At 51.6% G+C, this 55,253-nt stretch carries 64 protein-coding genes and 4 pseudogenes (2 of these 68 running past the window's edge); 24 read left to right on the top strand and 44 right to left on the bottom strand.

Annotation, left to right across the window (positions count from 1 at the left end; genetic code table 11):
* Window positions 1–23: the 3' portion of a hypothetical protein gene (locus ACLJRE_RS21580; protein WP_410957596.1), read on the top strand. Its footprint begins 154 nt before the window's first position; the window shows 23 of its 177 coding nt (coding positions 155–177); the start codon falls outside the window, past its left edge; the stop codon is at window positions 21–23.
* Between the two features lie 585 nt (window positions 24–608).
* On the opposite strand, the gene ACLJRE_RS21575 is transcribed toward ACLJRE_RS21580, so the two are convergent.
* From ACLJRE_RS21575 to ACLJRE_RS21515, 13 genes and pseudogenes are all read right to left on the bottom strand, one after another.
* The gene (locus tag ACLJRE_RS21575; protein ID WP_228374335.1) at window positions 609–731 is read right to left on the bottom strand and encodes a type I toxin-antitoxin system Hok family toxin; all 123 of its coding nucleotides are present in this window, start codon (window positions 729–731) and stop codon (window positions 609–611) included.
* Window positions 676–828 (bottom strand): annotated as a pseudogene (locus ACLJRE_RS21570) (DUF5431 family protein); the annotation flags it as partial. The pseudogene ACLJRE_RS21570 and the gene ACLJRE_RS21575, both read right to left, overlap by 56 nt.
* Before the next feature lie 158 nt (window positions 829–986).
* Window positions 987–1,313, bottom strand: a complete 327-nt coding sequence (locus tag ACLJRE_RS21565; protein WP_410957595.1) for a theronine dehydrogenase — start codon at window positions 1,311–1,313, stop codon at window positions 987–989.
* Window positions 1,310–2,038 (bottom strand): plasmid SOS inhibition protein A, encoded by a 729-nt coding sequence (locus ACLJRE_RS21560; protein WP_023208069.1) that lies wholly within the window; start codon window positions 2,036–2,038, stop codon window positions 1,310–1,312. Before ACLJRE_RS21560 ends, ACLJRE_RS21565 begins: the two co-directional genes overlap by 4 nt.
* Window positions 2,035–2,469 (bottom strand): conjugation system SOS inhibitor PsiB, encoded by a 435-nt coding sequence (gene psiB / locus ACLJRE_RS21555; RefSeq protein ID WP_410957594.1) that lies wholly within the window; start codon window positions 2,467–2,469, stop codon window positions 2,035–2,037. The genes ACLJRE_RS21560 and psiB overlap by 4 nt, the downstream gene beginning before the upstream one ends.
* Before the next feature lie 39 nt (window positions 2,470–2,508).
* Window positions 2,509–4,539: a ParB/RepB/Spo0J family partition protein gene (locus ACLJRE_RS21550; RefSeq protein WP_410957593.1), complete on the bottom strand. Its 2,031-nt coding sequence runs from the start codon at window positions 4,537–4,539 to the stop codon at window positions 2,509–2,511.
* Between the two features lie 71 nt (window positions 4,540–4,610).
* The gene (locus tag ACLJRE_RS21545; RefSeq protein WP_410957592.1) at window positions 4,611–4,853 is read right to left on the bottom strand and encodes a DUF905 domain-containing protein; all 243 of its coding nucleotides are present in this window, start codon (window positions 4,851–4,853) and stop codon (window positions 4,611–4,613) included.
* A 54-nt stretch (window positions 4,854–4,907) separates the two neighbouring features.
* Window positions 4,908–5,471: a single-stranded DNA-binding protein gene (ssb, locus tag ACLJRE_RS21540; RefSeq protein ID WP_410957606.1), complete on the bottom strand. Its 564-nt coding sequence runs from the start codon at window positions 5,469–5,471 to the stop codon at window positions 4,908–4,910.
* Window positions 5,452–5,760 (bottom strand): hypothetical protein, encoded by a 309-nt coding sequence (locus tag ACLJRE_RS21535; protein ID WP_023208074.1) that lies wholly within the window; start codon window positions 5,758–5,760, stop codon window positions 5,452–5,454. The genes ssb and ACLJRE_RS21535 overlap by 20 nt, the downstream gene beginning before the upstream one ends.
* Window positions 5,761–6,224: 464 nt before the next feature.
* Window positions 6,225–6,788 carry a class I SAM-dependent methyltransferase gene (locus tag ACLJRE_RS21530; protein WP_410957591.1) on the bottom strand — a complete coding sequence of 188 codons (564 nt, stop codon included), beginning with the start codon at window positions 6,786–6,788 and terminating at the stop codon, window positions 6,225–6,227.
* A 46-nt stretch (window positions 6,789–6,834) separates the two neighbouring features.
* Window positions 6,835–8,217, bottom strand: coding sequence for a DUF3560 domain-containing protein (locus tag ACLJRE_RS21525; RefSeq protein ID WP_410957590.1), 1,383 nt, complete (start codon window positions 8,215–8,217; stop codon window positions 6,835–6,837).
* Between the two features lie 51 nt (window positions 8,218–8,268).
* The gene (locus tag ACLJRE_RS21520) at window positions 8,269–8,499 is read right to left on the bottom strand and encodes a hypothetical protein (RefSeq protein WP_410957589.1); all 231 of its coding nucleotides are present in this window, start codon (window positions 8,497–8,499) and stop codon (window positions 8,269–8,271) included.
* Between the two features lie 92 nt (window positions 8,500–8,591).
* Entirely contained in the window at window positions 8,592–8,819 is a 228-nt protein-coding gene (locus ACLJRE_RS21515) for a hypothetical protein (protein ID WP_410957588.1), read from the bottom strand.
* Window positions 8,820–9,090: 271 nt separating this feature from the next.
* Between ACLJRE_RS21515 and ACLJRE_RS21510 the strand changes: the two genes are divergently transcribed.
* Window positions 9,091–9,324 (top strand): hypothetical protein, encoded by a 234-nt coding sequence (locus tag ACLJRE_RS21510; RefSeq protein WP_410957587.1) that lies wholly within the window; start codon window positions 9,091–9,093, stop codon window positions 9,322–9,324.
* 99 nt (window positions 9,325–9,423) lie between these two features.
* Here ACLJRE_RS21510 and ACLJRE_RS21505 read toward each other — a convergent pair.
* The 10 genes and pseudogenes from ACLJRE_RS21505 to ACLJRE_RS21460 form a co-directional block, all read right to left on the bottom strand.
* A pseudogene (locus ACLJRE_RS21505) lies at window positions 9,424–9,778 on the bottom strand (DNA polymerase III subunit theta).
* Window positions 9,779–9,948: 170 nt separating this feature from the next.
* The gene (locus ACLJRE_RS21500; RefSeq protein ID WP_410957586.1) at window positions 9,949–10,140 is read right to left on the bottom strand and encodes a hypothetical protein; all 192 of its coding nucleotides are present in this window, start codon (window positions 10,138–10,140) and stop codon (window positions 9,949–9,951) included.
* Window positions 10,141–10,153: 13 nt separating this feature from the next.
* The gene (locus tag ACLJRE_RS21495; protein WP_410957585.1) at window positions 10,154–10,564 is read right to left on the bottom strand and encodes a hypothetical protein; all 411 of its coding nucleotides are present in this window, start codon (window positions 10,562–10,564) and stop codon (window positions 10,154–10,156) included.
* Between the two features lie 43 nt (window positions 10,565–10,607).
* Window positions 10,608–11,030 carry a DUF1380 family protein gene (locus tag ACLJRE_RS21490; RefSeq protein ID WP_131065715.1) on the bottom strand — a complete coding sequence of 141 codons (423 nt, stop codon included), beginning with the start codon at window positions 11,028–11,030 and terminating at the stop codon, window positions 10,608–10,610.
* Between the two features lie 66 nt (window positions 11,031–11,096).
* Complete coding sequence (locus ACLJRE_RS21485; RefSeq protein WP_079826976.1) at window positions 11,097–11,525, bottom strand: antirestriction protein; 429 nt, start codon at window positions 11,523–11,525, stop codon at window positions 11,097–11,099.
* Between the two features lie 419 nt (window positions 11,526–11,944).
* A complete protein-coding gene (locus tag ACLJRE_RS21480) occupies window positions 11,945–12,712 on the bottom strand; it encodes a hypothetical protein (protein ID WP_410957605.1) in 768 nt (255 codons plus the stop codon).
* Window positions 12,713–12,779: 67 nt separating this feature from the next.
* Window positions 12,780–13,184, bottom strand: a complete 405-nt coding sequence (locus tag ACLJRE_RS21475; RefSeq protein ID WP_410957584.1) for a DUF1380 family protein — start codon at window positions 13,182–13,184, stop codon at window positions 12,780–12,782.
* A 55-nt stretch (window positions 13,185–13,239) separates the two neighbouring features.
* Window positions 13,240–13,659: a DUF1380 family protein gene (locus ACLJRE_RS21470; protein ID WP_058216377.1), complete on the bottom strand. Its 420-nt coding sequence runs from the start codon at window positions 13,657–13,659 to the stop codon at window positions 13,240–13,242.
* Between the two features lie 10 nt (window positions 13,660–13,669).
* Window positions 13,670–13,891, bottom strand: coding sequence for a hypothetical protein (locus ACLJRE_RS21465; protein ID WP_079849756.1), 222 nt, complete (start codon window positions 13,889–13,891; stop codon window positions 13,670–13,672).
* On the bottom strand, window positions 13,891–14,571 hold the full coding sequence (locus tag ACLJRE_RS21460; protein WP_058216376.1) for a DNA methylase: 681 nt from the start codon (window positions 14,569–14,571) through the stop codon (window positions 13,891–13,893). The genes ACLJRE_RS21465 and ACLJRE_RS21460 overlap by 1 nt, the downstream gene beginning before the upstream one ends.
* Before the next feature lie 484 nt (window positions 14,572–15,055).
* Here ACLJRE_RS21460 and ACLJRE_RS21455 point away from each other — a divergent pair, with 484 nt between their 5' ends.
* The gene (locus ACLJRE_RS21455) at window positions 15,056–15,838 is read left to right on the top strand and encodes an alpha/beta fold hydrolase (RefSeq protein WP_410957583.1); all 783 of its coding nucleotides are present in this window, start codon (window positions 15,056–15,058) and stop codon (window positions 15,836–15,838) included.
* A 6-nt stretch (window positions 15,839–15,844) separates the two neighbouring features.
* On the opposite strand, the pseudogene ACLJRE_RS21450 reads toward ACLJRE_RS21455, so the two are convergent.
* The 4 genes and pseudogenes from ACLJRE_RS21450 to ACLJRE_RS21435 form a co-directional block, all read right to left on the bottom strand.
* A pseudogene (locus ACLJRE_RS21450) lies at window positions 15,845–15,961 on the bottom strand (RNA-guided endonuclease TnpB family protein); the annotation flags it as partial.
* A gap of 17 nt (window positions 15,962–15,978) precedes the next feature.
* Entirely contained in the window at window positions 15,979–16,677 is a 699-nt protein-coding gene (locus ACLJRE_RS21445; protein WP_410957582.1) for an alpha/beta hydrolase, read from the bottom strand.
* Between the two features lie 242 nt (window positions 16,678–16,919).
* Window positions 16,920–17,267 carry a hypothetical protein gene (locus tag ACLJRE_RS21440; RefSeq protein WP_410957581.1) on the bottom strand — a complete coding sequence of 116 codons (348 nt, stop codon included), beginning with the start codon at window positions 17,265–17,267 and terminating at the stop codon, window positions 16,920–16,922.
* Window positions 17,268–17,299: 32 nt separating this feature from the next.
* The gene (locus ACLJRE_RS21435; protein WP_410957580.1) at window positions 17,300–18,235 is read right to left on the bottom strand and encodes a DUF1281 domain-containing protein; all 936 of its coding nucleotides are present in this window, start codon (window positions 18,233–18,235) and stop codon (window positions 17,300–17,302) included.
* 529 nt (window positions 18,236–18,764) lie between these two features.
* On the opposite strand from ACLJRE_RS21435, the gene umuD reads away from it, so the two are divergent.
* Window positions 18,765–19,187, top strand: coding sequence for a translesion error-prone DNA polymerase V autoproteolytic subunit (gene umuD / locus ACLJRE_RS21430; RefSeq protein ID WP_410957579.1), 423 nt, complete (start codon window positions 18,765–18,767; stop codon window positions 19,185–19,187).
* Window positions 19,187–20,458, top strand: a complete 1,272-nt coding sequence (locus ACLJRE_RS21425; RefSeq protein ID WP_410957578.1) for a Y-family DNA polymerase — start codon at window positions 19,187–19,189, stop codon at window positions 20,456–20,458. Before umuD ends, ACLJRE_RS21425 begins: the two co-directional genes overlap by 1 nt.
* Before the next feature lie 3 nt (window positions 20,459–20,461).
* On the opposite strand, the gene ACLJRE_RS21420 is transcribed toward ACLJRE_RS21425, so the two are convergent.
* From ACLJRE_RS21420 to ACLJRE_RS21405, 4 genes are all read right to left on the bottom strand, one after another.
* Window positions 20,462–20,851, bottom strand: a complete 390-nt coding sequence (locus tag ACLJRE_RS21420) for a plasmid partitioning/stability family protein (protein WP_079849762.1) — start codon at window positions 20,849–20,851, stop codon at window positions 20,462–20,464.
* Between the two features lie 4 nt (window positions 20,852–20,855).
* The gene (gene parM, locus ACLJRE_RS21415) at window positions 20,856–21,830 is read right to left on the bottom strand and encodes a plasmid segregation protein ParM domain-containing protein (protein ID WP_079849763.1); all 975 of its coding nucleotides are present in this window, start codon (window positions 21,828–21,830) and stop codon (window positions 20,856–20,858) included.
* 283 nt (window positions 21,831–22,113) lie between these two features.
* Window positions 22,114–22,503, bottom strand: a complete 390-nt coding sequence (locus tag ACLJRE_RS21410; RefSeq protein ID WP_203435606.1) for a hypothetical protein — start codon at window positions 22,501–22,503, stop codon at window positions 22,114–22,116.
* Between the two features lie 2 nt (window positions 22,504–22,505).
* A complete protein-coding gene (locus ACLJRE_RS21405) occupies window positions 22,506–23,135 on the bottom strand; it encodes a ParA family protein (RefSeq protein ID WP_042313791.1) in 630 nt (209 codons plus the stop codon).
* 1,403 nt (window positions 23,136–24,538) lie between these two features.
* On the opposite strand from ACLJRE_RS21405, the gene ACLJRE_RS21400 reads away from it, so the two are divergent.
* Window positions 24,539–24,730 carry a glycogen synthase gene (locus ACLJRE_RS21400; protein ID WP_410957577.1) on the top strand — a complete coding sequence of 64 codons (192 nt, stop codon included), beginning with the start codon at window positions 24,539–24,541 and terminating at the stop codon, window positions 24,728–24,730.
* 223 nt (window positions 24,731–24,953) lie between these two features.
* Here the strand turns inward: ACLJRE_RS21400 and ACLJRE_RS21395 are convergent, their stop codons facing one another.
* Together ACLJRE_RS21395 and ACLJRE_RS21390 are read right to left on the bottom strand one after the other, a co-directional pair.
* Window positions 24,954–25,610 carry an MgtC/SapB family protein gene (locus tag ACLJRE_RS21395; RefSeq protein ID WP_410957604.1) on the bottom strand — a complete coding sequence of 219 codons (657 nt, stop codon included), beginning with the start codon at window positions 25,608–25,610 and terminating at the stop codon, window positions 24,954–24,956.
* A gap of 473 nt (window positions 25,611–26,083) precedes the next feature.
* On the bottom strand, window positions 26,084–27,082 hold the full coding sequence (locus ACLJRE_RS21390; RefSeq protein WP_410957576.1) for an SIS domain-containing protein: 999 nt from the start codon (window positions 27,080–27,082) through the stop codon (window positions 26,084–26,086).
* 178 nt (window positions 27,083–27,260) lie between these two features.
* Here ACLJRE_RS21390 and ACLJRE_RS21385 point away from each other — a divergent pair, with 178 nt between their 5' ends.
* From ACLJRE_RS21385 to ACLJRE_RS21370, 4 genes are read left to right on the top strand one after another with little or no spacing between them, the layout of a single operon-like run.
* Complete coding sequence (locus ACLJRE_RS21385; RefSeq protein WP_410957575.1) at window positions 27,261–27,941, top strand: DeoR/GlpR family DNA-binding transcription regulator; 681 nt, start codon at window positions 27,261–27,263, stop codon at window positions 27,939–27,941.
* Between the two features lie 32 nt (window positions 27,942–27,973).
* Window positions 27,974–29,275, top strand: a complete 1,302-nt coding sequence (locus tag ACLJRE_RS21380) for a four-carbon acid sugar kinase family protein (RefSeq protein ID WP_410957574.1) — start codon at window positions 27,974–27,976, stop codon at window positions 29,273–29,275.
* 22 nt (window positions 29,276–29,297) lie between these two features.
* The gene (gene pdxA, locus ACLJRE_RS21375; protein WP_410957573.1) at window positions 29,298–30,296 is read left to right on the top strand and encodes a 4-hydroxythreonine-4-phosphate dehydrogenase PdxA; all 999 of its coding nucleotides are present in this window, start codon (window positions 29,298–29,300) and stop codon (window positions 30,294–30,296) included.
* 37 nt (window positions 30,297–30,333) lie between these two features.
* Window positions 30,334–31,884: a GntP family permease gene (locus ACLJRE_RS21370; protein WP_410957572.1), complete on the top strand. Its 1,551-nt coding sequence runs from the start codon at window positions 30,334–30,336 to the stop codon at window positions 31,882–31,884.
* Between the two features lie 154 nt (window positions 31,885–32,038).
* Here the strand turns inward: ACLJRE_RS21370 and ACLJRE_RS21365 are convergent, their stop codons facing one another.
* From ACLJRE_RS21365 to ACLJRE_RS21355, 3 genes are read right to left on the bottom strand one after another with little or no spacing between them, the layout of a single operon-like run.
* Window positions 32,039–32,818, bottom strand: coding sequence for a site-specific integrase (locus ACLJRE_RS21365; protein ID WP_410957571.1), 780 nt, complete (start codon window positions 32,816–32,818; stop codon window positions 32,039–32,041).
* Window positions 32,819–32,822: 4 nt separating this feature from the next.
* The gene (locus ACLJRE_RS21360) at window positions 32,823–33,356 is read right to left on the bottom strand and encodes a hypothetical protein (RefSeq protein WP_410957570.1); all 534 of its coding nucleotides are present in this window, start codon (window positions 33,354–33,356) and stop codon (window positions 32,823–32,825) included.
* Between the two features lie 11 nt (window positions 33,357–33,367).
* Window positions 33,368–33,754, bottom strand: a complete 387-nt coding sequence (locus tag ACLJRE_RS21355) for a hypothetical protein (RefSeq protein WP_410957569.1) — start codon at window positions 33,752–33,754, stop codon at window positions 33,368–33,370.
* Window positions 33,755–34,737: 983 nt separating this feature from the next.
* On the opposite strand from ACLJRE_RS21355, the gene vapB reads away from it, so the two are divergent.
* The 5 genes from vapB to ACLJRE_RS21330 all read left to right on the top strand — a co-directional run bounded on the left by vapB (window position 34,738) and on the right by ACLJRE_RS21330 (window position 37,703).
* The gene (gene vapB, locus ACLJRE_RS21350) at window positions 34,738–34,968 is read left to right on the top strand and encodes a type II toxin-antitoxin system VapB family antitoxin (RefSeq protein ID WP_058671934.1); all 231 of its coding nucleotides are present in this window, start codon (window positions 34,738–34,740) and stop codon (window positions 34,966–34,968) included.
* Entirely contained in the window at window positions 34,965–35,393 is a 429-nt protein-coding gene (locus tag ACLJRE_RS21345) for a type II toxin-antitoxin system VapC family toxin (RefSeq protein ID WP_410957568.1), read from the top strand. The genes vapB and ACLJRE_RS21345 overlap by 4 nt, the downstream gene beginning before the upstream one ends.
* A 94-nt stretch (window positions 35,394–35,487) precedes the next feature.
* Window positions 35,488–36,648: an IS30-like element ISCfr4 family transposase gene (locus ACLJRE_RS21340; protein ID WP_410957567.1), complete on the top strand. Its 1,161-nt coding sequence runs from the start codon at window positions 35,488–35,490 to the stop codon at window positions 36,646–36,648.
* 196 nt (window positions 36,649–36,844) lie between these two features.
* Window positions 36,845–37,177 carry an EmrE family multidrug efflux SMR transporter gene (locus tag ACLJRE_RS21335; RefSeq protein WP_410957566.1) on the top strand — a complete coding sequence of 111 codons (333 nt, stop codon included), beginning with the start codon at window positions 36,845–36,847 and terminating at the stop codon, window positions 37,175–37,177.
* Between the two features lie 22 nt (window positions 37,178–37,199).
* Window positions 37,200–37,703, top strand: coding sequence for a hypothetical protein (locus tag ACLJRE_RS21330; RefSeq protein ID WP_410957565.1), 504 nt, complete (start codon window positions 37,200–37,202; stop codon window positions 37,701–37,703).
* A 48-nt stretch (window positions 37,704–37,751) separates the two neighbouring features.
* Here the strand turns inward: ACLJRE_RS21330 and ACLJRE_RS21325 are convergent, their stop codons facing one another.
* Together ACLJRE_RS21325 and ACLJRE_RS21320 are read right to left on the bottom strand one after the other, a co-directional pair.
* Complete coding sequence (locus ACLJRE_RS21325; protein WP_410957564.1) at window positions 37,752–38,612, bottom strand: exonuclease domain-containing protein; 861 nt, start codon at window positions 38,610–38,612, stop codon at window positions 37,752–37,754.
* Complete coding sequence (locus ACLJRE_RS21320; protein ID WP_410957563.1) at window positions 38,605–39,720, bottom strand: DNA-binding protein; 1,116 nt, start codon at window positions 39,718–39,720, stop codon at window positions 38,605–38,607. Before ACLJRE_RS21320 ends, ACLJRE_RS21325 begins: the two co-directional genes overlap by 8 nt.
* 308 nt (window positions 39,721–40,028) lie before the next feature.
* Between ACLJRE_RS21320 and ACLJRE_RS21315 the strand changes: the two genes are divergently transcribed.
* From ACLJRE_RS21315 to ACLJRE_RS21305, 3 genes are all read left to right on the top strand, one after another.
* Window positions 40,029–40,289: a hypothetical protein gene (locus tag ACLJRE_RS21315; protein ID WP_109288452.1), complete on the top strand. Its 261-nt coding sequence runs from the start codon at window positions 40,029–40,031 to the stop codon at window positions 40,287–40,289.
* 389 nt (window positions 40,290–40,678) lie between these two features.
* Window positions 40,679–41,269, top strand: coding sequence for a hypothetical protein (locus tag ACLJRE_RS21310; RefSeq protein ID WP_410957562.1), 591 nt, complete (start codon window positions 40,679–40,681; stop codon window positions 41,267–41,269).
* Between the two features lie 2 nt (window positions 41,270–41,271).
* Complete coding sequence (locus tag ACLJRE_RS21305; protein WP_410957561.1) at window positions 41,272–41,832, top strand: hypothetical protein; 561 nt, start codon at window positions 41,272–41,274, stop codon at window positions 41,830–41,832.
* Between the two features lie 10 nt (window positions 41,833–41,842).
* On the opposite strand, the gene ACLJRE_RS21300 is transcribed toward ACLJRE_RS21305, so the two are convergent.
* Both ACLJRE_RS21300 and ACLJRE_RS21295 read right to left on the bottom strand, forming a co-directional pair.
* Entirely contained in the window at window positions 41,843–42,220 is a 378-nt protein-coding gene (locus ACLJRE_RS21300) for an SH3 domain-containing protein (RefSeq protein ID WP_094134604.1), read from the bottom strand.
* Window positions 42,221–42,907: 687 nt separating this feature from the next.
* Window positions 42,908–43,530 (bottom strand): annotated as a pseudogene (locus ACLJRE_RS21295) (pentapeptide repeat-containing protein).
* Window positions 43,531–44,283: 753 nt separating this feature from the next.
* Between ACLJRE_RS21295 and ACLJRE_RS21290 the strand changes: the two are divergent.
* From ACLJRE_RS21290 to ACLJRE_RS21270, 5 genes are all read left to right on the top strand, one after another.
* Entirely contained in the window at window positions 44,284–45,252 is a 969-nt protein-coding gene (locus tag ACLJRE_RS21290) for a RepB family plasmid replication initiator protein (RefSeq protein ID WP_227255190.1), read from the top strand.
* Window positions 45,253–45,913: 661 nt separating this feature from the next.
* Window positions 45,914–46,717: a helix-turn-helix domain-containing protein gene (locus ACLJRE_RS21285; protein WP_410957560.1), complete on the top strand. Its 804-nt coding sequence runs from the start codon at window positions 45,914–45,916 to the stop codon at window positions 46,715–46,717.
* An 85-nt stretch (window positions 46,718–46,802) separates the two neighbouring features.
* Window positions 46,803–47,474: a B3/4 domain-containing protein gene (locus tag ACLJRE_RS21280; protein WP_410957559.1), complete on the top strand. Its 672-nt coding sequence runs from the start codon at window positions 46,803–46,805 to the stop codon at window positions 47,472–47,474.
* A complete protein-coding gene (locus tag ACLJRE_RS21275; RefSeq protein ID WP_410957558.1) occupies window positions 47,471–48,082 on the top strand; it encodes a LysE family translocator in 612 nt (203 codons plus the stop codon). The genes ACLJRE_RS21280 and ACLJRE_RS21275 overlap by 4 nt, the downstream gene beginning before the upstream one ends.
* 49 nt (window positions 48,083–48,131) lie before the next feature.
* Window positions 48,132–48,332, top strand: coding sequence for a DUF1737 domain-containing protein (locus ACLJRE_RS21270; RefSeq protein ID WP_234300085.1), 201 nt, complete (start codon window positions 48,132–48,134; stop codon window positions 48,330–48,332).
* Between the two features lie 167 nt (window positions 48,333–48,499).
* Here ACLJRE_RS21270 and tnaB read toward each other — a convergent pair whose 3' ends face one another.
* The 4 genes from tnaB to repA form a co-directional block, all read right to left on the bottom strand.
* Window positions 48,500–49,750 carry a low affinity tryptophan permease TnaB gene (gene tnaB / locus ACLJRE_RS21265; RefSeq protein WP_410957557.1) on the bottom strand — a complete coding sequence of 417 codons (1,251 nt, stop codon included), beginning with the start codon at window positions 49,748–49,750 and terminating at the stop codon, window positions 48,500–48,502.
* A 107-nt stretch (window positions 49,751–49,857) separates the two neighbouring features.
* Window positions 49,858–51,273 carry a tryptophanase gene (gene tnaA, locus ACLJRE_RS21260; RefSeq protein WP_410957556.1) on the bottom strand — a complete coding sequence of 472 codons (1,416 nt, stop codon included), beginning with the start codon at window positions 51,271–51,273 and terminating at the stop codon, window positions 49,858–49,860.
* A 256-nt stretch (window positions 51,274–51,529) separates the two neighbouring features.
* Complete coding sequence (gene tnaC, locus ACLJRE_RS21255; RefSeq protein WP_410957603.1) at window positions 51,530–51,583, bottom strand: tryptophanase leader peptide; 54 nt, start codon at window positions 51,581–51,583, stop codon at window positions 51,530–51,532.
* A 1,197-nt stretch (window positions 51,584–52,780) separates the two neighbouring features.
* Entirely contained in the window at window positions 52,781–53,812 is a 1,032-nt protein-coding gene (gene repA, locus ACLJRE_RS21250) for a plasmid replication initiator RepA (RefSeq protein WP_410957555.1), read from the bottom strand.
* Between the two features lie 950 nt (window positions 53,813–54,762).
* Here repA and ACLJRE_RS21245 point away from each other — a divergent pair.
* Window positions 54,763–55,253, top strand: partial view of a transcription termination factor NusG gene (locus tag ACLJRE_RS21245; RefSeq protein ID WP_410957554.1) — the 5' portion only. The gene runs 55 nt beyond the window's last position; the window shows 491 of its 546 coding nt (coding positions 1–491); the start codon lies at window positions 54,763–54,765; its stop codon lies beyond the right edge, outside the window.

Raw genomic sequence — 55,253 nt, 5'->3', positions numbered from 1 at the left:
AGTGGAATACAGACAGTAAATAAAGTGCAAAAATTGCACTTTTTAGTGCATATTTTTGTTCATTTTTTAAGTTAAAATAAGTGCAATTTTTGCACTTTATTGGATAAAAAAGATGACCGGATATGAACTGAGACTGTGGAGGAAAGGTCTTGGCTGGAGTCGTGACAGGGCTGCTGAAGAACTGGGTGTTTGCCTGCGCTCATACAAAGCATACGAGAACGCCGACCTGATCAAGCGTAACATAGCCTTAGCAACCGTGTCCCTCACCCTCCGGAATCTGCTCCCCGAATTTGGCAGAAAGCGGATGAGTGGCGAAAAAATGCGGCAGTTACTGGATGTTATGATCCGGGACGCAACGCACAACGCCTGACACTATCAGTCGCACTTCCGGTTTTATGGTCCTGGCTTGCGATATTGGAGAGGCTATCCTGATGATGTCCAGGCATACAGGTGGCCCCGTGGGTTGATGAAAATTAACTACGGGGTTTTCTGCCATAAATGAAAAAGGGATTGCCAGCGAACCGGCAATCCCTTCATAAAGGCGCTTCAGGCATGTCAGAACGACATCAGCCCTGAAAAGGCGGGGACTACTCCCCGCCTCCAGGTTGCTACTTACCGTTGGATTCGTAAGCCAGGCTTGCCGCGACCTCCCTGTTTCCGTCCTTTAACCGAATCTCGCACAGACGCGACCGGGTAAGATATGTGAATATTAACAGCGTTAAACACACGATTAATACGCACCAGATAAGGGAATTTCGCGGCAGTTTCATGGTTTACTCCTCCTTGCAAATTGCTCGGTAAGAGGCCATACTGGTGTTGTTGAGACATACAGTGGGCCTCGGGTTAATTTGAAAAAATTACTCGGGGCTTTCTGCTTTTTGCCACACAACCTGGCAACAAACCACCTTCACGTCATGAGGCAAAAAGCCTCAAGCGCCATCGCCATTATACCGCACACCGTCACTGCCTGACCAGGATTACTGCTTTTATCGTGCTGATTTTCCGCGAAAATACTCCGGTCTGGTTTCCAGTTCCCGCTCGATAAGTTCATCAGCAAACAACGGCGCGATCCGGTTTACGCGGCGTTCCAGATTTCGTCTGCGGGCAGCCGCCTTCCGTTCATCGCTCCAGCGCCTTACCTGCCTCTCATCCAGGAAATCCACACACACCGCATACCCGGCACCTGCCACCCAGCGCGCCATCACGGATTCAGGCGCGGGCTGCCCGGCCTCCACCACTTCCGATACCAGTTCATGCGGCCCCGGACACGGTCTGTGCGGCTGCTTCCAGCGCAGCGAATAGCGCCACTTCATCCCCGGCTCCGGTCCGTCAGCTTGTTGGGTACCAGCCAGCGCTCGGCCTCGCGCACATGTGCCGGGGTTTCCCGGACGATGAACCGGATTTCATACATCACGTTGTACAGCGGCTCATCGCTGTCGCGCAGCCAGTCCAGCGACTTCAGCGAGGCAAACCGCGTCCGCCACTGCCAGAACCCCTGCGCCAGCTCCCGCGCGTCAAACTCGTCAGCCCAGCGCGTATACCAGGCACTGATGGTTTCCGGCGACTGAAAGTTAAGCTCCGTCATGGCCTGCCCCAGCAGGTTCTGGCGAAGCAGCCAGGTATGCTCCAGCGCCTTTTCCTCCCGGCGCATTTTGCGGTTGAAGGCGATTTTCTCACGCTGCATCCGGCGATCTGTGCGCGTGTGCATCACCTCCGGGAACAGTTCGGCCTGCACATCCACGGAGAGCGGCAGCGGGCAATACTCCCCGTGGCTGGAGATGAGGCGGTCCAGCGCCTCTTCCACCTGTTTCAGGCTGGTCATCCGGTTCTTCGGCTCCCAGTTCAGGCCGGGAATACGCTGTGCCACTGTCGTGTTAATCCGGCTGCTGCCGGTCAGCACACGCAAGAAAGTACGCGCATGTGGCAGCGCGGGCAGACGTGCTCCACGGCGGCGGGATTCTTCCACCGTCAGAATGGCCTGTAAGGCCGCCTGACGGGCTGGCTTCAGGGTGACGAGGGCGCGTGAAGAGTGGATCATGCTGCACCCTCCATCGCCAGAACGCTGATGATGCTTGCCTGACTGTAACCATCGGCATCGAGGTGAGCCACCAGACTGAGTGTATGCGTGATAACCTCCGGCGACCAGGCTGGCAACGTGCGGATAACAGAGAACGGGCGACCGCTGACCGGAATAAAGACCACCATCCAGGACGGGCTGATATCGCCGGGACTGCATACCGCCAGGCTGAAATTGCCGTGGGCTGGCGTGAAACGGATCTGCACCGGGAAGAAACCACCAAACTCGCTGCGGTACTCCCCGTTCATGTCCCAGCCTGCGGGACATGTCAGGTCACGCATCACGGCGTGGGTCATTTCGCGGCGCAGGTCTTCGCCGCCGTCGCGCCAGTCTTCAAATTCCTGGGGGATCATGGTGTTCAGTACAGCGGGGATAAGAATGTTGCGCATCATTTTCTCCTTACTGCCGCCCCGAAGGGGCGGCCTCCGTTATCAGGCTGCATCAGGCAGGGTATGGTGGCTGTCTGCATCAAAAGCCGCATCGGGTGCATCAACGCTGCCGTTTTCGGTATCAGATACGTCGTTTTGTGCATCAGACGGGGATTTTTCTGCGTCAGGGGCGCGCATCCAGACAGGCACCCAGCGGGTGTCCCGCATTTTGTCCTCTGCCAGTTCAGCCGCATCGCCTTTCTTCATCTTCTCCGCGTCCCGCGCCGCGCCTGTCAGTCCGGCCTCGTTCAGTGCGGCGATGATTTGTGGCTTTCTGAGGCCACTAAAGAAATCAGCCTTCGTCGGTTGCCACCAGTCGCGCAGATGGAAAGCGAGAGCGTTTTCCAGCTTATCGAGCGGGCTGCGGGTGGTGCCTCCGGTGCCACGCGTCTGCATACCATCGAGACTGCATGCCGCGCAGAAACTGAGCAGGGCCAGAAGATCGGCAGTGCTGATGGTAAAGAAAGTGGTGAAATCCTGTTTCCACCCTTCCGGCAGCAGTGTTTCAAGGCGTTGCCCTTCCTGCATCAGCGTCAGAAATGCCATGCCCTCTTTACCGGACGGGGCGGTATTCGTCAGGGAGTAATGCTTACAGTCCAGGGAAATTTGCGCGGGTCGGTTATACGCGCCGCTGCCGAACACGTTCAGGCACAGCGTCCATGCCAGCAGGGCCACGGATTTTTCCGGTTGCTGCATCAGTGCAGCCTGGACTGCCAGCGTCCGCTCCGCACACATTCTGGTCAGCAGGGGAACGCTGATATCATCCACAGGCTCTGGCTGGCGTTCATACGTTTTAACCTGGGCAGGTTCCTCTTCCGTTTCAGACGGTTCGCGCAGGATCACTCCGCGCTGGACATAAACGTCACCCTGACGCCATGACACCACCACGCCGGACTGTGCGCGCATTTCCGGCGTCCATGCCCGGAGTTGTGCCGCACAGTCGATGGCCTCCATCTCTGATTCCAGCGCGTCGGTTTCATCGCTGGCGGTCTGGTTCTCGTCATACAGGTCCTGCAACTCGTCCATGCGCTGCTGTTCCTGCTCCGTGTAAACCGCGTCAGGCTCATCCTGAATCCGGTACACCGCGCTGTCCTCGCCGTGAGAACTGACCAGCTCCATGCGTCCGGTAGCCCATGCCCAGCCCTCGGCCTCTTTCAGGCATTCAGCAACCACCTGGAGTTTTTCCAGCAGGGCCGTATCCAGCGCCAGTTTGTCCACAAAACCGCCCTGCTCGTCACTGAACAGGTCAGCGCGGATTTCATCGCCGGAGAATGCGCTTTCCCCTACAAATGCGTACTTGCTGTTGTTGAGGGTGGAAACCTGGCTGTCGGTGATCAGGTTACGGATCACACGTACTTCCGGTTTATTGTTCCAGCTCTCGCGACACGCCGCCTCGTACACCTGCACCTGACGGTCAGGGTTATCTTCCAGCGCCAGCGCCTGACAGTGTTCGGTGGTGATGTTGTTCTCTGCCAGCGCCTGAAGAATAACCGGAGCCAGTCCTGCGAGCCTGAGCATGCGCTGGACGTGCTTCACACCGTAGCCCAGCAGGTCCCCGATTTGCGCTGGCGTTTTCCCTTCTTCAGCCAGGGCGCGGAATCCGGCGATTTGTTCGGCGGGGTGCATGGTCTTGTGTCTGCCGTTTTCCGTGAGGGAGACAGCCCGTGCCAGTTCGCGGGGAACCACTTTGCAGGAGATCCATTCGTGATCCGGGTTTACCTTCCCTTCTTCAACCAGCAGACCGATGGCTTTTGTCCGTCCCCCGCCGCAAACCACCTCCAGCCGACCATCGTCACATTCCACCACCACGATGTTATGGATCTGCCCGACCGCATAAATACTGTCGGCATAGCCTCTGATTTCTTCCGGCGTGTGCGGGATAACGCGGCAGTTCAGATCGCCAATAAACAGGCGGGACCAGGCGGTGTAGCGCACAGGGGAATTGTCCAGCGCGGCAACCAGAACGTCTGACTGTGCAGCCGCTTCAGGGCTGGCTTTTTTTGCCTTTTTTGCTTTAGACTCGGTGACTGACATAGTTAATACCTCTCTGATATTGATGATTGTCTGCCGGACAGGGCCTAATCCTGTCCGGCACCTCTTACTGCTTACTGCGTTTTACGGATGCCGTAGTCCCGGATGTAACGGTTCATCCAGTACTCGCCGCCCGGTTCAAAATTCCAGACGCGCCAGACCATTTCGCCATCCTTGCGAACGACCAGGCGAAAGTGCGTCCCCTGATCGTCCTCGATGGCCACATTCTGATACTGTGCCGCCACCGCTTTGGCCTGTTCGCGGGTGAAAGCCCCGTCAGGCAGGGATTTCAGGGGGGACGTGGTGTTATCTGTCATGATGTGCTCCTGTGTAAGCCCCGTCTGACGGGGCATCAGTGAAAATCAGCCGCGTCAGAACGGAATGTCGTCATCCATCGGAGGCCACTCATTCTGCGGAGGCTGAGGTTGCGCTGGCGGCTGCTGCGGTGCTGCGGCGTTTTTTCCTTTGGCAGACTTCCCTGCCCTTTTTGGTGCTTTGCCCTCACCTTTTGCCGCTGTTGGTGGGGTCTGTGACTCCGGTTGTGGCTGACCGCTGAACTGCTGACCGCCCTGCTGCGACTGACTGTCGCGGCGACCGAGCATCTGCATGGTGCCGTTTTGCCCGACAACCACTTCGGTGGTGTATTTGTCCTGACCGGATTGATCGGTCCATTTGCGGGTGCGTAACTGGCCCTCGATGTAGACCTGAGCGCCTTTACGCAGATATTCACTGGCAATTTCAGCGAGCTTGCCAAAGACAACAACACGGTGCCATTCGGTGTGTTCGCGCATCTCCCCGTCTGCCTTGTCACGCCAGCTTTCTGACGTGGCCAGGGTAAGATTTGCCACCGCGCCCCCGTTGGGCATGTAACGCACTTCGGGGTCCTGCCCCAGATTTCCGACCAGGATTACTTTGTTAACGCCGCGTGTTGCCATCATGTTGCTCCCTGAAGCCTCTGGCTTCTTTCTGGTGTATTTCCCTCTGCCGGTTTTCTCCGGGGTGAGGGGCTTTTCGTGGGAAGACGTAAGCGGCAGGCGCGGCGGTAAAGTCCACAGGGGACGCGTTCATTTTTTTCGCCGTCCCTTTGAGGCGAAAAAAATTAATGCGGCCAGCGTTCACGCGGCCTGTTGACTTTTCCGTCCCCTGACGCAGGCTGACCCGCGAAAAACACAGCACCCGGGACCTGGAGCAAAGGAAGGACACCAGAAAAAAAGCCAGATTCATCTGGCTTCCTTAGCGCCGGCAGCCCCATCGCCGGCAGTGAGAGCGGCGTGACCGGAAGGTCACAGCAAGCGTGCTTTTGACTTTCGCCATCAGACCCTAGCCGTATGGCCCGAAACCCGCAGGGGTTCGGCGGAGACTGGCAGGTGCGCAGCAGCTGCCCTGGCGGAGTGGGGCTCGACGACTGGACAGCGCCAGCTGGTCAGGAGCCGAAGGGGGCCAGCATCCTGACATTTTAGATTTCAAAAACACAGGGAAGCAGCAGAATGAACAGGAACAGAAAGCATCACCCTGTCAGCCAGCAGGGAAAAAACGCACCCGACTGACAGCCCGCCCAAAGAGACCATGAACAGACGCGGATGGAGGGCGGCGGCGCGAAGCGCGGCCCCCTTCAGCGCCGCAGGCGCGCGGCCTTTTCCTGCGCGGCCAGACGGGGGCATACTCCCCCGCCCGGCTCACTGTGTCCGTCAGTTCTGAATTCTGAGCAGGACGGTTGAAACATCGGTATACGTGAATGTGCCACGCGGCAGCGGCTCCCAGACATCAGACAGGGGTTTCAGGATCTTCTGCTGGCGTGGCCCGTTCAGACAAACCGCCGTCAGTATTCCGCCTGATTCGAGCAGTGTTAAGGCGTGCTGTATGTGGCGGATATCCTGCGCATACTGAAACGGCGGATTCATCAGGATTCTGGTCAGGAGGCTTTCCGGCTGGTATTCCAGAAAATCCCCGCACCAGACGTTAACGCCCGGAAACGCCGCCCGCAGATGCGCGGCTAACGCGGCGTTAAGCTCCACGGCATCACACCGCGCCAGCGGGACAGCCTCCCGAATGGCCCGTAAAATGGCCCCCGTTCCGGCCTCCGGCTCCAGTATCCGGTCAGAATCGTTAAGCTCTGCCAGGTCAACCATCTGACGACAGACCGGATCGGGCGTAACGAAAAGCTGCGAGCTGACCCGGATTTCGGCCACGGGTGTGCGCCCGTCCAGTCTGGCCTGCATCGCCTGAATGCGGTTTTTGAGTTCACTGTGCATATGAATGGCCCTTATCTCCCCGGCGCAACGCCGGGGAGTCTGTCGGTTATTTTTTCGGGATTGCCACGGTTTTCATGTCGGTGATGTACACGTTATCGAGCGTGTAACCGCTGGTCATGATTCGGCGGAAGCGGTACGCGCCATGCTCATCATTTTCAGCGACACCCCGGACCGACTTATAATCCGCCGGGGTTTTCGACCATTCGGCTTTGGTCATCGCCCGGAACCCCTCTCCCGGATAATTGACGATCGGCGGGCGTTTCGCGGCCTGTTTTGCGGCGCTGGCTTCTTCCGCTGACGGGGCTTTATAGTCCGTGATGCGGTCGGGCGTCAGTGTCATGGTCCCGTTGCAGCGCATAAAGCTGTAATACGGGGTGACCACCGAACTGACCGCACCGCCGCTTTTATTGATGCGGATGATGGTCAGCCATTCACCCCGGCTCTGGACCTGCCCGCCCGGCTCAAAATCCCGGGTACGGGTGACCACACCGCCGCTTTCGTCCAGCATGGCGCGTTCATAGGCCAGGCGGTTCTGGTAATGATTCAGCCAGCGCTGCTGATGGCGGATCGTGCGTTCATGATATGGGGCGGCAATGTCGCGGGCCTGTTCAAAAGTAATAATCTCATTCTCAAGCGCGGAATGCAGGGACATCTGGCCTTCGTACTGGCTTTTCTCCGGCGGGCGCGGGTATTTTTCCAGCGTGAAACAGGTGTAAATATGATCGTAATTGCTGATAAGCCGCGCCATTTTCAGATCCAGCGTCTGCGCCCGCCACATCGTCAGATATTTCTGCGCCTGTGCAATATTCCGCTCCGCCTTGCGCTTGTCCGCCTCAATCTTTCTGATACGGCGGTAACGCACATCCGGGCGTTCCTTGTATTTCGCCAGACGCAGGGATGCATGCGCCCGATCTTCCCAGTATTCCGCACGTTCAAAGAGCATCACGGCGCGTTTCATACCGTTTTCAATACGCCGCGCATCCCGTCGCGCGCGGCGTTCGCTGTGATGGCCAATCAGGATCGGCTGTCCGGACGGGATAACCGACGCCAGCGCGTCCACCTGCGCGAGCGTCTGCTCTGACTCCCCGGCGCGTTTTTCGCTGTAGCCGCTGAAACGGTCGGCGCGTTGCTCCTGACGGTCAAACAGGGTGTTGTCATCGTCTTCAATATCTCCGGCAAGCGACAGAAGCACGTCCTCACGGGCTGGCGTCCAGGCTGGCGCGACAAACAGTTCCTGTTTCGGCGCCCAGCGAAAACCCACAGCGTGGATCTTCTGATACGTTTCATCATCCAGACGCAGCGCGGCATACAGGCGCAATTTGTTGTCATCCGGGGAGTATGTCGCCCGGTACGACTGCGCGGGGCTGTTTTCATACGCGGGCGGCGGGGTGATGCTGGCAGTCAGTGTCTGTGCGGTATTCTGTGTCATGTGGGTTTCTCCTTCCTGCGGTTGCCGCCCCTCGCGGGGCGGCTCACCTCATCAGTTAAATGCGCGTTTCAGTTCAAGCGTGCGGAGTACCTGCCCGTAGGCGGTATTTGTCATCGCGGGAATATGCACCCCGCGCCCCTTGCGAATACGTCTGGCGATATGTCGCCCGAATGCCTTTAATTCGGGGTTAATCTCAGATGCGGGAAGGTCGGCGCGAATGATGCGCGTATGACGGCGGGGCTTTACAGCCTCTGTGGAAGGTGAAACAATAGTTATCGTCACTTTAGTTAACTCCTTCTGGTAGTTAATGAAGCTGTAAAAACCGTTCGAGCGATTTTTACAGCGTGGAGAAAGCAGGGTTTACCCTGCTTTTTTCATGTCTGCGGGTTGCTGCCCGCCCCTTCTGCCTCCTTCTGTACTTTGTCGGTAATGTCTTCGGGGTCGCCTAAAAGCCAGCCGCTGACGGGTTGATAACGTTCGATAAATGCCCTGACAGCCCGCTTTCCGGTGGTGGCGTTGATACGGGTAAACATCGGTAAAACGCCCTGTGCATCGCGTCCGCTGAACGCAATCTGATAAACACGCATCGCCTGAGCCTGCATTTTTCTTCCTCCTGTTTTTTAAAGAACATCACCCGTTGAGTTTCGGGAGCCGCGGTGTTGACGTTTGCGGGAACCTGCTGCGCTGTTCCCTCTGGTATTTAACTTCACCCGTTTGAGAACCTTCGCCGCAGGGGCGTAAACGAGCACGGGCGATGGCAGCTGTCCTGGGCGCGGTTTACCGCGTGCCATTTACCCTGGACGGCTGACAGCGTTTGTGCTTGTCTCAGCCCAGGCGAAAGGGGCTTAAACGGTGAAAAGGCACCGGAAGTGGATGAGAGCAGGGACCCGCCGCAACGTCGGGGCGCGGCACGCGAAACGGCGTTGCGCCTTACAGCCCGGCAGCCTTACCGTCGGGGTGCAAAAAGCGCAGGCCACGGCGCGCCAGGGGCGGCGTGACCGGAACGGTCGCAGCAAGCCTGCCGTTGACGTTGCGACAGCTGGGATGGAAACCCGCTGCCCGAAGGGCCGGGCAGAGACAGCGCAGCTGGCTCGGTGCGAAGCATGACAGCCCCGGTTCCCGTCAGGGAAGTCGCCCGGCGTCAGCAAAAACAGACAGGGAACAGGAGCAGGAACAGGAACAGGAACAGGAACAGGCAGCGTATTATCACCGGCAGGAAAAAAAACTCACACACTGGCCAGAAAAAACTGTCACCCGGCATGGGAAAAAACCTGCCTGCAACGGGCAGAAAGCATCAGGAATGGCGCTATTTTTTAACCTCATCCTCTTTTCTGGCATATTCCGGGGCATTTTTGTCAGGGAGCTGCTCACTGAACTGGCGGTAATAGTGCAATCTCCCCCAAAAATACGCTCTGAGAAGTTCAGGTACATCTCTGACCACCAGTTCAGCGACCACCGGCATAGCCAGCCTTTCTTTATACGCCACACCTGAAGCGACCAGGTCAATGACCACTTTATCCTGATCTTCTTTCGATGTTGCCGCGAGATTAAATACAGACATCAATATACTCCGACGGAAATGTAAACCCGCTGTAAGTGTATGCCATCTGAGTCAGGGGGGAAAAGGACGTTGAGCGGCGCGAAGCGCGGCGCAGGTCCTTCCCCCGCAGGCGGCAGCCTGCATGGTTTTTCGCGCGGGCTGACAGGCGGCATAACCGCCTGCCATCCTGCTTACCCGCCCTTTCCTCCCTGTAAGATAAAGTGACCGCCGATGTACACGGCACACTGACAGGTCATGTATTCGCAGATTTCATCCACGACCTGCGCGGTTGTCAGTTCACGCTGGTCGGCATCACGGCGGCGGGCATTAATAAGTGCTTTGTACTGGCGAAGAATTTCGCGGGTTTCCGGTTTAATATTCACGGGTTACTCCTTCTTATGCGTCGATCGCGGTCTGTAACTGGCGCATGGCGTCCAGTTCTTCAGACACAAATGCATCTGCATTACCACCCCCTTCTTCTGCCACGGCGTACAACCGATTTAGTTCACTGCCTGCCAGTAACATTATTTTTTGCAATGCACTGGCCGGAACGCTGACATCACGTATTGCGCGGCGCTCGTCCATCAGTTCTTCAGTGATGCCACGGACCATGCTCACATCGGCCCCCTGATCATACGTCGCATCCAGTCGCTGCATGACGCACGTAATATCGTCCTCGGATAAATTCCACTCACTGGTCAACATGCGGATATCCTCACGGGTAATACAGAGAACCAGCAATGCTTCATCGGATGACAGGTTATATTTCAGGAGATCGGTCATGATTTCTTTCACGGGTGCGTACATTTTTTATTCCTCTTTAAAAGGGACGGCATCGCCGCCCCGTCTGTTATTCAGCCGGACGCGGCGTAAACGGCACTGCCAGCAGGGTTTTGAGCATATCCAGCGCGGCGCATTCCTCGGCGGCCGTGTCCGGCATCTGATAACGCGGAATGTTCATTCCGGCTTCCATCAGGGGCAACAGGACACGCAGCGCATCTTCGGGTACAGCAATCTGGCGCGATGCCCGCGCAGCGGAAATTTTGCTGAGTTCATCGGCGACAAATTCCAGTCCTAACCCGTACCGCCACACTCCGGCACTGCCTGCTTTACCGATGACGCGGAGCACATAAGACACATCGTCGTCCGTGGGGCTGTACTCCGCGCCCGCTTCACGCACGTCCTCCGGCGTCCAGGTAATAACGGCGATTTGTTTGTTGTTTTCATGCTGTTTCAGCAAAGCAATACAGATTTCACTGACAGTTCCGTACATGGCATGTTTCTCTTTAATTGATGAATGGCGGTTACAGTGGGGCGGCATCGCCGCCCCGTCGGTTAATCAGTCGAGTGCGGCATAAATGGCATTGCATTCAGGGTGAAAAACGATGTGGTTCCAGAGCTGGGTATCACGCAGCATATACAGATGTGTGAGTGCAGCGTTGCCGCAGTCGTGATGCGTCCAGCAACGGCGGTTAATGGCAAGCGAGGTCAGAATAATTCCGGCGGCGTCGGCGCTGACGGTACGATCAAACCAGTTTTCACCGTTGATCATGTGTACCCGATCGCAGTCAGGCATCATGTACCCGCCGCCTTCCGGCAGACGGATGAAATGCCAGAAACCACCGTTGTATTCCGGCATCCACTGTTTTGCCAGGGCATACACCTGTAATTCAGCCAGCATAAAATCGTTGCCGAACATGTACGGCAGGAAAGAAAGGCGGTCAGATTCTTCGACGTTAAGGGTGTGCTGACGTGTAGCTAACTGCATGGTAAACCTCCGTAATCACATATTCCGCGACACCGGGCGGTGCCGTGCATCCAGACCAGTCGGGCGATCAGTCGGGGATACAAGGGCGCAAGGGAAGCCGCAGCCTGACGCGCACGGCAGACGGGAGCTGAAGGGTGAGACCGTGAAACCTGAGCGGTCGAACGACCGGAAGATCGCGGCTGACGTGAAGGAAGGACCGGGTGACCGCAGCGGCGCCAGCGAACCCTTGTATCCACGACAGCCCGACTACGATGGATGCACGGCACAGCCCGCACACGGCACCGGACTGACAGAGTGGAAAACCACCAGGCCACGTCACGCAGGGACGGGGCCGCCATAAAAGCGGAGCCGGCGACATCCTTTTCAGCTTCTGAGTCACCGGCGGATAAAAGAAGGGGTTTCCCCCTTCCCTCCCTGACTTAATCCCCTGTGGGGGCAGTGTTGCGCACCTCATTCATGACATCCCGCAACACGCGGCGGTCAAACCAGCGGCGGACCGGTTCCCCCGGGAAACGCAGAATATCGGTCATCACCCCGGCCGCTTCGATTGCTTCCCGGGACTCATTTACCAGGGTAAGCAGGACCGGACAAAACCGCGCATCCCGGACCAGTATGCCGTCCAGCACCTGATCCAGCCGTTCCCCGTCCTCACTGTCCAGCCAGTTGTCGTGTTCGTATTCGTCCGCAACCAGTCGCCAGTCTCCGAAACGTTTTTCCATCAGCCGTGGGGCGGCTGACGGTACCAGAGCCGCCGCGATGCGCTTCGCGTCCTGACGAACAATGTCACAGATCCGGTCAATGAAATCTTTCAGGAAGGCCAGCAGGTCGTCGCATTCGTCTTTTGTCAGCCATTCCCGGGCATAGGGCAGACTGATACACGTACAGTCAGACAGGGCTTCGGGCCGGGGATAAGACTGCGCCGGGTACAGATGCAGCCGGGCGGGTGTCCCTGCCAGCCGTTGCGCACTGGCGGTCAGCAGATGTGCCCGTCCCCCCATTTCAGTCTGGCAAAGACGGGTTGTCAGCGTCAGGATCTCGTCTGCATCGAGCACGCCACTGGCGTACAGCCAGCCGGGTACGGTTTCGGGCGCGACGGGCGTCATACCAACTGAGTCGGGCCAGCCGGACCGGCGCAGCAGATTGTCACCGTGGCGCAGAATGAGGGCGTTCAGGGTATCGTTATTCATGGTTTTTCTCTCTGTATGCTGTACGGGAAGTGTCGCCCCGTCAGAACGGGCGGGGCGGTCAGTCACATCAGGCGGCCAGGAGCTGCCTGAGCCACGTGATATCGGCCTGGGCATCAGCCACGGACGGGTAATGCTGGCAAACAAGCGGCCAGGCCCGGGCGTCTTCTGCGTCCAGCGCCAGCCCCGCGACGTCAGTCAGACGGGCCAGCAGATCGGTGGGAACGATGACAGTCGGGATGTCGGCCCGTAATCCGGCATACATCTCCTGGACCGTGCGAAATGAAATGCCCTCTTCGGTATGCCCGGTCACGCTGCCGATTTCCTGCAAAATGGCACTGGCCTCGCTTTCCGTCATGTTTTCCACCTGGGCCATCACGTCCTGCTTCGTCCAGACCAGCAGGGCAAAGTGTTCATCGTTATCAAACATACGTTTCAGCTTTTTATTCAGTTCCTTACGGGTGCCGTACATCATGATCTTATGTTCCTCTGAGCAGATTCAGTCCACGCCGCCGGGGCGGCGTGGGGTTTCAGTTTTTCAGTAAGGCGCGCACTTTCGCCGTATCAGCCAGGCGGCGGGTCACGCTTTCCGGCACCGGATGATTACCGTCGCGGGCGGTCCATTCCCTGTGCCACAACGCCTGTTCGGCGGTCGTCAGCAGGGTTTCAAGCAGGTCAGCCGGCACCATCACCGCCGGAACGGCCTGTTTCACCTGATCAATCAAATTCATGACCGCACTGGCAGACACGCCCGACTCAAGCCGTTCTTCTTCCGGTATGGCGTCCAGACGCGCCAGAACGTCCTTTATGTCCTGTTCAGAAACGGCACATTCCATTCCGTCGGCCAGCGCTTCGATATCCGCCGGGGACCAGACAACCAGGTTCAGCGGGGTTTCTGCGGGATACTGCTCACTCAACAACCGGCAGAGGGTTTCACAGGTTCCGTACATGTTTTTCTCCTTAGTCCTTAAAGCAGGTATCCAGCTCAAGAATTTCGTTGTACGCCGCCATAAACAGGGCATTGGTGCGGAAAATCGTCTGACGGGCCAGGCGTTCGGTCAGCACATCAGAATCAAAGCGATAGCGGTGCTCCATGTCGTTCAGCGCGTCCCGCAGGTCACTCATGCTGTTGGCCAGCTCCGCCACGTCTGCGCGGAGTTTTTCGTGTCCGGCATAGTTCATCACGCGGCCTCCGGATAAAAGACGTCGTTGGCTGCCGGGCGCTGCATGGCGCGCTGGACGGCTGACAGGCGCTCAATCCCGGCTTTGTGGTACTGCTCCATCAGTTCAATGCCGATATAACGGCGCCCTGCCTGGACGGCGGCGACGCATGTGGAGCCGGAACCGGCAAACGGATCGAGAACAATGGCGTTCGGATGTGTGAAGCTCTCGATCAACGGTTGCAGGCTGGTCACGGGTTTTTCGGTCGGGTGGTGACGGTTGCCGCTGTATTTCCAGCCCAGGACGTCCGGTAACGGGTCCTGTGGCAGCGCCGGACGGCCTTTCGCCAGGATATAGGCGCATTCATGGCGGTAGCCGACATAGGCCGATTTCGACGAGTAGGTTTTGGTGAAAACCAGATGCCCGACCACGCTGAACCCGGCACTTTTCCACGCGGCCATGAAGCGATCGACGCGGTTCCAGCCATAGAAGCTCACCATCAGCGCGTCTTTTTTGAGGACGCGATACATCTCATTGCAGGCAGGCTGGAGCCATTCGTCGGTTTTGTCACCGGCAATACTGCGGCCGGAACGGTCACGAAACCCGACCAGATACGGGGGATCGGTGAGGATGAAATCAACGGCGCGATCCGGAAAGGAGGCCATAATATTGACGCAGTTACCCAGGATAAAACGGGACATAGGGACACCTCGTGGTTACAGGGGGCACCCAGGAGGACGTCGGTACGACGTCCGTTCCCTGCTGCCCGGAGCCTGTACGCCGCGACCGGTAACGGGTCAAGCTGACCGTGGAATACCGCAGCCGTCAGTTTTTTCGACGGCAAGGATATGCCGCGAAAGCGGCTTGAAGGGCGCGCCTTAAAAGGCGAGTGGATGGCGTAAAATCACAACGACGCCGGACAGGAGCGGAAAAACCGCCCGTCCCGTGTCCGTCCGGGCGCGGCACACTGGCTCCGGGCAGTGGATATCCCCGCGCCATGCGCGGCATGGATGCGGAGCAGCGCGACATCATTAATGACGAATAATATGCGGGAGTTCGGGCGGATACCGGGACTGTTGCGGGAAGACCAGGTAAGATTAAAGAGTAAGTCGCCATCCGGCGGCCTGTATTACCCATTTCAGAACTCAGTAAAACTGAGTTTGTAGATCCAGAAAGGACATAGCGATGCGCTTAATGACAGAGGGAATTAACTGGTTTTACACTCTGACAGGACAGGGGGAACCGGTCCTGTTTTTACACGGCGGACTGGATACCTGCGTCAATTACACACATTTACTGAAAGAACTGGCGGACGGCTTCAGCGTCATTGCCGTGGATCGTCGTGGCCACGGCAGAACAGCAGACACGGATGCGCCTTTCGACTGTGCCCTGATGGCAAGAGAACTGGCTGCGTTCCTCCGTGAACTGAACCTGCCTCCGGTTCATATCATCGGCTGCAGCGATGGGGCAAACATCGGTCTGCATATGGCTGGCTGTTTTCCGGAGCAGGTAAAAAGTCTTATCGCTGTCTCGGGAAATTATAAAGGAAGATCCGGCATGTCAGACGGATGCCTTGCCATGTTTGACGCGCTGTCAGTGGAGTTTGTTCAGGAAACTATGCCGGACGTTCTCAGACAGTACAGCGAACTCAATCCCTCCCCCGCGCCGGAAAGCTATATCGCAAAAACCAGACAAATGTGGAACCAGGAGATTGTCATCAGTCGGGAATGCCTTGCTGGTATACGTGTGCCTGTACTTCTGGTCGGCGGAGACAGAGATATGGTACTGCCGGAACAGCTTCTGGAAATGAAAACGCTTATTCCGGAAGCTTCCATACTGATATTGCCGTATTGCGGGCATTATATTTTTCAGGATTTCGCATGGAGTTCCACTGCTGCATCTGCCGTACAACTGTTCAGGGAGTTTATGACAACGCGTTTCTCCGGAAATAACGCGATCTTTATCTGACAACACTCCGTGAGCAAAAACGGCCAGCCCGGCAACGTTGATGTTACGGGCCGCATTGATATCCCGATCATGGCCTGCCCTGCTTTCAGGGCAGTTCCATTTACGAACATAAAGAGGCATCTCTCACACAGGAGAGAAAGTCAGTTTGAGATCAACGCGCGGCGAAGCCAGCTGCGTAACCTATCTAACTCAACTGGTTTATGAAAGTAGTGTTCTGCTCCCTCCACCACTTCGATAACACCACCCTGCTGACGAGAAAACCTCTGTACATCAGCATAATCCGCCACAGTATCCTCACTGCCAATGAGAATACTCAGTTCTCCTTCCCAGACTGCGGGAGCGGGAGTATGCCGCCTGAGATAATCGACATAATCCGCACGAAAACCCGGTCCATCTGTAACAGCAATCACCTTTTCCTGGGATAACTGCTCTTCATCTATACCAGCGCTGTGCATCATTTTCCTGACCAGCCCCAGTAGATCAACCACCGGCGAAAGGAAAAAGGTCTGGCTGAAATTACCCGGCTGGAGTGCTATCAGGCTAAAACTTGCCCCCATGCTACAGGCAAAGAGTGCGATTTCACTGAACCGTTCCCGCACGTGAGCATGAATGCACTGTATATCGCTCACCGCCTGAATAACATGGCACTCTTTTTCATCGTGAATACGATCACCATGCGCAGGAAGATCGAAACTCAGAACCTGATAGCCATTTTTTACAGCCTCTTCAGCCAGAATTTCAATACATGTATCTTCCTTATGAGAGAAATTACCGTGTACGGCGAGGATAACTTTACCTTCCGATTTTCCCCCCCCACAGAGTGCAGGGTATGCCGTCAACGGAGAAATGGGTTTTGAGCATAGGGTCAGATCCTTATTAATTTATAATCCCCGCAGCTTACATCGAAGCCTTGACAGGGGGCTTGTTACCCCCTGTTCCTCATTACTACCAGTTAACCAGAGAGAAGAACTATCCTGTTCTCCAGGCTTGTTCTCCAGGCTAATAAAGCAGATTAAAAGTTTTTAAGCGCGAATCAACTTAATCCTGCGCTCTGCACAGAACGTTTTCGCCGCTAAATCCGTCAGCGGGTGATTTCCCGCCAGTCATTCCCCCACTCGTCGCGCAGTACCGGCGTATCCACAGAGCCGGTCACTGTCCAGGCATCGAGGAACTTCAGGCCACACAGAATACTGTTCTCCACGTCATCGAGCAGAATGATGCTGTTGAACCAGACCACGCCTGCTGCATATTCCCACCGATGCCGGTCATCCTCACGTTTCAGGGCTGGCCACCAGGTGCGCCCCATTTCCAGAACGCCCGCTTCGGCCTGTTCCAGGTCAGTCGCGGAAACCCGGTAATACACCATCATTTCAGTACCATCGACGTCGACACTCAGGCCAACCAGCCAGGTATTCAGATATGTTCCCATGTCAGTCCGGGCGGTTTCCCGCCCGCCTCCGGTCAGCCGCCAAAGTGCGCCACGTTATTGATAATCCATTCCGGGCCGGTTACATCCGGGAAGCTGTCCTCATCGTCCGGGTCAGCCTCGCCCCACTCCAGTTCGTCAGTGATATACACGTCTGTTTCACCGTTCAGGTACCGGGCATAACCGCAGTAATTACAGCCCTGCTCCGCAAACCAGTGCTCCACCTCACCGCCATACCGCTGACTGAGTGCAGCCACAACGTCTTCGCCAACCGGACTCCAGGGGGTGTCAAAATCCACCGTCAGCGTGTTCTCTCCGGCGAAACAGATATTTGCCTCATAACCGACCGGCCACTTACACCCGTACTGCTTCAGATAGTGGTCATATGACGACGGGATACCCGTCAGCAGGCCACCGTTGAAGGCGTTCACCTCAATATCCAGACGCGTCGGCAGCACGTCGCGGAAATCCATTGGATCAGCAGCAGGTACGGCAGAACCGACGTCGCACAGGCTGTCCCACCACGCCTCCACCGGCGCAGGCCGGAAACTGTCCCCCCAGTCGAAAGATTTTTGCTGGTACAGCTGACGGATGACCTGCTGTTCCGGCTCACTGAGGGTCGCCCAGCGGGCATGGCACATGAGGCTGTCCTGCCAGCACTGGTGCAGTTTGTGGCAGGTTTCCACATCCAGCTCTGCTCCGGCCATAAACATTGCCAGCCAGGCGCTGTATGCCTGGCCTGACGGCCTGTTGTCTGCGGCCATCCCGTGAGCAACCAGTTGTGGGTATGGCGGGTAACATTGCTCAGTCAGGGGACGCAGTATTCCGGCACAGCCCGCCAGAAACAGCTGTATCCCCTCTTTTCTGGCGCGACGATGCAGGGACGGCTGGCCTCCGGCAATCCACGTTTTGAGGGCGTCATTATTTTGAATACCGCTGAACATCAGCCTGTTGCAACACCAGTTCGGCATGGGAAGCTCCTTATACAGTCAGCGTGGACAGGAGGTATCACCGCGATACCGTTCCCTGCCGCACGCTGCCTGTTCGTCGCGTCCGGTAAGGGGTCAACGCCGACCGTGGAATACCGCAGCCGTCAGTTTTTTCGACGGCAAGGCTATGCCGCGAAAGCGGCTTGAAGGGCGCCCTTAAACTGGCGAGGGCATGGCGTAAAATCTCAACGACGCCGGGCCTGAGCGATAAAGACGCCCGTCCCGTGACAGGCCGGACGCGGCACACTGGCAGCGGGTGGCAGTCAGCAGCAGGTGGGCAGGACTGGCCAGCAGGAGCTGTGGGAAAGGAAACACCAGAGGGGAACAGATGACATACCAACAGTTCTGCGTCGATCCTCCACAGGGTTATTAACCGATTCTGTGGATAACCTGACATCTGTTTTTCCAGGCAGAACAGTGACCTGCCGGGGAACAGCAAAATTTCACTTGCAGGACAGAAAATATCTTAAATAATACTGTATATAAAAACAGGTATTTTAAGAGGTATGCCATGTTAGTTTTTGTCTCCCCCAAACCCGAGCCGGTGCAGTCCACCGCCCCGCTGTTCACCGAACGTTGCCCTGCGGGTTTTCCGTCGCCGGCCGCCGATTACACCGAAGAAGAGCTGGATCTGAATGCGTACTGTATCCGCCGTCCGGCGGCCACGTTCTTCGTCAGGGCTATCGGGGATTCAATGAGAGACATGGGCCTGCATTCCGGCGATTTGATGATTGTCGATAAAGCCGAAACGCCGCTGCAGGGTGACATTGTCATCGCAGAGACTGATGGTGAATTCACGGTTAAACGCCTGCAGTTGAAGCCGCGTATTGCCCTTCTGCCGATGAACCCGGCCTACCCCACGCTTTATCCGGAAGACCTGCAGATTTTCGGGGTGGTGACGGCTTTTATACACAAAACCCGGAGCACAGACTGATGTTCGCTTTGGCTGACGTGAATTCGTTCTATGCGAGCTGCGAAAAGGTTTTTCGCCCTGACCTGCGAAACAAACCCGTTGTCGTTCTCTCAAATAATGATGGCTGCGTCATTGCGAGAAGTCCGGAAGCGAAGCGGCTGGGCATCAAAATGGGGGTCCCGTGGTTTCAGCTGAAGTCACAAAAGTTCCCGGAGCCGGTCATCGCGTTCTCCAGTAATTACGCTCTCTATGCCTCGATGTCGAACAGAGTCATGGTTCATCTGGAAGCGCTGGCGCCACGCGTTGAGCAGTACTCCATTGACGAGATGTTTCTGGATATTCACGGTATAGACAGCTGCATCGATTTTGAGGATTTCGGCCGACAGCTGCGTGAGCACGTTCGTTCCGGCACAGGGCTGATCATCGGCGTCGGAATGGGACCCACGAAAACCCTGGCGAAGTCCGCACAATGGGCTTCCAAAGAGTGGCCACAATTTGGCGGCGTTCTGGCATTAACGCCGGGCAATCCCCGCCGTACAGAAAAACTGCTGTCACTGCAGCCGGTGGAGGAAATCTGGGGGGTGGGTCGCAGGATCTCAAAGAAACTGAGCACAATGGGGATCACCACAGCACTGCAGCTGGCGCGCGCGAACACTACATTTATCAGGAAAAATTTCAACGTTGTACTGGAGAGAACCGTCCGTGAACTGAACGGTGAAAGCTGTATCTCACTGGAGGAAGCACCTCCTCCCAAACAGCAGATAGTCTGCAGCCGGAGCTTTGGTGAACGTGTCACAACTTATGAAGCAATGCGCCAGGCAGTCTGTCAGCACGCTGAACGTGCCGCCGAAAAGCTGCGTGGAGAGCGACAGTTCTGCAGGCATATTGCCGTGTTTGTGAAAACATCGCCGTTCGCCATAAACGAGCCCTACTACGGTAATCTGGCCAGTGAAAAACTGCTCATCCCCACGCAGGATACACGGGACATCATTGCCGCTGCCGTCAGAGCTCTGGACAGGATCTGGGTGGATGGTCACCGTTACGCAAAGGCAGGCTGTATGTTGAACAATTTCACACCAACCGGGGTATCACAGCTGAATTTGTTTGATGAAGTACAGCCGCGGGAACGCAGCGAGCAGTTGATGCAAGTCCTGGATGGAATTAACCATTCAGGACTTGGGAAAGTATGGTTTGCGGGACGCGGGATTGCACCAGAATGGCAGATGAAGAGAGAAATGCTTTCGCCGGCATATACGACCCGTTGGTCGGATATTCCCTGCGCATCACTCTGAGTATCAGATAAATTTCTTCATTTTTTCCCGTGCCAGCTCGAGGCGCTGCTTTTCCTCATCCTCTATAACTTCCGGCAGGGGAGTTTGTATGACCTGACCCGTTCCTATTTCAGCGAGAATATCCCGAATGTCGGCACGGGAAGGTTTCCACCCCGTAGTCTGGCTAATTAACCCGACCAGCTGGTCAGCACTGAAATCTCTGTCCAGCAAAACAGCAAGTAAACCAGGAAGTCTCGGATCAAGCTGATGCAGAGCCAGCCCGGAGATAAAAGCCCTCCGGTATAGCTCCCCTCTCTCATTCCGCGGTACAGACTCAATTATGTCTAAGGATATATTGTCTGCCGCCTGATCCGGATGAAGATAGACTGTAAACTTCTTCCGCTCATCGCCCACAGAATTACTCCCCTTTAAATGCCGCGATAGCTTCCACAAGTGCTGTTTGTGGTGAATCCATCATCACGACTTTCGGGCCAAGGTGATGCCATGCGGCCTTAACCGCGGCTTCGATCAACGGTGCACCACCGCCAATAATGTAAACGCGGTTAACGTGGCGGAATCCGGCAAGGTCATCAACTACACGCTCACCCAGACTTGCGATAGCACTTTCAATAGTATCCAGCACCAGTGGAATTTTGCTTTCGTCATTCACAACCTGACGTACAAAATCAGGGTCTTTACGCTGTTTGATTAGCTCATTAGCAACCATCGAACTGGTATCACTGGAGGCCATTTTAAGCGCAGTCAGTGCAGCACTGGTTACCATAGACACACCAATTTCTGCATTTCCGTGAATTGCGCTGACTGAGTCGAACTGGCCAACGATAAGTCCGACGTCAAGACTGGTGCCCCCCAGATCAATCACAAGAGATTTTTCAAAGGGTCCTACATTGTCTTTTACCAGTTGGGCAAAAACGGCAGGCAGTGACTCAGGCATAACTTCAACGTGTTCAATGGTAAACACTTCGCCCTTGTTGAGTTTTACTGGTCGCATCAGGTTGTCAATTTTACGCTGAATGTTCAGCTCATTTTTCTGGCACTCTTTTGTATAGAACTCGCTGATGGGCAAAGTCACTGTTAAAGAGACCGGCTGCGGTTTTAATCCGCTGTTCAGAAGACCATGATGCACAGCGAGGACGTTCACATCGGTATACTGATACTCAATATGAGTAGTCAGGATGGATTCGTTACTGACTTCATCATAAGTGTACTTTTTGCCTTCCAGTTCATAGTTAAAGGTCTGGCGTGCGCCCATCCCTTCTACTTTCCAGCCCTGACGGAATGAGTTGGAAGACAAACCTGTCTTCAATTTACCTTTATCTGTGAACCATGCGAGCTTTACTGTGGTAGAGCCATCATCACAAGCAATATTCATACTATCTCCATTGATACTCAAATTGAGTATTTATACCTAACCCATGTCATTCAGGTGCGAGCGGAAGGCCCTCAAATAGAGTGTTAATACTCAATCTGAGTATTTGCCGCACATCCAGTGATACTCATTTTGAGTATCATAACGCATTTTCATAGCAGCAATCTAGCATAAAGATAGCTTTCAGATAGCAGCAATCAAAATTCTAGATTGCATTATGATAGCTGCAATATTGCAGCAAGATTCTATAATCAAAAAGATAGCAGCAATCATGCTGCTATCAGGATTAATACCCCTTCTGTGCCTTATAAGCGATAAGCGCGTTCTCAAGAACTTCGACCAGTTTGATACCTTCGCGCTCTGCAATGTCACGAATTTCATTATCAAATTCAGGGGTTACCCTGGTCGCAAAAGGAATAATACGATATGTTTTTCTTGCTGAACGGCCATCACGACGGATGTACGGCGCGGAATTGCTCACCTGAGTCGTCGCCGGTGTCGTTGTTTCAGGTACAGAAGAAGCCGGTGGCACGGGTACAGTTTGCTCAGCGGCATCAGGGACGACAGCTACAGGAGCCACTTCCGGTGAATTAAGGCTGGTCGCAACCTCTTCTGGTCCCGGAGGAGACCCCAGATTTTTTCGCGATCTATTTTTAAGTTTTGACGCATCAGCCATTACTATTCTCCAATCTTGTCTATAAGCGACTGTATAACTTCATCGGCATTTTGTTTAAGCCGCTTATAACGCGTTTCCGTCACAGCTAAACCCGCATTCATTGCCTGCCGATAGGCAGGAAACTCATACAAACAACCGGCTAATGTTTCATAGCCAGCTTCACTTATATATGCCCTGGCTTCAGCCTCTTCTGCCTCGGTGCCAACACGGCTTAACGAAAAGACTAACTTGGAGCGAGGAATGCCATCTTTAACGAGAGCATTGAATACCTTAATTGCAGGTATCAAATCATCGAGCGAAGCCCCTGTCGGTTGAACAACGAGATCAGCGACTTTGGCAATTTCCAGGGTTCCCTTACTTGCTCGTGCGGGCCCATCAAGGATCAGCAGGTCGACATCACCTGCTGACTCGATAGCCTGCTTTGCTGTTCCAAACAACTCAACTGAAGCAGCAGGAGGTAAACCGGCCGCCAGACGACGGCGATGCCAGTCCGAACTGGTTGCCTGTTCAAGATCTAAGTCTGCGAGCTTAGTTTTAATACCGCTGTTGGTAGCTTCCCGGGCCAGTGCTCTGGCCTTTGTGCTTTTACCAATCCCGCCTTTCTGCGATATAAATCCAACTATCCAGGCCATAAAGCCCTCCGGTATTGCTGCAAGATTGCAGCATACTTGAATTAGAACCCCTACAGCAGAGGTCAATATCTGAGCATCAATCTAGCATCTTGCAGCTAGATTGCAACATAAAACATCATGCTGCAAGATTGCTACTTGATTGAAGCATTATAGAAGCAAGCCAGACAGTACGGAACTGATGAAAAATTCAGTCACGACGGTCTGGTGCGTTAAAGCTCGAAACTGCAATCTTGCAGCTATATTGCAGATAGATTGCAACATAAAAATCATGCTGCAAGATTGCTACTTGATTGAAGCGTTATAGAAGCAATCCAGACAGTACGGAACTGATGAAAGATTCAGTAACAACGGCCTGGTGCGTAAAATTCGAAACTGCAATCTTGCAGCTATATTGCAGAAAGATTGCAGCTATTAAATTTTCAATCAATTCCTCATTAACTAATTTGAGGGGGTCAGCCATGTTATCCAGTGATAAACTAATGAACAGAAAAAGTAGGGCGAGGATACACTAACGACCTCTCCCTTGCGTTCCGGCCACCGGATGTGATTGTCAGCCTTGATGTTCAGTGGCCAGCCGACCTGACCCCGACTCGTCCGGGTGAAAACGGAGAACAATGACTAAATGAGTTTTATCAACAGATACATCTGCTTTAGCAACGAGTCCCTTAAAGAAATGTCCTGGATCAGCACCTTCTTATCAGGATGCAGTCTCATTATATCCGGTATCTCCCTGATACTGTGTAATGTGGTCTTTCTGGCGATTCTGTCATTTGCGAGCGGCGTTATGGTCTGCGCGTTATCTGGAGCGGTGTATTACGCTCGCAAGATGACAGAAGAGCATGAGAAGAGTCGATGAAGATGACGCCCGAAGGGACAATTTCAGAGTACTCATAAGGCCAAAAATGACGGTGATCCGCGTCTGCAGCCGTTCTGTTGGTAGTCGATTGGGCCAGCCTGGTATAATCGCATAAATGCCATATTGAGGGATTGTTTTGTCGTTACGCCACTCAAAACAAAAGTTTAGAATTCTTGTGCTGGCAGTGTTGGTCGGCTTCAGTGCCTGGGCGATGATTCTCATGTATAAGATCGGGATGCCGTGTGGTTTGCCGTTTGAAAAAACATACAATGAAGGTTCACTATCCACACAGCTTTGCCCCACCCCCTCAGATAGTTCGTCACTTCGATGATAAAAGTCGCTCTCGCGGCTTTTTTTACGCCCCGCTTTTAACATTCTGCGCATCTGGTGTCTGAGAACAGGCCTGCAGCCCACCTGTGCCCGGCCCCGGCTCACTTTTAGTGGAGGCCTGTTTTTGAGAAAACCATCACATTCATGTGCCTATCGTCGGATGATTATAAAAGAACCCCCTGGAGGTTGTTCCCTTCAGGCCGACGGAGTGGAGAAAATGAAAAAGGTTGAAGATATTTATGCAATGCGTAATTTTGAATTTCTGGTCATCACATTTGCACAAATGGCGGCACAGGGAAGAACCGTGGATATTGATTCTTTGACCGGGAATATGGATGAAACACACCGGGCATGGTTCACGGAACGTTACCGGCACTGGCTGGCCATATCCCGCCAGGAACTGCAGTGATAACGGGTCGAGAAGATAGCATGAAGATGGACTCACGCCGCCAGCGGGCGCGCCGACATACCCTTTTTCGCCATCGTCTCTGCTGTGTGAATTTTCTGCTGCTGATGTTGTTAGTTACAGCTGCACTGCTCGTTTTTAGCGGCAGGTTTTCACCGTTACTATGAAAGCGGGAAAATAAGAGACATCCGTCATCATTTTATCACCAGCCAGATACCTGCTGGGTTTACCGAATAGTGACGGATTTAACCCCTTCAATGTCCAGCAGGACTGGAGCAATCTCATCGATTGAACGTCCGGGACGCAGCGTCAACACCAGAAACAGTGTCCACATTTTTTCCTCAGAGGCATTTTCTTTCAGGGAACGAAACGCAAAGCGACCAGGCATCGACTGAAGGGTGGTAAACACCCGGCAAACGCTTTCTGGCCGGAGTTTTACTTCTAATCCACAGTGACGACTCAGCAGCCGGTTACTGAGCTGGCGGAAAACCTCGAGCACAATAAGCGTCAGAAAGGCCCCGTAGATCCCAATCTCATACAGGCCACTACCAATAACCAGACCGATAGCAGCGGTGACCCACATTCCAGCAGCTGTTGTCAGACCCTTGACGATTTGCTTCTGAATAATGATAGTTCCGGCGCCCAGAAATCCCATACCGCTTACCACCTGAGCTGCAATCCGACTAGGATCAAGAGCTACATGATTTTCCCTGAGAATATCTTCGAACCCATATTTGGAGACGATCATAAACATGGCGCTGCCCATACCAACCAGGATGTGCGTCCTCAGACCGGCTTCCTTCGCGCGTAACTGACGCTCGATTCCAATAAGTCCCCCGAGAAAACCGGCGAGAGCAATTCTGATTAGCAGGTCCGTGATGATTGAAGAATCCATTTTATGCAGCTCCTCTGGTAGACCGTGAGTGAATATGAGGCAACAGGCTAAAACTGAAGAGATACGATAAATGTGATTCAACTCGCGTAAAACGGCAGTGTAAGTTACATTCGTTGCTATTCAGTTTTAGCCAGTTTCTGTACTCGAACGAGATGTTCAGGGTGGACCACTGTACAAAAGAGCAGGGCGGCACCATCGAAAAATCAGCCCTCATCAGAACCTGCGCCTCATTAATCCGTGCTTATTCCATACAGACTGATCGTATAAAAAATTAAGCGCCCTTAGAAGAATGCAGCAATCTAGCTGCAATATTGCTGCATTCTTTTTTTATCTTCATTACGTCCCTCAGCCTAGTCTGAGAATGACTGACATTATTGGTGGTAGCACAGTCCTGCCTCTTCTGTGCCACCGAAAATCAACCTCGCAGGAGATTGGGTCTGACAGAAACGTCAGACCTGCAATTACAGAAAGCCACTTTTCAGCATATCAGTTAGGTTGACTATCCCGGTCACCTTCCTGTCCCTGTTCAGTACGGGAAGCACCGAGACCGGAGAAGGGCTATTTTGCTCCATCTTCCTGACAGCCACTTCCACCAGTTCATCTTCATAAACCCAGGCAGGTGATGTCGTCATGACTTCAGTCACCGGGTTATCAAGGAACAGATTGTTGTACATCACGTACCGTCTGATATCACCGTCGGTAACTATGCCAGTGAGCTCACACTGTGCATTCATCACCGAAGCCGCGCCTGTCTTACATGATGTCATGGCGAAAAGGGTATCCAGAATTGATGTTGACTGATCCACGGCACAACAGTTTTCTCCGGATTTCATGATATCCCGGACTGTTGTCAGGAGTCGTTTACCCAGTGCACCGCCAGGATGGAAAAATGCAAAATCCTCCCTTTTGAACTTACGGATGTTCATCAGAACAACCGCAATGGCATCCCCCAGAGAAAGCGACAGAGTCGTGCTGTTTGTGGGTGCCAGATTTAAGGGGCAACTTTCCTGTTTGACGGCAGAACTGAGAAACACATCGCTGTGTTGAGCGAGAGTGGAATTCTCATTACCACAAAGCGCAATAACCGGGAGTCCTATCCTTTTCAGAACAGGCAGCATCGCCAGTATTTCTGGTGTTTCCCCACTGTTGGACAGGGCCAGAATGACATCAGATGATGTCACCATTCCCAGGTCCCCGTGCGCAGCTTCTGCCGGATGGAGATAAAAAGAAGGAGTACCTGTACTGGCGAGAGTGGCAGATATTTTATGCGCAATATACCCGGGTTTTCCCATGCCCGTCACAATCACACGCCCCCTGGTATCGACCAGTAAACGAATGGCTCTTGCAAACGGTTCTCCCACTGTCGGAATGGCATCCAGGAGGCTCTGTGCTTCGCTGGCCAGTATATTTCGTGCCTGTGTGATAATGCCTGCAGAGGCATCGTGTAGTACTGATGGCATAATACCCTCTCTGAGTAATCAAACTGCTCATGTGAATCTCAATGTTAAAGTGTGATTATGATGTGAATATGTGAATCCGTTCACATTTAATTATTAAAACTTAATTTAGCCTTACGTCATGGTGAGGCTGACCTGTAGAGAGTGGCGATTAATGGCAAGGTACAGCAAGAACGACAGAGTGAACCGTATCATTGAGATGGTCAGCAAAGATGACAATGTCACCATCAGTTATCTTGCAGATTATTTTTCGGTGTCACACATGACTATCCGCAGGGATGTGGAGGAACTACAAAATAATGGTCTGGTGAAGGTTATTTTTGGCGGGCAAATCGTTAAGAATTTCATCGAGAACAGCCCGGAATACAGTAATAAATCCCGTGAGAATACGGATTATAAAAAAGCGGTGGTGCTCAAGGCATACAAATTATTACGTCCCCAGCAGACTGTATTCATGGATGGTGGTACGACGGTAAAACAATTGTCCGGTCTGATTGATATGCCCCTGACCGTACTGACAAACGATATAAGTACAGCCGGCCTGCTGAATGAAAACGATCTTATCCGGGTTATTCTCTGCCCGGGAGAAATTGCGCGGGAAAGTTTATCGGCCTACAGCAGTGAAACACTGCGTTTTCTCTCTGAACATTATTTCGATATTGCCTTCATTGGGGCCGATGGTTTCAGCAAAGAAAACGGTGCCATGACGACAAGCCAGGTAAAGGCAGACTGTAAATGGATGGCAGCAAACCGGGCCACTAAATCTGTATTACTGGTCGACCACAGTAAGAAAAATGTTTTCTGCAAATATAAAGTCGCCGATCTTGAATTTTTTAGTGAAGTAATAACCGATGATGACTGAGCAATATCACCCTGTCCCCAGGAGTATAAAAAATGAAAGTAGCCATTATTGCTGATGATTTAACAGGAGCAAATGCCACCGCAGCATTATTAAGTACCCAGGGATTTACGACATTAACCTGCCTCGATAATCCTGAATATGCTGAAGATTATGATGTCGTGTCTTTTTCCACTGACTCACGGTCAGTATCTTATCAGGAAGCTTATACGCGTGTATCGCGATATCTGGAACTGATTAATCCTGAAGACACGACAATCAGTAAACGTATCGATTCCACACTCCGGGGGAATCTGGGAGCAGAAGTGGACGCGGTTATTGACCGTTTTCCGCAACTGATGGCGATTGTTGTCCCCGTTTATCCTTCCAGCGGCCGAATTTGCGTCGGCGGCTCTCTCCTGGTTGATGGTGTCCCTCTGCAGAATACCGCGATGCGGAATGACCCAAAAAATCCAATGACCGAATCGTCCGTTGTGGAGCTTTTTCGCAAACAAACCAATAAAAACCTGGGATATTTATCGCTCAGCTCAGTCCTGGGGGGAGCCAGTATCCTGGCCCGGGAACTGAAGACGCTCTATCACAAAAACGTCAGAATTGTGGTGATAGATGCCACGACAGAAGAAGACATCCATCAGATTGCTATGGCCGTTCTGAAAGCCAAAGTCCCGTTCTTTTGCGTGGACCCGGGAGTCTTCACGGCACACCTGGCATATCTGCGTTACTCAAGCGGCAGAAAACGAACGAATAAAATTTTTGTCGCTATCGGCAGCGTATCTGAACTGACCCAGCGGCAAATACGAAAATTACGGTATGAACGACAGGTTTATATCGAGACGTTACCCGCAGAGACACTGATTGATTATGCTTTTCATCCGGAGACGGCATCTGCACTGGTGGAACAGCTGACCGGTAAAACAGATCAATACGATGTGGTGGGCATTGATACTGTGGAGCTTCCTGAACACATCTGTTGCCTTAAAACGCTTTCCGCAAAATATGCAATTGATGAAAATGAGGTAACCTGCCTGATAAATAAAGGCCTGGCTGAAATAACGGCCCAGGTACTGGAAAGAGAAAGTTCTCCTGTCAGCGCCCTGTACAGCAGCGGTGGTGACGTGGTGGTCGCCATTACAAAAAGACTCCAGGGAAATGGCGTTATTTTAAAAGATGAAGTTGAACCATTAACTGTTTATGGAAACCTTACCGGAGGGTCATGTCGTGAAATTCCGATAATCACAAAGGGTGGATTTGTCGGGGATGATAATACTCTCGTCCATTGTATCGATTATCTTTCAGCAAAAGTATCAACACAGAAAAAAGAAACTGCAGTAATGTAATTACAACCAGAAGGATTAATTAATGAAACCGTTGATCGCTATTCCAATGGGGGATGCGGCTGGCATCGGCCCGGAAATCACCGTTAAAACCATTGCATCAGAAGAAGCATTCAAATATGCAAAAATGATTGTGGTTGGAAATAAACGCGTGCTGGAAATTGCATGTGAATTTTCAGGTGTTCACCTGAAAATAAACCCGATAACCCGGGCAGGGGAATTCAATGACCAGCCCGGCGTTATGAATCTGATTGAACGGGGTGATATTGATTTCAGTACATTCCGGCAGGGAGAAATTCAGGGGCAGTGTGGAAAAGCTGCATATGACTGCATTGAAGAAGTCGTCAGAATGGCCATGTCGGGCGAGGTTGATGCCGTGGCCACGACCCCCATCAATAAAGAATCCCTGAAGGCCGGTAATGTTAAATTCATCGGCCACACGGAAATTTTCGGTCAACTGACCAACACCCCGGATCCTTTAACGATGTTCCAGGTTCGTGACCTTCGCGTCTTTTTTCTGACTCGGCATATGTCGCTGGTCAATGCCATTCAAAGTCTGACACCAGAAAAGGTCTGTGATTATGCTGTCCGGTGTACCCAGGCATTACAGAAGCTGGGGTTGAAAGAACCCCGTATGACCATTGCTGCGATTAATCCTCACGGCGGAGAACACGGTCTATTTGGCACAGAGGATGATGATATTCTCCTGCCCGGCACTGAAATGGCGAAGGCCCGCGGGGTTTCAATTACAGGTCCCAAACCGGCCGACAGCGTCTTCCATTTCGCGCTTCAGGGAAAATATGATGCCGTTCTCTCCCCCTATCACGATCAGGGACATATTGCGACCAAGATGGTGGATTTTCATCGCACAATATCTATCACCAATGGCATGCCCATCCTGCGCACGTCCGTCGATCACGGTACTGCCAATGATATTGCAGGGAAAGGGGTCGCTGACCCTGTCAGCATGATTGAAGCTGTCCGGCTGGCTGCGCTTTACGCTCCCTGCTTCAGCAAGCCGTAACCGGCAAAATAACTCCCGCTTTACAGCGGGAGTGCCCATGACAGCATCATTAAATACAGATCTCGCTGTATTTAAGAAGGATAAAATTATTATGTCTGAAAATACTAAAGTAACGGGAAGATATTCATTCAGCCCCGCGTTAAAAGGCATTGTAATACTGATTATTGGTCTGGTGATTTTTTATATAGGAAGCCACGGGAGCAGTGAACTGGAAAGTTCGCATGTTATTGGGGGCCTGCTGATTGCCATTGCCGCCCTGCTTTTTATGATACTAAAAACCCGGATATCCACCTTTCCCGCACTTATTATCGCCGCCATTATTACGGGGTCATTAGGAGGGATGAAAAGTGACTTAATGATCCAGTCGATTACAAAAGGATTTGGCGGAACGCTGGGTAATATCGGCATCGTTATCGGGTTTGGTGTGATGATGGGGGCTTTGCTTCAGCTCAGTGGAGCATCCAGAAAGATGGCGCAGACCTTTATCCGGGTGCTGGGCAAAGAGCGTGAAGAGCTTGCGCTTGTCCTGATTGGTCTTATTGTTTCAATGGCCGTATTCTGCGATTCCGCGTTTGTGGTACTGACGCCACTGGTTAAGTCGCTTTCACGTTCAAGTGGAAAGTCAATTGTCGGGCTGGGAGCAACACTGGCAGCCGGCCTTGTTATCAGCCACAGCATGATCCCTCCTGCTGTGGGGCCCTTTGGCGTGGCCTCGCAGTTTGATATGCCCATTGGAACATTCATGCTCTGGAGCATGCTGGTTGCCATTCCTGTCACGCTGTGCGGATTTATCTATACCACCTGGCTGGGAAAACGCATCTTTATCGTGCCTACTGAAGATGGCGAGGGCTTTACCCGTGAACGGCAGGCTGTTCCCGTGGTAAACCCACAGGAAGATGAACAGCTTCCTGGCACACTGATTTCCTTCGCGCCTTTGTTTGTGCCGATTATTTTGATCCTGCTGGCGACATTCTTCCGGGAAAGCGGCATCACAGATACCTGGGCGGGTCACTGGCAGGGGACAGTAGCACGAATGTTCATCACCATCGGACACCCGGTCGTTGCCGTGGGATGTGGACTTCTGATTGCGATTATTGGCCTCGGAAGTCATTACGCGCGAGAAGAAGTGACCCACAGTATGGACAATGCAATCCGGTCAGCGGGTATCATTTTACTGCTGATTGGAGGTGGTGGTGCTCTGGGTATGGTTCTCAGGGATTCTGGTGCCGCCAATATGATTGCAGCTTATATCGTTAAAATTGGCGTTCCCGGTGTACTGCTGCCTTTACTCCTGTCCACGCTTATCCGCCTTATCCAGGGGTCCGGTGCTGTGGCAATGATTACCGCAGCCAGCATAACCGCCCCGATGATTGGGACACTGGGCGTCGATCCGATCATTGCCGGACTTGGCTGTACGATTGGCTCTTTTATGTTCTCCTACTTTAATGATGCCTACTTCTGGGTGGTAAACCGCTCACTGGGCGTTACCGAAGTACAGGAACAAATCAAAGTCTGGAGCATTACATCAACGATTTTGTGGGCATCAGGTTCACTCACATTGTTGATTATAAATGCAGTTTTTTTCTGAACCGAAAGAGAAGATTACGGATCAACACCACATTCCTGCTGCGGAATGAATATCCCTGTATTTGTACTGAAGTAATGCAGCCAGCACAGAACATCACAGACACCTTACGGGGTGTCTGTTTTTAATAATATCCCCCGGATGTCGGGCCATAAGCTCAGACATTGCCTTTCAACATGGCAACCGCATCAGACTCCGGCATCTGAAACTGCACCCTGTGTCGTGCTGCCACATCAAGCGCAAACACCTTCGTGTACACCTCCGTCGAGCTGACCGACTTATGTCCCATCAGGCTCTGCAACACCTTCAGCGGAATACCGTTGTACAGCATATGCATCGCATAGCTGTGGCGGAACGTGTGCGGGGTCACCGGTACCGAGAATGTCACGCCGTCGGCCGCTGCAGATTCAACCGCTTCATTCAGCCAGGTCCGGACGGTCCGGTCGGTAATTTCCCAGATGCGCGCTTTCTCTGTTCTGCCAGTACGTTTATTCCTGCGTTCGAGGGGAATTTTCAGCGTGGCCACCATCATCTCCAGCTGGCTGACGTACTGTTTATCTGACAGCGGCACGAGACGATGGGCCTGACTGCCGGCCGGTGCTCTCCCGGCTGTTCTGGCCGCCTTTTCCGCTCTCTGTTTCAGGGTGGCCAGCTGTACAAACGGGTAGGGCGGTGCCAGCGAAAAATCAGCCCGCGTCAGGGCCAGAGCCTCATTAATTCGCGCGCCGGTATTCCACAGCGTGGCCAGCAGCATTTTGCGGTGCAGATCGGGGACATAATGGAGCAGGGCGCTCACTTCCGGCGCCAGCAGATACTTCGGCAGTTCGTCCTGGATGATTGCCATCTGACGCAAAGCCAGCGCAGCCGGGTAGTCAATGGGCACAGGTAGCTGTGCAGCAGGAACGTTGATTTGAGGGACCGGCATCAGTTGACTCATTGGCTTAACACTCCGGGAAATCTGAAGGGCCGATAATAAACATCACCAGGCCGTCGCGGCAACTTTCGATCTCTGCCTCACTGGCAGAAGAAGACAGCCTGTGCAGGTTCGCGGAGGTGGCGTCCAGAGGATATAAGTTCTGACTGAACAGCGACAGATTGTCTTCACTGCATGTGAGACCTGCCGCTCCCAGATACCGGGAATAATCAGACAGTATGGACCGGCGTTCTGCTTCAGGCAGAGACTCAAAATACCCCAGATACTCATCAGTAAAAGCAGCATCGGCGATCCCTCTGACCACGTCCGCCATTTCCTGACAGATATCCAGCTGCAGCACGGCAGCAGGGAAGATATCCTCCCGGTGTCCGCCACAGGATGCGGAGGCCAGCCGCCACTGGACATGGAGACTGACCGGTACTGTACGGGTCGATGCAAGTACCAGGGCCGGCAGTTTACCCGTCCACGTTTCAAAAGGTTCGTCAAAACACTCCGCAGGAATATCGGCAAGAGCCATTCCATCCCATGTTGACACAGTCATGTCGTTCCTCGTTATAGCTTATATGCGGCGGGTAACCAGCCGGGCGCAGGCGGCAGCGGAAAGCAGTTCCAGGGATGCTGCGCGGCCAGTTCCTGAATGTCGTCGTCGTACAGCCCTGTCCCGCCAAAATCAAACGCAGGCCAGCGCTGACAGGCATAGCAGTAGGCCAGAAAACCTTCATCCCGCTTCCGGGTCAGCCAGTCCACCCAGCTGATGGCGTAAATGTCCTGCGAGTACGCCCCCCAGGCCACAAAGAACGCAAAGCGGGTCCAGTGGGCCAGTTCGGGGTAAAGTGGACGCATGGCAGCCAGTTCGTTCAGTGTCTGCCGGTCGAGACTGAAATCCTGCTCTTCCGTGTCGGTGACAAACGTCCCCATTTCAAACTCAAACTTTTCCATTCCCGGTGTTCCTTTAATGTGGAGAAATCCCGTACGTACTCTGTGTCTGTGAACCTCAAAGTTTTAACACTGCCAGTACCAGCAGGAGAAATATCAGCATCAGCACTTTGTCCAGTGTGGATGCCTTCTGAAACATCTGAAGCACTTTATATAATTGTTGCATTGATCGGTGACCTCCTTGGTCATGTTTACATTAAGGCCCCGATCTTATTGAAAGTTACATCTGGATTTTCTGGCCGCTAAAATTTTTTCCTCAACTGGCGGACGCTCTGTAACCCCATGCGCCCTGATATCAAATGAAACAGTCACTCAGAGTAATCACACTTCCCCGCAGAATATTTTGTCGCAGGTGTCCTTTCCGCAGGATGCCATCTGCACCCGGACATTTCTGCGTTAATTGATGCCGGGATTATCACGCAGCATGACAGTCACGGACGCATTCAGAATTTTCCCGCACAGCTTAGGAATTTTCTCACAACCATAACAACGGTGATGATAACGCCTGATTTAATACCGCGTATACAACATCGCAGATGTGATAATTAGCAGGCATACAGACACGGCAGTAAATTACCGGAGCGCGGTTTTCCTGTGATCCGATTTTCTGTCTATTCACGACTTTCCGGAAGTGTACCATGGTGACGAAATAATCATACCGCTGTTTTCCGGCCCTGAGCACCGGGTCACGCGGTAGCGAAAAAACACAACATATAGAAGAAATTGCAGCTGAAGGAGTGGCACATGTTGTGTTCCAGTGCCGCAGCGCGCCGGAAGCAAGAAAGAAGATCCGTTTCTACCTTTTTTCGGATCTTATGAAGAAAATGAAGGAAGTAAGGATATGTTAAGCATATCCATATGCCGGGCATCTGCATAGGTCAGGCATACGCATATCCTTCACATCTGCATATGTTGCGACTATACATATACTTTGCATCTGCATATACTGAGCATATACATAACGACCATTCGGCCAGGAGGAATACATGAGAACCGTATCGATATTTAAAAATGGTAACAACCGCGCCATCCGTCTGCCCCGCGATCTGGATTTTGAGGGGGTCAGCGAACTGGAGATCGTCCGCGAAGGGGACAGCATCATCCTGCGTCCCGTCCGGCCGACCTGGGGCTCGTTCGCGCAGCTCGAAAAAGCCGATGCGGACTTTATGGCAGAGCGTGAGGACGTGGTCAGTGACGAAGGACGTTTTGAACTATGAAACCGACCCGGACGAAGACGTATATGCTCGACACGAATATCTGCTCCTTTATTATGCGGGAGCAGCCGGAAGTCGTACTGAAGCGCCTCGAGCAGACGGTGCTGCGTGGCCACCGTATTGTGGTCTCGGCCATCACCTACGCCGAGATGTGCTTCGGCGCCACCGGTCCGAAGGCCTCACCGCGTCACCTCCCGCTGGTTGAGGCCTTCTGCGCCAGGCTCGATGCCATTCTGCCCTGGGACCGCGCCGCGGTGGAGGCCACCACGGAGATTAAGGTGGCGCTGCGCCTCGCCGGGACGCCGATCGGCCCAAACGACACGATGATTGCCGGACATGCCATTGCCGCCGGCGCGGTGCTGGTGACGAATAATACAAGAGAGTTTGAGCGGGTGCCGGGCCTGGTACTGGAAGACTGGATCAAATAAAGAATGAGTACGCTCAGAATACTGACCGTCCGCTTTGTGCTGTGAGTTCAACGGGTCGATGCAACGCTATCCTTAATCAAGGGGGGACGTTGCCATGAAACGAAAAACTCGGATTAACTACACGCCAGAGCAGAAGGCAATTATCTGGGACAGATATAAGCAAGGTGATTCTCTACATGATATCGCCAGAATGTTCGACAGATATCATTCTTCCATTATGCCCACTATCCACCAGACAGGCGGCTACCGTCCTCCCGTGCGAAAACGGCACCGATTAGCGCTTTCGCTTGATGAAAGAGAGGAGATATCCAGAGGGCTGGTAGCAAAACTCAGTATCAGGGACATTGCCGCCAAATTATCAAGAGCGCCCTCAACGATTAGCCGCGAGGTCAGGAGGCACGGTGGTGCAAAACAATACCGTGCAGCAAAAGCCGATTCTACTGCGTGGGAAAATGCGCTGAGACCAAAACCTTGCAAGCTAATTGAAAGCCCCGCATTGTGTAAAATCATTGCAGAGAAGATGCATCAGGACTGGTCGCCGGAACAGATCGCCGGTTGGCTGAAACGCTGTTATCCGGATAATCAGGAAATGCATGTGTCACACGAAACGATTTATAAAACGCTTTTTATACAAACCCGGGGAGCATTAAAAAAAGAGCTGCAGCAATGCCTCAGAAGCGGAAGAGCAGTGCGTAGATCCAGGACGTCATCGCTTAAAGGGAAAGGATTAGGGTCAATCCCGAACACGATACCTATCAGTGAAAGGCCACCAGAGGCGGCTGACAGAGCCATTCCAGGTCACTGGGAAGGTGACTTGATTCAGGGCTCGAAAAACTCCTATATCATCACCCTCGTAGAACGTCATTCCCGTTTTGTTATGCTGGCGAAGATCAGAGACAACAAGACCATAACGGTTATATCTGCACTCATCAGACAAGCCCGGGAATTACCTGCTGAGCTTTATAAAACATTAACCTGGGATCGTGGCGCTGAAATGACCAGCCACACACGATTTACTATAGCGACAGACATTCAGATTTATTTTTGTGATCCTCAATCTCCCTGGCAACGTGGCTCAAATGAAAATACGAACAGATTGCTCAGACAATATTTTCCAAAAGGAACTGACTTATCGGTTCACAGCCAGCAAAGACTTAACAGTGTTGCCAGACAGCTCAACGAAAGGCCGAGAAAAACGCTAGACTATGAATCACCCGCAGAACGGTTTAATAAGTGTGTTGCATCCATCAGTTGAACTCACAGCCAGAAGCGGACGTTGTCGTATTTAACATCCAATGAATTAGCAGAGCTTCTTTCATGAAACCTAGCTATTGCTAATAGTGAATAATCAGTATGTTTGTCCCCCCTAAACAGTTAATGTTAATCGCCCCCCGGCGCTCCTAACCCTATGTGATATAATGGATGTTTGGATTTTTATAGAGGGTCAGGTTGTGAATTCATATATTTTGCTTGGTGGGGCCATCGTAGCTGAAGTTATCGGAACAACTCTGATGAAATACTCTGAAGGGTTTACACGTCTATGGCCATCCATAGCCGCCATTGTTTGCTACTGCGCCGCTTTCTATCTTCTCGCCCAGACGCTGTCGAACATCCCTACAGGTATTGCATACGCCATTTGGTCAGGTGCTGGCATCGTATTAATCAGCCTTGTCGGCTGGCTAGTAAGTGGACAAAAGCTTGATTTCCCGGCGATTGCGGGCATGTTCCTGATATGCGCTGGAGTTTTGGTTATTAATATTTTTTCAAAATCCTCACCTCATTAAATCTCATAAATTCATCAAGGAAATGGAGAAACGCTATGGCAGCCGTGATCGCAGCTGGACATATGTGGGTTTTGAGTTCAGGGAGGGTGGTCCGCACATCTGGTTCCCGGGAAGTCATGACAGCCCACCCCGAAAACATATTGCCATCAGCCTGAGTACGGAGACCTTTTCTGACAGGCAGCGCACTGTGTATCAACTGGCCCACGAATGTGCCCACATGCTGGCTCCGGTTGTGGGCGGCGGGGCACCGGTGATTGAAGAGGGACTGACCACCGCGTTCTCGGAAGACATGATTGAATACTGGTGTGGTAACACCGACAAACAAGCTTATACATCCACTCAGAAGTACATCGATGCAGCGGCCCGCGTCCGGGAACTGCTGGCTCTGGAGCCGGATGCGATCCCGCGGCTTCGTGCAGTCGAGCCTGCGTTTAACCAGATGACGGCGGACACCTTCACAAGGGCCGGGCTGAATGTTCCTCCGGCCCTTGTGGACGCGCTGCTGGCCAGCTTTCCGAAGGATTAATTTTCAGGGTGTGACGTGATTCAAAAAAGTGTCCGGATGACATCCTGTTCAGTCGGACACGCTGTTGGGATCACAGCACTCGCGTTGCAGCTGCCGCCAGTATTCAGCAACGTCGCAGACTACTCCCGCCGTCATAACCGCGTCTGCAAGGGCAGAATGAGCCTGGCCATTCCAGCTCAGACCCGCCTGGCTGGCAGCACTGGCCAGCGATATCGTTCCGTAACGGTTGGTGGCGCCGTAATACCGCGCTGAGAGTCGCATGGCACAGTACACATTCAGCGCATTCAGCCAGTCAGCCTGATCACTATGCGCAGCCGCCGTCTGCTTCAGAATGCGCATATCAAAATCCATATTAAATATGACCAGCGGTCGGGACCCGATGTGCTGCCGCAGCTGCGCCGCAATATCAGGCCAGGACGGCGCATCAGCAAGCTCCGCCTCACTGATGCCGTGTACGGCAGCCGCACCCGGCTCTATACTGACTGTCGGTTTCAGGCGGGAGTGGAAAATTGTGTCACCCCGGGCGTTCACCAGTCCAATTTCGAGCGCCTGGGCGGCATTACCCAGCCCGGTGGTTTCGGTATCGAGGAAAAGCGGGTCCTGACTGAGCCAGGTGTGTGCCAGCATGGCGCTCCTGCCACGCTCACTTTTCATCTTAGCCTGCAGGCCCAGACGGCTGCTGGCCAGCTGTTGTTTTTCCGTCTGCGGACGTTTCTCCCGCATCGGGATGCAGTCCGACAGTCGCCAGACGCCGTATTTTCCGCCGTAAGGGTTTTTATACATTCTGACCGGTTCCGCTCCCGGAGCGGGCTTCATCCTGAACTCATCCCTGAGTCTGCCTCTGGTGTAACATTTGTCCTCCGGCGCGGGTGCATCCGGCCGGATCTCTGAATCTTCATCGTCACGCATCCCGACCTCCGGCCTTTTTGTTCCCGGCCAGGGCTGTCATCAGGGACTGGTTCTGACGCTGCAGGGCTTCTGCTTCGCCACGCAGGGCTGCTGTTTTCTCTTTCTCGCCCGTCATCTCCAGCCGGATGTCATCACGCTGCTGTTCCAGCAGGGCACAGCGTTCTGTCAGGCTGGCAATATCCTGATCCGCCCGTTGCTGCCGTTCCATAAATGACTGCTCCTGTTGTTCCAGTCTGGATGTGAGCGTGCTGACCCGGCCACGCTCCAGCGCAAGCTCCCCGGTCAGATCATTCGCCTGTGCAACAGCCTGCTCCAGACGTTGTTGCAGGGATGTGCGGGTCGACTGATGCTGCTGACGCTCGGTGTCCAGCGCCTTCTCCTGAACGTCCAGCCGTGACAGTAAGGTACTGACCTTGTCGCGTTCAGACTTCAGTTCTTCGGTACGCGCAAGAACCTGTGCAGAGGCCTGTTCCAGGCGGTTCTGCAGATCCTCCCGCGTGGATTTGTGCTGCGCCTGTTCCGCATTAAGCGCATTCTGCAGGGCGGTTTTCTGCTCCTGATGACGCTCCTCGCGCTGACGGGCATTCTCTTCAGCGGCTGCAAGACGCTCTTTCAGCTGGGCCATCTCCACGTCCTGCTGCTGACGCTGTGTGCGCTCTGAATCGAGAGCCTGCGTCAGCCGGTCATAGCCGTCCTGCAGCTCATCCAGTCTTTCTTCCAGGTCGTCGACCGTCTGCGCGGCATCGGCCAGCTCCCGTTCTGCCTGGGAAGTCTGTTCGCCGGCGGCGCGCGTGACTTCCGCAACACGACGTTCTGCAGCCCGGACGGCCTTGTCATTCAGCTCGGTGGCCAGCTGGCTGATGCGTTCGGCCAGGGCGGCTGATACGGCCTTCACCTCTTCAGCCACTTCCACGGGCAGCTCGGCGACCGGCTCTGACACGACCGTGCTCTGTGACGCCAGATGCTCGTCCCATATCTGGCGCAGACGCCCCGGATTGCCCCCACCTATGCGGCTACGTAGCGCAAACCCGGTGATATTCCGGCCTTCGGCCTGCAGGGCAAGTCCTGCCTCAATAATCTGTTCTGGTTCATATGTCGCCGGTCGCATCTCTCGCTCTCCGCAAAATGGGTGTGTTCATATTATACACTAACAAACTAACTAATAAACTAACAAACAAATAAATTAATTATGTGACACCGTCACATTAAGGGGGGCATATTCACCTGTCAGTGGGGAAAAAGCGTGTACGATGATTGCTCGCGCACAGCCGCTTCGCGTACCAGATGGTGAGGATGAGGACATTTAACCGACGAGATGAGGAGTGAAATACGCAGGATATGATTTAATTAACAACTACCAGATAACATATATGATATGATTTTTTATATAAATGATAAAATCAAATGGTATTTGAAATGGATGATAAAAAAGTATTTTCAATCAGCTATCAGAAGATAACTGACGTAACCGAACAGTACATTCGCGAATGTATCCGGAATTCCTGCAATGCCGGCAGCAGGGAGGAAGCGATAGCGGAAACTGACTGGGCCAGGGCCAGCCTCGATCACTGGTATCTGCTGGCAAAGGCATGTGGTGCCCCCGAAATGACCGTCGCCGCTGATCGCCAGCGCCTGACAGACCTTATCTGGTGTTACCCTTCAGAAGAAGACCAATGATGACAGCCAGAAATACTCGTCGGCCATCGCCACTACAACGGCGGGTCCTCATTGTGCTGGCCGCCCTCGATGCGAAACATCCGGGACCGGTTCCCACGCGAAATATTGAGCGTGTGCTGGAGATGAGCGGAGAAGCACCAGTCTATGGGCCAAACCTGCGTGCCTCCTGCCGTCGCATGGAAGCTGCTGGCTGGCTGCGCACGTTGCGTGCACCGAATCTGCAGCTGGCCGTTGAGCTGACATCTGCCGGCCGCGAGGTGGCCACTCCGCTACTGGTTGCCGAGCAGGAACGCAAACAGGCCGAACAGCGATCGGCTGCGGTGATGGTCCTGCCCCTGGTCCGGAAAGCGTCGTCAGTTGACATGAACACCCGGGAGGGTGACCTTCTGGTGCAGCTGGACAACGTCTGGTATATATCGTGCCGGGGGGATTACGTCATCCGTCTCGACGGTACCACCTGCCTGCAGTTGTGGAACTCGGCTGGACACCTGACCCGACTGTCAGGCGATCCCCTGCAGGTGGCCACCTGGCTACAGGCCTGTCACGACGCAGGGATCGACATCCGGATGCAAATTAATGAGAGCACCGCACCAGACGAAGGTATGACTGCCGGTGCTGCACCAGTCGATCAGACAGACGCCTGGTACTGTCAGCTGGAGACGTCACTGCTGGCAATGGGGATTTCCGGGCTGACATACAATATACACAAATCGGTTGTGATGCCTGGCGAAACAACAGGCTGTTTGCCCCCACCGGCGCGGCTGCTGCACGAGCTACGGGAAAGCCCGGAGGCGTTTCCACTCTCAGCGTCCTCATATGAAGATGATACCTCTACCGCGCTGGCTGACCTGCTGTCACGTTCGGGATTCACCGCCGCTCAGACGAGAGAGTTGCAGCTGCACCGCATACGCTGGCCATTAATGGACGAGGAAGAGTTCGAACGCAGGTTAAACAGCTCACAGGACAACCGGGAGGAATGATTATGCCTTACTACAATGGACGCTGGCATCTCTATGACGAAAGGGAACGCCGGGAATACGGTGAACGGAAACGACAGGAACGAAGCCAGCACTGGCATGCTCGCTGGATCAGTAAACAGGGGCTGAAAAACAGACTCTGGACAGATAAGGCAATTGGCTCGTTCCTGAGTAAGCCTGAAAAAGCTGGCAAGATTATGGCGTGGCCGCGAACTGAAGTTCTGACGACAGAGAAAACCCCGGAGTTTATGGCATGGATGGAAAAACGACGGGAATGGCTGGATGTGCGCTGCCGGCTTCCGGATATAGCCTACGCCACTTACGGGCTGGTAGTCATCGGCTGGGACATGGCCTCCCCTGACAAGCCAGTACGTTTTCAGGACTGGTCTGGAATGAAGACCGGCAGGATCTGGTTGAGTTACCCCATAAGTGGGTTGATTCCCCTTTCACGGGAGCGGAATTTGATGGCTGGAGTCCTGATGAAGTGGCCTGCGCTATTTGTGAATGGTTTATCAGCAGAAAACCGGGCTGAACTGTTAACAGGTGTCCGTGGCTTCTTAGTGTAGTGTTCTTTTATCAGTTTTCCGTCGTATGCTGATGCAGCAGCGAGAGGGGAACCCATCCGCTTTGCCCGTCCGAAAGACGTTCACACCACATCCACCCATTCAGTGATTTCAGGCCAACCAGCTCATCACCTTTCTTTACCTCCAGTTCCCGGGCGGTGTAATCCTCCAGTGCAAGGCCCCGGTAAGTTCCCTCATCTCTGGCGAGAATCTGTCCAGGAACCCAGCCACCGGTATGGCCAGGTATGGTGCAGTAGAACCAGTTTTCCCACTCTTTCACCCCCTCATACTTCTCGTGAATAATTAGACTGGTACCACGGGTAAAAGATATAGGGTCAGGATATTCGCTGAGATGAGAGTCTCTGGCAGTAAACCGCAATGGTGCTGTCATGTATACCTTCTGTTCACAAGTGAGTCTGATGATATAAAAATGCCTCGCGGCTCGGAACACGAGGCATTTAGTTATGGAAGGCATCAATCATGATAATCGTTCACTTCTATTGATAATATTCTTCTCCTTCTGGTCTGATGTCGAACTTATCCTTCTCTTTACGGAAGGTTTTACATACACAGAGATATCAACAGTGTGTTTTTCAGTGCTTCCTGCAATATCCTGTTCAAAGGATATTTTATTGTTGTACAGAGTTTTTGTTAGAAAGACGTGTAAACGTGTTTGTTAACTACTGAATCCTGTTTTCCCTTGCTCATTCAAGAAATAAGACCTTTTGTATAAAGGTAAATAACCCAGCTACTATAAAAATAACGTTTCACTTATTATTTTCTATGATAAACATCACAGTTTTATAAAGTCACCAAACCATACTTGCATATTCAGACACTGAACATAAGCAATACTTATTAATTAAAGACCACGTTCAAAATACAAAGCTAACACAGACACATAACATCCGTTTATTATCTGCTTGTTTATTGCCAAAAAATCATAAATACTCGATAAATACATAGCAATTAAAATATAAATAACGAATATTCAGATTAACTGAATGATTACCATTGCTAAAGTCACACTAACGAATTCGCATCACAACAGAGAGTCTGTTAAGGATGGTCAATATTCTTACTCCGTTACTGTGATACCTAAATACGCCATTAGGTAGGATGCCTGCTCGTAATCAATTTTAACACCCTCCAGATTGGTGCGACGGATATCAAGCTCACCCGTGACAGCTCTTCTGAGGTCACAGTTCGTGACATCAGCAGCACGCCAGCTGAAGCCCGAAAAATCCCCTCCGGAAAGATCTGACCCACTGAAATTAGCACCTGTGACAACCGTCTCGTTCCAGAGATTTTCACAAAGTTCACACTCCTCCAGTATAACACCTGAAAAATCAGCGTAGCTCAGGTTACTTAGAGTCTGGGACTAATTTTTTTCATAAACCTTGCCAGGCGGAAATTACATCCCATCGCGCGGCATTCCCTGATTTCAATACCGAACAGATCTGCATTCTTAAATATACTCATTGTCAGATCACAGTTCACAAAGCAGGCCTCCTTGAGGGTGGCTCCACTAAAGTCACATCCTACCTGTTTATCCGGGTGCCAGAAATGGCAATTAACAAATTGCGTTTCTGTCAGGTCAGTTTCTGAGAAATCACAAGCGTAAAATTTTGCCCCTGAAATTTTCTTACCCGTAAACTGATCAAGCGTAAATTTTTGTTCAGCATAAACCGGTATATTCATTAGACCTCCTGTCATATAAGGTGACATGATGATAATTATGAAGTCTTGCTGGAATTTATAAGTTATCTAATGTCAAAAGAAATGCGTCAGGAATAGTTAATATTATCACTTACTCATGAAATTGAGTCGGATATAATATCCAGATAAAAGGCCAAGTTACGGTTGTCGATACGACTTCTTTACCTGAAGATGCCATTACCCGCCCTCAGTTCTATGACCCTGATACTGTCACTTTCCAGTGACAACCTGGCCGTTTTGCTGCTATTGAGGCCTACAGTAACGTTCACTGAAATGATGACCAGCGTTTAAAGCGTGGAAATGATATGGAGTTAGTGCTCGCCGCAGCCTCACGTCCCGAGCATAGCGAGTTAGTGAGCGAGGAAGCGCAATGGCTTAACACTGTCATGTCACACGGTACGCTCCAAGGGTTCAGAGGGCGACCTTACGAAGTTATTACCGTTATCCACAGGCCAGATCTAATTATTTGGATCTAATGAGGATCTTATAGAGGATCTAAATATGGAACTGAACGGATCTAAACGGATCTAGCTACTGTTTTTACCTTTTAAATCAATCGATTATAAGAAAAAAAGTTCCTGCTATCATGTAAGAAGTTCTTTCTAACATGCAAAAGGTTCCTGCCGTTATGCAAAAAGTTCTCACTCATATGCGAAAGGTGCTTGCTATCATGCACTAAGGTTCCTACTATCATGCAGTGAAAGTTCCTGCTTGCATGCTTTTCTCTCTGGAAGAGTGCACAACTTACTGGATGTGGATAAATTAAAAATGTCTAATTATGACAGCGACTTAAATCTGCATATTGAGAAAATTAATCAGTCTTCTGGAGATATTGAGCACATCATATCCTCCTCTACAAAGAGTATTCAGCCTCTGTCTCTTCTCCGGTTGAGTGTGTTTACTCCTGTACAGGCCGTTGAAAAGGGAAAAGTGCAAGGAAGTGATCCACGGACACCTATCGATGCTATCAACGACTTTAGACAGTTAGAGATCGTCGAGCGGGAAGGTTACACCTCTGCCGTTATTACTGGTCCTAAGCTGGACCTTGATACGGACTTTAAAGTCTGGGTTGGTGTCGTTTCGGCTTTCACTCACTATCCTTCTGTTAATGGCGTGATAACTATGAGTTTTGCAGAACTGGCAAGGTTCTGTGATATAGACTCGCGTCAGGTAAATAAACGGTTGAAGGAACGTCTTTCTCGTTCTATCTCAAAGCTAAGTTCAACGTCTATCCGGTTTACCAAACAAACCCCTGAAGGTGATGCGATCGCAACGACTCACCTGATAGGTTCGTCTATTGCGGACCCTGAAACAAATACAGTAAAGCTGGCTTTTGATAATCTGCTCTCTGACTTCTATAAGCTTGATATCAAAAGGATTTTGAAGTTAAAGGTACTTAACAGCTTAAAACGTAATGAAGTTGCAAAAGCGATTTACACTTTCCTCGAAGGATTGCCGAACAAACCCGGGGAGATACAAATCGTTTCTGCCTCAAGATTAATGGTACGTCTTGACCTCAAATCAGAGCAGAAAAAGCAGATTTTCATAATACGTAAAGCTCTTAAAACACTGACAGAGATAGGTTATTTGACCTACGAAGAGAAATTTAAGCGTGTTAATGGTAAAAGAGAATTCTATTTTCACATCCTTAAGCGCGACCCGGATCTCGGTGAACCAGTCAGAAGGTCGCTGCCATCTGAATGAAAAGTTCCTGCTAACATGCACTGTGACATGTTAGCAGGAACCTTTTAGCTGCATAGAGAACGCTATCATATTCATTGACTGCTGCTACCCCATCTTCCACGCTCTCTGGATCGCCAAAGGCATGAAAAAAAGTGCTTTCACAGCCTTAATTTTACCCACTCACATACCAGCAGGAACTTTTATCAGGTCGTTTTTGATGAGAACTGCATTACAGTAAGAACTTTTTTATAGAGCATCACAGCAGGAACTTTTGTTCCCATGTGGATTGACGCTGTTAGTTGTCGGTGAATTACCTGGCTGCTTTGACAGATTTTTCAATTCAGAAGCAAAATCTGCGAAACCAGCCGTGACAGAACGGAGGCTACTGCATCAGGTTTTGCCAGACCACGCTCAAGCCATATCACCTGCAGATGGACAGCTCATCCGTTATGCATATTGCCCGGCAGAGTTGACTGCTCCCCGCCCGATTGGGCGAGGTCTCCAGGGGGCATTCTGATGAATTGCCAAACGGACAATTGAAGCAATTTCCTTCAAGACAAGTCTTGTCTGCATCTTTCTTATTGGTTTTCTTTGTCAGTTTCGAGACTCAGTTACAGGTCACGTTTGCTTCAGGATGGTGTTAATGTAATTGGAGGCTGGTTGATATCAAGGAAGGAGTTCCGTGGTTAAAAGTATCCACCATATTGTGCAACATCGAACAGGTATCTCCGGTGTTGACGCCATGTCGATGCTGACAGAGCACTCATTTCCCCGTCACTCACACGATCAGTTTGGGATCGGCATAATGACGATGGGTGCACAGCGCTCATGGAGTAGTCTTGGAAAAGTCGAATCCCACACTGGCGATATTATTATGGTCAATCCCGGTGAAATGCACGATGGAGCCCCGATTGACGGTGTTCGTGGGTGGCACATCGTCTATCTCGATCCTGGAGTGGTCAGACGTGAGGTCGCAAATGACATCTTTACCAGCGATCTGGAGATCCGACCGGTTGCGCAGGATCCGTTGCTTGCTGGAGAAATACTAAGATTCTTTCGGGAACTGAGTGATCCAGCGCCTGACCACTTTGCCAGAGAAGAAGCCCTTCTTTGTTTCCTGATGCGCGTTATGCAAAGACATACAATGGGTGGACCCCGAAACGCTAATAAGACGCCAGGTACTTTACTGGCAGTGCAACGTTTGGAGGATGAGCCAGAAAAACCGGTCTCACTCGCGTCACTTGCTGACTTATGTGGCCTGAGTCGGTTTCAACTTTTACGCAGTTTCTCCAGGGAAATGGGAGTGACTCCACATGCTTATCTGATTCAGCTGCGTGTAAGCAAAGCTCGCCGACTACTGGCTACAGGAAAAAGTCCTGTAGAGGTCGCTTTGCTTACAGGCTTCGCCGATCAGAGTCATTTAACACGGGCGTTTGTTCGGCAGTTTGGTGTGACGCCGGGCCGTTATCAGGCAGCTATCTTATAGATGGTGTGTGCAATATTCTTCAAGACGACAGGAAAGGCAGGAATAGATACTGGCATTAACTCACTCACACAAAAGAGGGCGTGTAATGCAGTTTTCCTACGATCACTCAGTAAGGGACAAATTTCCAGAGCTGAAGACAGCTATCATCACAGTTGACGGTGTATCAAACACAGGTAACGTATCGGCATGGATAGCCCACTTTCAGGATATTGCCGCTACAAGACTCGCGGGCACTACTGAAGGTACTTTCCCTGAAATCCAGGCCTGGAGAAAAGCATTCACTCGCATGGGTCACAAGCCGACTCAATACCGCTGTGCATCGGAAGCTTTACTTCGCCGCTTTCGGTCTGAGGGCACACTTCCTTCCATTCATCCTCTTGTCGACCTTTGTAATTCGGTATCGATCGCTTTTGCTATCCCGATTGCAATCTTCGATATTTCGAAGATTGAAGGATGTCTGACGGTCAGACATGCAGATGGCAACGAACTCTACGAATCCTTTAATGGTGCAATTGAGTCCCCGGAAAAAGGGGAAGTTATTTTTGCCGATATCTCGGCAAGGGCGCACGCACGTCGCTGGGTCAACCGGCAAAGTGGTTACTCTGCCGTGAGGGAAGGAACACAGAGCGTCACGATTATTGCCGAGGCGATGCATGATGAGGCCAGTGCCGATATCGACCGGCTGAGCATTGCTCTCCGACGAACTATAGCAGAGAGCTGGCCCGGGGCATTGATTTCGGAGGGAGAGGTACAGTGAACATCGACTTTCTGTTAACTTCACTGATTGTGGTAGCCTCTCCAGGTACAGGCGTGCTCTACACAGTTGCCAGTGGGCTCTCGCGTGGCGTCCGGACTGGTGTGGTCGCAGCATTCGGTTGCACGCTCGGTATTATTCCGCATATCTTGGCCGCAGTGCTGGGGCTTGCCGCTGTCTTCACCACGAGTCCAGTGGCGTTCGACATAGTAAAATATGCAGGTGTCGCCTACCTCATCTATATGGCCATTATGACGCTCAGGGAAAAAGGCCCGCTTCAGATTGATGATAAATCAGAGACCAGGTCCACTGTGAAAATAATCATTTCAGCCATCTTTCTAAATTTGCTGAATCCGAAGCTTCCTATATTTTTTCTCGCATTTCTTCCGCAATTCGTGGAATTGAATGATCCGAATCCGGTTTCGCATATGTTCAATCTGAGCGCCATTTTCATGTTGATTACGTTTATAGTGTTTGTATTGTACGGCACATTTGCTGCATTCATGCGCTCCCATATCCTGTCGACACCGAGAATTCTCAGGCTGATGCGGATCACTTTTGCGGGGGGATTCATTGGTCTTGCTATAAAACTTGCAGTAAGTCACCAATAGGAACAGAAACATGGGTAGCATACACGAGATCGATTTTTGTTAAGGAAGAATGATGAGCGAAAAAACATTAAACGGACTTCCCCGATACCGGCTTTTAACCGGGCCTGACGATGCCTCATTCTGCCAGCGCGTGTCTGAAATGCTGGATAAGGGATACGAACTGTATGGGTCTCCTTCGATCTCTTGGGATCCCGAAAAAAAAAGCATCATTGCAGCACAGGCCGTCATACACAAAAAATTCTCGGTTTGACGTTCGCGCAGGGGATATCCGCATGCACACCAGCTATTGGGTCCGGCTCTGCACATTAGGTCAAATCTGAGCTAATAAAGCTTAGGGTGTCATTTTGCCCTCAGCCGGAACCGACCCCTTAGTGCCACAGCATTCCGGCCGGACAATTCCCGACGTTAAGCAGACGGTTAACCCAGTTTTGGTAAGATATTAAAGACGTTTCCAAACCAGCACAATATCACAACAATACCGAATGTAATCACCATGGTCGGAATAAAGCGTCCGCCCCAAACGGTAAAGATCTGGTCAGGGAATTTCTGTCGTGATTTAAGTGCCAGAATAGCAGGGATAATGACCGCCCAGATGGTTGCGCATAGCCCGGCACCGCCAATGCCGTAAATAAATCCATTCGGGAAAATCAGATACAGGAGCGTCGGTGGCAAGAAAGTCAGTAGAACGGTTTTAAAACGGCCTGTGTGCGAGTTATCAAATTTAAATAAATCGGCAAGGAAATCAAACAAGCCCAGAGTGACGCCAAAAAATGAACTGGCGACGGCCAGATTTGAGAATACCAGCAGGCAAAACTCAATCATGCCACTCTGATTAGTCCCCAGGAATGAACTGACCAGGGCGTCAACGTTCCCTCCGGAAGCAATGATTCCTTTGAAGTTTTCGCGAGGAATATTACCCATCGTACAGTACAACCAGAAGAGATAGATAAACAGGGCAAGAGAGGAACCCAGCACGATACTTTTTATTAATTTATCTTTTTTCTTACCATAGCAGATGATCAGACTGGGAATATTACCGTGAAAACCGAAGGAAGCCAGACATACCGGGATAGCCATAAAAATGTAAGGGAAGTAGGAATGGCTTTCTCCGCTTGCACCACTGGTCCCGCTCAAAATCGAATAGTCGACCTGAAAGAAAAATGAACCAAAGACGATAACAAACGCGAGTATTTTAATGCCGAGAAATAGTGAGGTAATTCTGCTTGCCGCCAGTGAACTAAACCATAGAACCGCAGCGACAAAAAGTGCAGTACAGACTCCGATGATTCTTGGGTTGACGTGCGAACCGGAATGCATGGATAGGGTTTCACTGATGATTGCACCATTGGCTGATATATAGGCATAAGTCAATATATACAGAACAAAAGCGACGGTAATCCCACTGAAAATATTCCATTTATTGCCAATTAAATCTTTGGTGATGGTGTTAAAACTTGAACCTACGGGGTAGTTTAAATTGGCTTCCAGTAACAATAATCCTGAGTGCAACATGGAAAACCAGGATATTATTAATATAAATGCTCCCCAAAAAAACCAGGCGCCGGCGAGATCAACGGGTAATGCAAACATCCCCCCACCGATCACGGTTCCAGCAATAACCATAATGCCCCAAAAGGATGAATGCTTGGTATTGGAATTTTCTTCCATTTTAGCCTCTTATCTGGAGTTGTATATCATCATTATTCTGTTTTTATATTAAGGTAAGAGTGATGAATGGCTATATGTTATAGCCATTCATCATGGATGATAAATTATCAGATTTCTTTAAGGCGAGCGGTAAAGTGGCGTAACACTTTAGGCTCATAAGTGAAAGTTAGTCCCTTGATGTTGCTGGCATTTTCTTTCACATGGCTGAAGGCTTCAATAATAAAATCCATATGCGTCTGGGTATAGGTTGCTCGTGGAATAGTTAAACGGAGCAGTTCCGCCGGGCAAGGTAATTGCGCGCCGGTTTTAGGATCTCTGCCCAGTAAGAATGAACCAATTTCCACCGCCCGAATACCTGCAACTTTGTATAACTCACACGCCAGTGCCTGCGCCGGGAACTGCTCTGCCGGAATGTGAGGCAGTAACTTTCCTGCATCAACAAAAGCAGCATGTCCCCCAGCCTGTTGGCAGGTTACGCCAATGGCTTCAAGACCATCAACCAGATACTCGATCTGGGCAATACGATAGGCCAGCCAGTCCTGATTCATGCCATCTTTAAGACCTACTGCAAGGCGTTCCATGGCTCCGCCTTCCAGACCGCCGTAGGTTGGGAAACCTTCCTGGAGCACACAGAGTGTTCTGCACTCGGTATAAACATCCAAGTAGCTGTCATCCTTGATGCACAGCAATCCGCCCATTGGCACCATGGCGTCCTTTTTCGCTGACATTGCCAGCATATCGGCATACTTATACGACTCACGAGTGATCTCTTCGATACTCCAGTCCTGATAACCTGGTTCCCTTTGCTGGATAAAATAAGCGTTTTCAGCAAAGCGAGCGGAATCCATGACGACGGGAATATCGTATTTTTTCGCAATCTGATACATGGCTTTCAGGTTTGCCAGGGAAACAGGTTGACCGCCAGCAGAGTTGCAGGTGATGGTGGCTACAATATAAGGGATGTTATTGGCGCCAACTTCCTGAATACCTTCTTCCAGCTTATCAAGATCAAAATCACCTTTAAAATCGTGACGTACAGATGTGTCAAAGGCTTCTTTAATATAAACATTTCGAACCGTACATCCGTTTATCTGACTGTGTCCCTGAGTTGTATCGAAGAAATAGTTGGAGAACACCACCATTTTAGCTCTGTCGAGACCTTTTTCCTGCTCACGCTTGCGGATTAAAACCGGAATATAAATTTGCTCGGCTCCGCGTCCCTGGTGAGTCGGAATAGTATACTGGTAGCCAAAAATATTTTTTACCGCATCGGCAAGTGCATAATAGCTGCGGCTTCCACTATACGCCTCATCTCCTCGTAACATCGCTGCCTGCATATTCTGGGTGACTGCTCCCGTTCCGCTATCCGTCAGTAAATCGATGAAAACATCTTCGCTGTCGAGCAGGAACGGGTTCATCCCGGATTTAATGATAGCTTCTTCACGATGTTTTCGTGTTGTACGTTTTACGGGTTCAATAACACGAATACGGAATGGTTCTGGTAAATGTTTGAAGTTATTCATGGTATAATCCTGTATAAAATTTGTATATCACTCTGGCAATAATTCACTGGTTGTGAATTATTGATGTCATCCAGATGAGACTGTGTTTAACTAAGGCGCACGGGTGCTATATATATATCCGGGCGTTACTTGTCTCATGGAAATAATAAAGACGCATGAGCAAATAGACCGTAAATATACAGTGGATGGCCTGAATTATACAAAGAGTGCAAAACAAACAGTTTTATCTGTTTATGTGCATTAGAGAGTGAGAGGTTTAAGGACGATGGTTAACGATAATGGTATCAATGTTGAACCATTTTGAGGTCATATATGTATTAAATAATTTAATCATAATATATCAACCTTTATTAAATATGGTAACATCATTCAGGTCTGTGCTTTTTTTGTCCATTATTTTTTAAATTTATTGTGATTACTATCACGATAAATTTTATATGAGATAATCAGTCCGTAGCCTGCCTGCTATTGGTTAACCGTACAATAGTTTCCGATCTCAATACTGACCCCATGAATGTTGTCAGGAGGCATGGAGGTCCCAGCACGGGGGGAACAGAATACTGACGGTGAGTGGCGGCGGGACCTGGCGTAGCCGGAAACGCAACTTCAATATCCGGATTAAGAATGCCGAGCAGCGCGCAGGCATTCCGGGAATGCGCCAAAGGCGCATAGAGGCGCCCTCAGAAGCTGACCGGAGCACGGTTGTTAATGGCGCCGTAGCCCGGCGCAGCCGGTTACGTTGTTGACAGGTTCCACCAATCCATCCCTTCGCCCTGCTAAGCCATAACCCGCTTATAGCCATGATGTGGTTTCATTAAGCCCTTTTAACTCCGGTGAGCGGGCTGTACGGCGTTTACGACGTACAGGGCGTGATTTCCGGAGCCGTGGTGCCGGCGTAGCCGGTGCCCGGGGGCTGTACAGAGGAACCTGACGCAACGTTACTGGCAGCCACTCAAATGTTTAGTTACATCATCCAGCATTAAAAGCGATGTTGTTCCCGGCCTTCGGCCGGGGCGGCGGCGCTTTTCAGTGGTGGGGAGGGGCTGGATGGTTGGGTGAGCACTGATTTTTGGCTAAATATTTTGGATGTTGTAACTAGTTTTGCTGCTTTTTTGCCCGCCACGAAGGGGTGGGAGCTACCTCTGGTTTTTCCGAACCGGCGCGGACGTGAGTCCGCTGCAAGGGAGGGCATTATTAAAAATATTCACAGTGTTAAAGAAGACAAAGGATCTCCCTGGATGTTTGTTTTCAGGGGATGAATACAGGGGTTAAGACTGTATTCCGGATTTGCTGATATCTGTTTGTGAAAATTCTACGTTATCTGTTTGCGGAAATATGTGGATAACGATATACCTTCATCGGGACCGCCTGTCCTGCGACCGTCATGGTGAGAGAAAAACCGGGGATTAGGACTAAACAACAGAAGCAGGGATAAAAAAAGGCATGCGCAGCCAACACCAGAAACCCCGCAGGGCTGATGCTTGGTAGTTACAGGTACTGGTTTCGGCTAGTGTGGTGGTGGTGTGGCCAGTGACAATTCCAGCTGGTACAGGTTCTGAATGGCCATCTGTTCAAGGCGCTCCGGCGAACACCAGTAAGCCTCATCCGGAGGAAGGGTTTTCATAATGTGACGCGACATTTCATAAATCTGGCGGTCCCGGGGGAGTTTGGCCAGACGGTTGGCGCGTTTACGTGCTGCCCCTTTCTCCCTGCGGTATTTCAGAGCTTCCTGGCTACGCTGCAGATACCAGCGTTTTCTGGCCGCATGGACAGATATATCTTCATTCTCACCCAGCATGCCTTCTTCAATAAGACGCCGACGTTCCTCGCTCTCACGCAGCCGCTTAATCTGCTGTGCCTGCAGTTTCATGAGGTCGACGCCCAGTATCTGCCAGCCAGTGGTAGTTATCCACACGTATTTAGGCAGCCGTTTACGGGATTCCCGGTCCCAGGTTGTTTCTTCAGAAACGCCCAGAGTGCCAAATCGAACCTGTTCAGCGATGAGATTAGAAATGCGGGAGACGGTGACTTCAGTGTCCGGTATGACATTCCCTTTTGCATCCTTTGGACTGAGTTCTCTGGCCAGTCTGGACACACACATCCCCACGGTATGTTTGCCCGCGTCACAGAAACTGACCAGCACCGGCCACAGTGCATCGAGCAGGCGTTGTTTCTCCGGCCGGAAGGCATACTTACGCCCGGCCCGCTGCCGTTCGCGGACATAAAAGGGATGCAGGGACATATGCATACGCAGACTATACCGTCCTGTGACAGGGTCTTTTTTCACCAGACGGTTATAGGCATGACCAAGCTGGCCCCCGAGCGCCTTATAATGCGCAGGACGAAACCAGGATGGATTTTCACATTTGGGTTTGGTGGAGTGCTCTCCGCGCCGGCGACGTGTACTTTTCTTCTCTGGTGTAACCAGAAAAGAAGACGTATCCCCTTGATCGACACTTTGCCAGAAACGAATCTGGTCTTCGGCCGTCAACTGACTCCAGTGTTGAGGATTATTATTGCTATCCACACCCGCCGACACTTATGGCGGTCTTGGGGTATTGTTTTATGAAATGCATGCGTTATAATCTCTCACAGGCCAGCGCCTGCTTTGTGACCCCCTGATATCTGAACAGCCCGCCAAAGTTGACCAGATTTCAGGGGGTTTTTGCATTCAGGCCCCGTTGTTCCGGTGCCTCATCCCTTGAGCATTTCTGGATATGCTCTATCCTTCACGATAGCCCGGCCGATAGCCGATCTCCGTATTTGTCCGTTTTTGCGCTTAATAATCAACTAACACCGAAAATTGAGCGCAAGGTGCGTAAATCTTACCGTTTTTTTCCGGGCTTGCAACTAAAGGATCTTCAGATCCCGGTATGGATCGCCGATTGATTTATCTATATCATGCATGGACCTGCATGCAAGTCATCTTCACTCCCCAGGTCTTCCCTCATCCTTTTTCGACAAAACCACATAATTACACAGGTGAATATTAACAATTAATATTTATCGAATTACAACAATCACTTACATATACCACCCAGCGCAATATGTGACCGAAATCAAAATTTTGATACTTAGCCTGCGCAGAATATTTAACCGATATCGGGCTAACTTTCGATCGAAAAGATCACGAATACATAATTTTCTGGTCGAACGATCTGATAAGCAGATCTACAGCAGCATACTATGCTATAAAACACACTCATTAATAATATTTAAGATCGACAATTCCTATTTTCTTAGATCTTCCGATCGTTTTTAATATATTTAGCAGTCAAAAACACTTTATAAATAAGAATACTCCGCCTTGTTCTTTTTTGTGTGTTTGAGCCTGCCAAGACAAGAAAGTGTTGAGTGATGACGCTGTCAGAACTGCAGCTAACGCGTTTAAGTGTGCATCCATAAGCCTGCTTCAGCGTTATCGTTTAGTACTTTCGCCTCCTGAATGACAGAATGATTCCTGCGGGGATCGGTTCGTGCGGAGCCTTCATGAATATTGAGCAACTTGAACAATATCAGTGGTTTTTAGCCCGATATATCACGGGGGGCCGCAACAGAGAACTTCTGTTTAGCTGGCTGTCGGAGCAACACATCGTACCGTGGACACCGTTGAAGATATCGCATTTTCGTCGTAGCGATAAAAGGGATTGTTATCGTAAACGGATAACCCCTGTATTCCCCGGGTACTTTTTTCTTAAAGCAAATTTTGAAGTCCACAGTATCGCCACCATTCGTTGCCACAGTGCGTTTTGTGACTTTGTCCATTTCGGAGGCACTATCCGCCCGGTAAGGCCGAGGATTGTAGAAGCGCTGATGAGGACCTGGTCAGACCCCACGCTTAACAGTGAAGCACAGACTGAACTGGAGGCTGCATCGCATATGTGGCTTACCCAAAAGCAATACGATTATCTGCTCGACCTGGATATGACGACTGAGCCTGTGTCACGTATAGCCATGCTGTATGACCTGGCCTTTAACAC

Source organism: Salmonella sp. SAL04157 (genome assembly GCF_046551635.1).
Taxonomy (GTDB): domain Bacteria; phylum Pseudomonadota; class Gammaproteobacteria; order Enterobacterales; family Enterobacteriaceae; genus Salmonella; species Salmonella enterica.
The sequence above is the reverse complement of the archived record's forward strand: the minus strand, read 5'-3'. Positions and strand labels throughout refer to the sequence as shown.

Bases quoted from the DNA above. Each gene is read 5' to 3' on its own strand.
- ACLJRE_RS21565 (WP_410957595.1), bottom strand. From the start codon at position 1,313: ATGAAGTGGCGCTATTCGCTGCGCTGGAAGCAGCCGCACAGACCGTGT.
- ACLJRE_RS21560 (WP_023208069.1), bottom strand. From the start codon at position 2,038: ATGATCCACTCTTCACGCGCCCTCGTCACCCTGAAGCCAGCCCGTCAG.
- psiB (WP_410957594.1), bottom strand. From the start codon at position 2,469: ATGATGCGCAACATTCTTATCCCCGCTGTACTGAACACCATGATCCCC.
- ACLJRE_RS21550 (WP_410957593.1), bottom strand. From the start codon at position 4,539: ATGTCAGTCACCGAGTCTAAAGCAAAAAAGGCAAAAAAAGCCAGCCCT.
- ACLJRE_RS21545 (WP_410957592.1), bottom strand. From the start codon at position 4,853: ATGACAGATAACACCACGTCCCCCCTGAAATCCCTGCCTGACGGGGCT.
- ssb (WP_410957606.1), bottom strand. From the start codon at position 5,471: ATGGCAACACGCGGCGTTAACAAAGTAATCCTGGTCGGAAATCTGGGG.
- ACLJRE_RS21535 (WP_023208074.1), bottom strand. From the start codon at position 5,760: ATGAATCTGGCTTTTTTTCTGGTGTCCTTCCTTTGCTCCAGGTCCCGG.
- ACLJRE_RS21530 (WP_410957591.1), bottom strand. From the start codon at position 6,788: ATGCACAGTGAACTCAAAAACCGCATTCAGGCGATGCAGGCCAGACTG.
- ACLJRE_RS21525 (WP_410957590.1), bottom strand. From the start codon at position 8,217: ATGACACAGAATACCGCACAGACACTGACTGCCAGCATCACCCCGCCG.
- ACLJRE_RS21515 (WP_410957588.1), bottom strand. From the start codon at position 8,819: ATGCAGGCTCAGGCGATGCGTGTTTATCAGATTGCGTTCAGCGGACGC.
- ACLJRE_RS21510 (WP_410957587.1), top strand. From the start codon at position 9,091: ATGAGAGCAGGGACCCGCCGCAACGTCGGGGCGCGGCACGCGAAACGG.
- ACLJRE_RS21495 (WP_410957585.1), bottom strand. From the start codon at position 10,564: ATGTACGCACCCGTGAAAGAAATCATGACCGATCTCCTGAAATATAAC.
- ACLJRE_RS21490 (WP_131065715.1), bottom strand. From the start codon at position 11,030: ATGTACGGAACTGTCAGTGAAATCTGTATTGCTTTGCTGAAACAGCAT.
- ACLJRE_RS21485 (WP_079826976.1), bottom strand. From the start codon at position 11,525: ATGCAGTTAGCTACACGTCAGCACACCCTTAACGTCGAAGAATCTGAC.
- ACLJRE_RS21480 (WP_410957605.1), bottom strand. From the start codon at position 12,712: ATGAATAACGATACCCTGAACGCCCTCATTCTGCGCCACGGTGACAAT.
- ACLJRE_RS21475 (WP_410957584.1), bottom strand. From the start codon at position 13,184: ATGATGTACGGCACCCGTAAGGAACTGAATAAAAAGCTGAAACGTATG.
- ACLJRE_RS21470 (WP_058216377.1), bottom strand. From the start codon at position 13,659: ATGTACGGAACCTGTGAAACCCTCTGCCGGTTGTTGAGTGAGCAGTAT.
- ACLJRE_RS21465 (WP_079849756.1), bottom strand. From the start codon at position 13,891: ATGAACTATGCCGGACACGAAAAACTCCGCGCAGACGTGGCGGAGCTG.
- ACLJRE_RS21460 (WP_058216376.1), bottom strand. From the start codon at position 14,571: ATGTCCCGTTTTATCCTGGGTAACTGCGTCAATATTATGGCCTCCTTT.
- ACLJRE_RS21455 (WP_410957583.1), top strand. From the start codon at position 15,056: ATGCGCTTAATGACAGAGGGAATTAACTGGTTTTACACTCTGACAGGA.
- ACLJRE_RS21440 (WP_410957581.1), bottom strand. From the start codon at position 17,267: ATGGGAACATATCTGAATACCTGGCTGGTTGGCCTGAGTGTCGACGTC.
- ACLJRE_RS21435 (WP_410957580.1), bottom strand. From the start codon at position 18,235: ATGCCGAACTGGTGTTGCAACAGGCTGATGTTCAGCGGTATTCAAAAT.
- umuD (WP_410957579.1), top strand. From the start codon at position 18,765: ATGTTAGTTTTTGTCTCCCCCAAACCCGAGCCGGTGCAGTCCACCGCC.
- ACLJRE_RS21425 (WP_410957578.1), top strand. From the start codon at position 19,187: ATGTTCGCTTTGGCTGACGTGAATTCGTTCTATGCGAGCTGCGAAAAG.
- parM (WP_079849763.1), bottom strand. From the start codon at position 21,830: ATGAATATTGCTTGTGATGATGGCTCTACCACAGTAAAGCTCGCATGG.
- ACLJRE_RS21410 (WP_203435606.1), bottom strand. From the start codon at position 22,503: ATGGCTGATGCGTCAAAACTTAAAAATAGATCGCGAAAAAATCTGGGG.
- ACLJRE_RS21405 (WP_042313791.1), bottom strand. From the start codon at position 23,135: ATGGCCTGGATAGTTGGATTTATATCGCAGAAAGGCGGGATTGGTAAA.
- ACLJRE_RS21400 (WP_410957577.1), top strand. From the start codon at position 24,539: ATGAAAAAGGTTGAAGATATTTATGCAATGCGTAATTTTGAATTTCTG.
- ACLJRE_RS21390 (WP_410957576.1), bottom strand. From the start codon at position 27,082: ATGCCATCAGTACTACACGATGCCTCTGCAGGCATTATCACACAGGCA.
- ACLJRE_RS21380 (WP_410957574.1), top strand. From the start codon at position 27,974: ATGAAAGTAGCCATTATTGCTGATGATTTAACAGGAGCAAATGCCACC.
- pdxA (WP_410957573.1), top strand. From the start codon at position 29,298: ATGAAACCGTTGATCGCTATTCCAATGGGGGATGCGGCTGGCATCGGC.
- ACLJRE_RS21370 (WP_410957572.1), top strand. From the start codon at position 30,334: ATGACAGCATCATTAAATACAGATCTCGCTGTATTTAAGAAGGATAAA.
- ACLJRE_RS21365 (WP_410957571.1), bottom strand. From the start codon at position 32,818: ATGAGTCAACTGATGCCGGTCCCTCAAATCAACGTTCCTGCTGCACAG.
- ACLJRE_RS21360 (WP_410957570.1), bottom strand. From the start codon at position 33,356: ATGACTGTGTCAACATGGGATGGAATGGCTCTTGCCGATATTCCTGCG.
- ACLJRE_RS21355 (WP_410957569.1), bottom strand. From the start codon at position 33,754: ATGGAAAAGTTTGAGTTTGAAATGGGGACGTTTGTCACCGACACGGAA.
- vapB (WP_058671934.1), top strand. From the start codon at position 34,738: ATGAGAACCGTATCGATATTTAAAAATGGTAACAACCGCGCCATCCGT.
- ACLJRE_RS21345 (WP_410957568.1), top strand. From the start codon at position 34,965: ATGAAACCGACCCGGACGAAGACGTATATGCTCGACACGAATATCTGC.
- ACLJRE_RS21340 (WP_410957567.1), top strand. From the start codon at position 35,488: ATGAAACGAAAAACTCGGATTAACTACACGCCAGAGCAGAAGGCAATT.
- ACLJRE_RS21330 (WP_410957565.1), top strand. From the start codon at position 37,200: ATGGAGAAACGCTATGGCAGCCGTGATCGCAGCTGGACATATGTGGGT.
- ACLJRE_RS21325 (WP_410957564.1), bottom strand. From the start codon at position 38,612: ATGCGTGACGATGAAGATTCAGAGATCCGGCCGGATGCACCCGCGCCG.
- ACLJRE_RS21320 (WP_410957563.1), bottom strand. From the start codon at position 39,720: ATGCGACCGGCGACATATGAACCAGAACAGATTATTGAGGCAGGACTT.
- ACLJRE_RS21315 (WP_109288452.1), top strand. From the start codon at position 40,029: ATGGATGATAAAAAAGTATTTTCAATCAGCTATCAGAAGATAACTGAC.
- ACLJRE_RS21305 (WP_410957561.1), top strand. From the start codon at position 41,272: ATGCCTTACTACAATGGACGCTGGCATCTCTATGACGAAAGGGAACGC.
- ACLJRE_RS21300 (WP_094134604.1), bottom strand. From the start codon at position 42,220: ATGACAGCACCATTGCGGTTTACTGCCAGAGACTCTCATCTCAGCGAA.
- ACLJRE_RS21280 (WP_410957559.1), top strand. From the start codon at position 46,803: ATGCAGTTTTCCTACGATCACTCAGTAAGGGACAAATTTCCAGAGCTG.
- ACLJRE_RS21270 (WP_234300085.1), top strand. From the start codon at position 48,132: ATGATGAGCGAAAAAACATTAAACGGACTTCCCCGATACCGGCTTTTA.
- tnaB (WP_410957557.1), bottom strand. From the start codon at position 49,750: ATGGAAGAAAATTCCAATACCAAGCATTCATCCTTTTGGGGCATTATG.
- tnaA (WP_410957556.1), bottom strand. From the start codon at position 51,273: ATGAATAACTTCAAACATTTACCAGAACCATTCCGTATTCGTGTTATT.